Below are 57671 nucleotides of genomic sequence, written 5' to 3'. Positions count from 1 at the left end.
TCTGACATTGCCTGTTTCCAATATTTTTCTTTTAATTTCCCTACTGCTAAGATTGTTATCTTCATTTGGTCCTCCAAGTTGTTAACAGTTATCCTACTTATCCACAAGTTATCAACTTGTTAACAGAATTCCCTCTAATTATAACAGGAATGTATATAAATTCTGGCTAAAAATTAAGAAATAATACTAAAATCAAGTTATCCACCTATAAATATGTGGATAAGTCTGTGAATAATGTGAGTATTTCTGTGTGTATTATACACAACAGTGGATAACTTTAGCTATTTTTGGGGATAACTTCAGTGCCGTCTTAAATATTTATTCATCTTTTCTACTCAAAACCATGCTTAAGAGGTTCCATTTTGAATATTCATGTATAGTTTAAATTATTAGATAATTAACTCAAGATATAAAAAAACGACCTACTCTAATTTTCAAAATTATAAGTAGGTCGAACGTCTAATTATTATTATAATGTATAAATCGGTGTAGCTTGTGCTTTGTCTGTATCACATAATAATACTTCTTTTTCCGTATCAATATCATGTTCATTTAGTACTTGTCCCACACTCATACGGGCTAATTCTTTCATATTATTATCTTGAGATAAATGTGACAGATAAATACGTTTAGTATTGCCTGTAATCACGTCTGTCATCGCAAGCCCAGCATCTTCATTTGATACGTGGCCCATATCGCTTAAAATACGTTGTTTAGTCTTCCAAGGATAACGGCACATGCGTAACATATCCACATCATGATTACTTTCAAATACAAAAGCATCACTACCTTGAATCATGCCTTTCATGCGATCTGACACATAACCTGTATCCGTAATCATCGTAAATTTCTTATAGTTATTGTGGAAGATATAAAATTGAGGGTCAATTGCGTCATGTGATACATTAAATGACTCTATATCAAATCCTGCAATAGATTGTGTATCATACGGATTAAATATAAATTTTTGATCCATAGGAATCTTACCATCCTTCTTGTCGATGGCTTTCCACGTGTTCTCATTCGCATAAATAGGTAGTTTATACTTACGTGCGAGAACACCTAATCCTTTAATGTGATCGCTATGCTCATGAGTGACTAATATCCCGTTCAAATCTTCTATATTTCTATCAATTTGGCTAAATAGTTCTTCCATCTTTTTGCCAGTGAGTCCAACATCTACTAATAGACTGCCTTTATCACTTTCAACATACGTGGCATTTCCTGTACTACCACTCGCCAGAACACTCATACGTATCAAGCGGCTCATCCTTTCTACTTCCGACAACTTGCGCTATATTTTAGAGTGCCTTCAGTCTAATCTGCACTCTTTTTTGAAAATGATGAGACTGAGACATTAATAATTTGTGCTCTGGGAAACCGATATACGGTGTCCCAAAAGTAGGATTCTCGGCAGATACCGTCACGATTCGACAAAATTTGAAAAACAATTTTGCTCATCGTTCGGTTCTGCTCAAATCCTAAACACTTTTGTCCCAACCTCATTCCAGTCCTCTAAAATATCTTTATATTATACTATATCAATACAGAAATTAAAGTTCCAATTCCATGTTTATCTTACAAGCCTATCACAAATAACAAAAAAAGTGAGTGCATGAAGTTACCTCCACGCACTCGTCAGAACTTTACTTTTCATCTTCACTTTAGTTATCAATCACTTTTGGATTAGATGATGTTGCTTCTACATAATATGTTTTTGTCTCATTTTTACCTTTATGTTTTACTTTAATTTCCCAGTTGGCTTGTAATAGTTGAACATTCGTTTCTCTCACAACTGAGTAATAACCTAATCGAGCATCTAGCACTTGGTCGCCAGATTTTAAATAACGGTTAAAATACAGTGTCTCGATAGCTTTACGAGGTGTAATAACTTGTTTCTTAGGATTACTGTCACTTGTCGCCGGCTCAATCTTATTCATTACCGTCTGTTTATAACTTGTCGCCTTACCATTATCCACATAGAAACGTAAGCGCGCCTTATTATTATTCATCAACGGATAGCCTTCGTAAGTCTGCTCATACGTTACTGTGTTCGACGTTACATCGCCTAATTGGTACGATTTGCCTCGATATACATTATCCATAATATAATCCTTCAAATCGCTTAGATTACTGTCGCTAACGTTTACCGTTTTATCAATCTCGCCGTTTAACGTATAGCCTGAATCATCCGCTTCAAGCGATGATTCATTTTCAACGTCACTATCGAAATTCTTCGACTTCGCCGTAATCATCTGCATCTCCGTGCCACTCACGTCTTTATTCAATATATCCTTCGCCACTTGAATCTCTTCTTGCTGAAAATTAACTTCATTGTCGCTTTCAGACTCATTAATCTGAGATTTCGTCACCTTATTCACGTAAATAATCACAAGCAGGATGTTAACAAGAATAAACACGAAAATAAACAAGGTCTTCGTTTGTTTCCAATTCATTTATTCAAGCCTCCCATCCTCGTAAGCATACCAATCACCGTTATATTCAACATACCACGTCGGTATAAACTCACTGTTACGTTGTACTTCGATATCTTCTTTATCAGGTCGATTATCTTCTTTGTAGCCAATCGTCATGTTCGTCACTTTTGGAAAATCAATATCCTGATTATTGGCAAGTGCAGAACGCACACTTTCAACGCTCTCAAGTTCTCGTTGTTCACCTTCTAAAGGCACACTTGAACGTAGTAACGCACGTTTATAGTCATACACACCTTTTTCGCCCCATGTCACTTCAATATCATTCAGTTGTTGATCATTGAACGTCGGATGACCGTTAAGGAACAATTGATAAGTCAGTTCACCTGACGAGTTATCTGTACTAAAGAGTCGATAATCGTCGTTGAAGAATCCACCATGTCCATTTACATACTCAAATGTACTTGGAATCGTTGTATCCATATCACTTGAGCTTGATTCATCTTCTGATAAATTCTTGTAGTGATATTTCTTACTTTCATCATTGTAGTTTGCGACACCTGTATTATTGTTATAAGTCGTTGAACCACTTTTACTACTTCGAATAATCACTGAATCATCGAATAAAATGGCATTCATCGTTTCTACAGGAATCGTATCGTACACCATGCGGTAAGAACGCATCTTCTTAGGTTGACTTGGCGCAAACACATGGGTTGCTTTATCGATGGTATCTTTATTGGTGATGACCTCAGAATATTTCTGCATATCGTTGTCTAACTGGTTCATCACATTATTAAAGTTTTTAGCTTTAGCGTTCATTGTCACTTTCATCACTTGGTGACGATCTTTACTAATCGCATATAACTCTAATTTACCTTTAGTATTTTTATTCACTAAAAGACGGTTAAAATTGAAATTCTTAGGTATTTTGGCAGAAGAATTAAGCACTTGTCCTAGGTACGTTTTCAATGGCATATCATAAGTAAAATCTAACACCGTAAAATGATCATTTAACGTTGGAATCGTTAAGTTATAATCCCGTTGCATATGTTCAACTTTACTGACATCGTGGTTTTTCAACGTATTTGAAATTTTAGCTAATTGGTCTCGTGTAGGCGCTATACCTTTTACTTTATCGCCATTCACTTTCACAATCTGGTAAGGTGAAATCACATTATCGATATGCGCAGACATAGGTTTCCCAATAGTTTTAGTATTACTCTTTTTACTATCCGCGCTGTCTAAATTTGTTAAATCTGGAGAAAAGTTCCAAACCATATACGTAAGCACGCCACTCATCATGACTAATAGTATAAGAATGATTGATTTAATATACTCTTTACTCTTCATCCCAATCACCATCGTCTATAACTTCACATGGAAGTGTAATAAATATCGATGTACCTTGTCCTTCGACACTATTAGCCCAAATACGACCATTATGCGCAGCTACAATCTCTTTAGAAATGGCTAGACCTAATCCAGTACCGCCCATTTTACGTGTACGTGCTTTATCTACACGGTAGAAACGATCAAAGATTTTATCTACTTTATTGATTGGAATACCAATACCATTATCTTTAATACGAATTGTCATACGATTGTATAACGTGTTTTGTTTCACGTGGAACTCGACTCGTTTCTCACCACGAGAATACTTCATAGCGTTGGTAATAACGTTATCAAATACCTGTGTCATCTTATCGGGATCGATTTCCGCAAAGATAGTTTCTTGAGGGATTTCACGTACAAATGTTGTATCTTTAGCTGCCATTTGATGTCGATTAATGATTTTATTGATAAACATATTGAAGTCGACAATTTCCTTCGTAATCTGTTCGGATTCGTTGTCCATTTTCGATAATTGAAGTAAGTCATTAACCAGTCGAATCATACGTTCAGTTTCTTCACGTGTTACTGATAGGAAGGATGGTGCTAAGTTCTCATCTTTCCATGCGCCTTCTTCAAGCGCCTCGATATAGCTATTCATAGATGTTAATGGCGTACGTAATTCGTGGGATACGTTGGCTACGAATTCACGACGTTCGCGTTCAATTTGTTGTTGTTCTGTTACATCGTGTAGCACGGCAATGTAACCTGTGACGAAGCCTGTTTCTTGTACAATCGTGCTAAAGTTCACACGCGCAATAATACCTTCGTCTTCATTGATATCTAATAAGAAACTATCATTATTCTCTTGTATCTCATCTAGAGAGAATTCCTCTTCTAAATTTAAGACACTTAACATGTAATAACCGACTAAGTCTTCTTTCGCCATGCCCAGCATTTTAATCGCCATATCATTAACGATACGCACACGACCACGTCTATCTGTCGCAATAATACCGTCACTCATATGCGTGATAACCGAATCAAGACGTCGTTTCTCACTCTCGGTATTTGCTTGAGCTTCTTGTACACGTTTAGATAGGTTATTAAACGCAAGGGCGAGCTCACCAATTTCGTCATTCCCGTAAATCTTAACACGTTGGGTATAGTTACCTTTAGACATCTCTACGGTTTGGTTACGCATATCCGTAATCGGTCGTGTAATGGTCCTTGCGATAAAGAACCCGAGTATGACCGTAATAATCAAGGATATAGCAGTACCAATGATGAAGATTTGGTTAATATTGCTGAGCTGATTATATACATTATTAATATTGGACTCTATGTAAATGTTACCAATCGTCTCGTTGCCACTTTTCACGGGTAAATTGTAAATCCAAATACGCTCTTTACCGTTACCGTAGTCTTTTAATACGTTATGGCTATTCGATTCACCAAGTGATAAGGCTTTTTGAACGGAATTATCATTAACTTTCTGGTTAATTAAATTATGTAATGATAATTTGGCCGTCGCCATGATGATTTGGTCTTTATCGATAAAACGAATTTCTTCGATTTCTTGACGATTGGCATACTCGTTTAGTAAGCTTTGAACTTCTTTTTGCGCATTGGACGGATCGTCTCTATAAATACGCTCAACATTGACTTCAAGTTGTGTCGCATATTGCTTAATGTTCTTCATGAAGTTGTTGGTTAATTCTTTTTCCAAATTATTAGTGAAATACAGGCCAATAATCTGCATTCCAATAATAATTAAGAGTACATAGACAATAACAAGCTTAGTGTGAAGGGATTGTAACTGTTTCAGCCACTTCATATCCGCAAACTCCTAATCATGTTGTTGGAGGAAATATCCAACGCCTCTACGTGTTACGATATATTCTGGATGAGAAGGATCGTCTTCAATCTTCTCACGCAAACGACGGATAGTTACGTCAACTGTACGCACGTCTCCAAAGTAGTCATAACCCCAAACTGTTTGAAGTAAGTGTTCACGCGTCATTACTTGCCCCATATGTTTTGAAAGGTAGTGGAAGAGTTCAAATTCACGGTGTGTTAATTCGATATCTTCGCCACGTTTTTTAATGGAGTAAGCATCTGGATAGATAACAATGTCTTTAATTGTAATTTCGTTTGTCGCATTATTTACTTCTTGAGCTGGTTGTGAATAATGACGACGTAAATTGGCTTTCACACGCGCAATTAATTCACGAGTGCTAAATGGTTTCGTCACATAGTCATCTGCACCAAGTTCAAGGCCTAAAACTTTATCGATTTCAGAGTCTTTTGCCGTTAACATAATAATTGGCATTTCATACTTCTTACGTACTTCACGACATACTTCCATACCGTCACGTCCAGGTAACATGATGTCTAATAGGACGATATCTGGCTCTACTTCATAAATTAAATCTACTGCGTCATTGCCGTCATAGGCACAGTAAACGTCGTAGCCTTCTTTTTTTAAATTAAATTCTAGGATGTCTGCAATTGGCTTTTCGTCATCGATTACAACAACTTTTCTTGCCATATCTATAACCCTCATTTCTCAAATTATAGTTCTCTATTTCAATAATTTTTAGCGTTTTTAGTAAAGAATAATTACGATTTGGCGCGTAAAAAATGTTTATAAACGCACACTCATCTACTATATAATTTACCATTAATATACTTCTAATTCTATGGGCGTGAGAGAGAAATCTAATTTAACCTCAAAGATTTCCTCATCTTCCTCTTACAATATTGACTAGAAATTTAAAAGTATTACTTTAATAAACTTTCGTTCTAATCAATTATTGCCAACATTCAATAAATAATCCGGAAGATTAGTAGTTTAAAGTTTACCACTCTAATATAATATTACAAATATGTTGAATCTCTTGAATAGGGGACGAAAGTCGTAGTGACGCCTATTCCAAGCATTGTTACAAAATTGTGATAACTTCAAACGTTTAAATATCAACATTTATCTTCTTATATAAATAGAAATATTAAAATTGTATTGCGCCGTCATATTCTTGTAACGCAAAGCATCTTGAGCGATATTCTTTTTATTGAGCAGTATTTTATTTTTGAAAAGGAGGATGAGGCGGGACATTAATGTGAAGTGAAAGTAGCTAGATAAAAAGATATAAAAAAATGCCTATCCTATTGGATAAGCAATACGGTCTCGACGGGAATCGAACCCGCGATCTCCTGCGTGACAGGCAGGCGTGTTAACCGCTACACTACGAGACCTACAAAATGGTGACTCCTACGGGACTCGAACCCGTGTTACCGCCGTGAAAGGGCGGTGTCTTAACCGCTTGACCAAGGAGCCATTCTTAAGCACAAGATAGATTATAGCACAGGCCTTATTTTGAAGACAAGACATTTTTTACATAATTTTAATCTTTTTTATAATTTCTTAATTTATTGGATAAAACTTGTCATATCAAGGCTTTGAAGCGTTACAATTCTTTCATTTATCCCCTTTTTACACTTTTGTATTTTATACCTCGTATTGAATGGCTAAGCTTTACGGGGGGAGCCGGACAGAAATCTAATGTACTTCGAAGATTTCGTTGTCCGGCCCCGGCAAGGTTGACTAGAGAGGAAGAAAGTATGGTTTTGACGCATCTTCATCTCAGTCAACTACTGCCAAACGTTGTATTTAAACTTTGGCTAACCTTGTTTCCCCAGGAGTCTCGCCCTCAATACTTCGTATACTTGTATAACTTCATATTATGGATTACTAAGTAGATTATTGTATTGATAAATTTAATTAACAATTACCAAGTCATTTAATCAACTACTCACAAAATAAAAAAATCCAGTTTGGACATTAAGGTATGTCGCAAACTGGATTTTCATTTTCATAAAGAAATTAAAACGAGATATTTTAATTCTTATCTATTACCATAATTGTTCTAATAAGTTTGTTTGTTCACGGTCTGGGCCTACTGAGAAGATTGAAATCTTCACATTACATAATTCTGAAATACGTTCTAAATATCTACGTGCATTGTCAGGTAATTCTTCTAATGTACGGCAACTTGTAATATCTTCTTTCCATCCTGGTAACTCTTCGAAGATTGGTTTACAACGACGTAATTGATCAAGGTTAGCTGGATATTCAGTAATTTCTTCGCCGTCTAATTCGTATGCTGTACAAATTTTCACAGTATCTAAACCTGTAAGCACGTCGATAGAGTTAATAGATAGGTCTGTAATACCGCTCACACGACGAGAGTGACGTAATACGACTGAGTCGAACCAGCCGACACGACGTGGACGTCCAGTTGTTGTACCGTATTCACGGCCAACTTCTCTAATGTGGTGGCCATCTTCATCAAATAATTCAGTTGGGAATGGGCCATCGCCTACACGAGATGTATAAGCTTTACATACACCGATTACTTTAGAAACGAATGTTGGGCCTACGCCAGTACCTACTGTTACATTACCAGCAACAGGGTTACTTGAAGTTACGAAAGGATATGTACCGTGGTCGATATCTAACATCACGCCTTGTGCGCCTTCGAATAATACTTTTTCATCAGCAACAAATGCGTCGTCTAATGTTTTCGCTGTATCCATCACGAATTCTTTTAAGCGTTGACCTGCCGCATAGTATTCGTCAAACATTTCATCAAAGCGTGGGCATGATTCATTAAACATACCTTTGAAATATGCATCTTTAATTTCGATATTTTCTTTTAAGCGACGTTCAAATGTTTCTTTTTCTAATAAATCAGCCATACGGATACCGATACGTTGCGCTTTATCTACATAAGCTGGACCGATACCTTTTTTAGTTGTACCAATTTTATTGTCGCCACGACGACGTTCTTCATATTCATCTTGCGCTAAGTGATAAGGAAGAATCACTTGAGCACGGTTAGAAATGCGTAAGTTACTTGTAGAAATACCACGTTCATTTAAGCCGTCTAATTCTTTCAATAACGCTACTGGATCGACAACAACGCCGTTACCAATCACCGCTAATTTATCTTTATAAAAAATACCTGATGGTACTAAGTGTAATTTATAAGTTTCTCCACCGAACTGGATAGTATGTCCTGCGTTATTACCACCTGAAAAACGTGCAATAACATCCGCTTGTTCCGCTAAGAAATCTGTAATTTTACCTTTACCTTCGTCTCCCCATTGTGTCCCAACTACTACGATTGATGACATGTGAGCACCTCCAAAGTTTTCTCGATTAACCATAAGTATTCTATCAGTCCATCTGGCATAATGCAAATAAAAATCGAACATTAATATTTATACATTTTCCTTTTCTTCTTGAAAATAAATTTCTTTCACAAATGCCTATAAACGCTTACATATCAATATTTCAAAGACTTTTCCATAAAAACCAAGACACATACTAAATGGAAATAAATTCAACTAAAACAAAATAAAAACCGTACATTTAATACAAAAACAAGATTAAAGTACGGTAAAAATAATTACATCATATCGGCATGTGCATAATCGATATCTGTAAATTTATTATATTGTTTCATAAAGTGTAGTTTCACGGTGCCGGTTGGACCGTTACGTTGCTTGGCGATGATAATTTCAATTTCACCATTCTCATCGTTAGACTGTGGTTCCATATTGCCATCGTCGTCTTCACCTTCGCCGCGATTATAATAATCATCACGATATAAGAATGCGACGATATCAGCATCTTGCTCAATCGAACCAGACTCACGAATATCACTCATCATTGGACGTTTATCTTGACGTTGTTCCACGCCACGAGATAACTGACTCAATGCGATAACAGGACATTCTAATTCACGGGCGATTGCTTTTAATGTACGTGAAATTTCAGATACCTCTTGTTGTCTGTTATCTGAAAAGCGTGACCCACTACCTTGAAGTAATTGTAGATAGTCAATCACAATCATGTCTAAGCCATGTTCTTGTTTTAAACGACGGCACTTAGAACGTAAATCTGTAATACGAATACCTGGCGTATCATCGATAAATATCTTCGTACGAGATAGTTTACCTACCGCTATCGTAAAACGATTCCAGTCTTCTTCTGTCATCGTCCCTGTTCTTAAGCGATTGGAATCAACGTTACCGGAACTACAAATCATACGTGTTGCTAGTTGATCGGCACCCATTTCAAGCGAGAATATACCTACCGTGTAACTTCCTTCATGTGTTGCCACTTTTTGGGCAATATTAAGAGCGAAGGCAGTCTTACCTACAGAAGGACGCGCAGCTAAAATAATTAAATCATTACGGTTAAAGCCCGCAGTCATCTGGTCTAAATCACGATAACCAGTTGGAATACCTGGCGTTTGTCCGCTATTTTGATCTAATTCTTCGGCTGTCTCATACACTTGTCCAAGGACGTCTCTAATATCCTTGAAGCCATCGCTTTGACGATTAGAGGATAACTCAAGTATGCGTCGTTCAGCGTCACTTAAAATCGCATCTAATTCAAGTTCATTGTCATAACCGTCGTTGGCAATACTATCGGCAGTTTGTATTAATTTACGTTTTAACGATAAGTTAGCGACGATATTTGTATAATACTGAATATTTCGTGTCGTCGGCACATTATTAGATAGTTCCGCTAAATATTGGGGGCCGCCCGCTTCACTCAACGCACCATCTTTCGTCAATTGATCCATTAATGTGACAACATCAATTTCACCTTGATCTTCACTTAAATTCATCATTGCTCGGAAGATATGTTGGTGGGCGCCTCTATAAAATGACTCAGGAAGTAATACCTCCTGAGTCGTATTAATCAAGTTCGGGTCTATAATAATTGCACCTAAGACAGATTGTTCAGCTTCATTGTTATGGGGCATTTGTCTTTGATCATACATATTATCCATACGTCATTACACCTCTAAATCCAATCCATCCTAAATTTTACCCAAATGCCAGTGCTAATTGTATTATTTTTCTACTGTATGAACTCTAATTGTACCTTCGACTTCTTTGTCTAATTTTACAGGTACATTAGTATAACCTAATGCATGGATACCTTGAGGTAAGTCCATTTTACGTTTATCAATTTTAATATCGTGTTGAGATTTAAGTGCTTCAGCAATTTGTTTTGTACTTACTGAACCAAACAATTTACCACCTTCACCAGTTTTCGCACTTACTTCTACTTCGATATTTTCTAATTTTTCTTTAAGTGCTTTCGCTTCATTAATTTCTTGTTGTCTATCCGCTTCGGCACGTTTATTTTGTTGTTCTAATTGTTTTAAGTTACCAGGAGTTGCTTCAACAGCATAGTTATTTTTAATTAAAAAGTTATTAGCATAGCCTACTGGTACATCTTTAACTTCGCCTTTTTTACCTTTACCTTTAACATCTTGTGTGAAAATTACTTTCATGCGTCTTCACTCCTACTCTTTTGTTCTGTAATTGCTTGTTGTAATTGTTCGATTGCTTCTTCAATCGATAATCCTTTTAATTGTGTGGCAGCATTAGTTAAGTGTCCACCACCACCAAGTGCTTCCATCGTTAATTGAACGTTGATAGAACCTAGTGATCGGGCAGAGATACCAATTAAGTTATCCTCACGTTTAGCTACCACGTATGATGCTTCTATACCCTCTAAACTTAACAACTCATCAGCTGCTTGTGCAACTGTGACGGGATGATAAATTTTGTCATTAGAACCATGGGCAATCGCAATACCATCATCTTGTACTTCAACCGTTCTAATCAGTTCAGAACGATTAATGTACGTATCGACATCATCTTTCAAGAAGTGTTGCGTCAAGATAGTATCTGCACCATGGGCACGAAGATAACTTGCCGCATCGAATGTTCTTGAACCTGTACGCAATGTAAAGTTACGTGTATCGACAATGATACCTGCGTACATTACCGTTGATTCTAAACGAGTTAAACGTTGTTCTGTCGGTTGATACTCTAAGAGTTCCGTCACAAGTTCGGCTGTTGAACTTGCGTATGGTTCCATATAAACCAACAGAGGATTAGAAATAAAGCTTTCGCCACGTCTGTGATGGTCAATAACCACTTTACGGTTCGCTTTATTTAGAATATTTTCATCTAATACCATCTCAGGTTTATGCGTATCTACGACGACAATAGTAGATTTAGAAGTCATCATATCCCAAGCTTCGTCAGACGTTACGAAACGTTCTTTAAGCTCAGGTTTCTTATCGATTTCATCCATCACACGACGTAATGTTGGATCGATATCTTCTTCATTTAGAACGACATACGCCTCTAAGTTATTCATTAATGCGAAACGTGATACCCCGATTGCGGCACCTATCGCATCTAAGTCAGGACGTTTGTGTCCCATAATAATTACTTTATCGCCTTCAGTTAAAATGTCTTTCAAGGCGTGAGAAATCACTCGTGCTCTTACACGTGTACGTTTCTCCATTGGGTCAGTCTTACCGCCGTAGAAGCGGACGTTACCATTCATATTTTTGATGGCAACTTGGTCACCACCACGACCTAACGCTAAATCAAGACCGGATTGTGATAATTCCCCAAGATCGATTAAGTTCTCGGTGCCTTCACCGACACCAATACTTAATGTTAATTGGGCACGGTAGCCGACACTTTTCTCACGTAACTGACTGAGAATTTCAAAGTTCGACTCTTCAATTTCTGCTAGAATTTTTTGATTTAAATACGCTACGAATTGGTCAGAGCTATAACGCTTAAAGTAAATATTATATTCTGACGCCCAACGACTAATCACTCGTGTCACCATTGAGTTGATTTCAGAGCGTTGCGTATCATTCATATTTTGCGTAATCTCATCATAATTATCTAGGAAAAGGGTTGCAATAATAGGTTTCGATTCTTCATATAATGCGTGTGTTTGTACTTCATTTGTAATATCGAAGAAGTATAAACAATTTTCTTCCTCGGCATGACGTACATGATAATGATATGGACCATGTTCGATTTCAACTTCTTGAATCTTTTCAAGCTGCTTTAAAATATTCGGAAACACTTCATTAACTGGTTCTGAGATGACGTTCGTTTCTAAGTGTTCAGACATATACTGGTTGATCCATTCAATATGATCATCGGCATCAAGTACGACCATACCAATTGGCAGACGTTTGATTGCTTTATTGCTACCAGCCGAGACATGACCACTTAAGTTATCCACATAGTTATCCATTTTTAATAATGCTTGTCTTACTAACACGATGCTAATAATAATCATCACGACTAGAATAGCAGCGGCAATCGTAGCTACCAATGGCTTAAAGATAAACCATACAACGACAAGTGCTATCGCAGTAAGTACCATCAAAATGTAAGGTATAAGTAATGCCTTTTTTGTGGATTGACGGTTCATTCTTCCACCTCTATTCACTTTTTAAAGTCATTTTTTAATCATTCGTTTTAAATTAATTCCTAAATCAAGTACCCCAAGTAATGCAACAATATGTGTTGCCGGCGTTAAAATTGTCCCCACGACCATTAACAATATCGTTACAGCATCTGGCATACGTCTTGCTTTACCAAAGAAATGAATTAAACTCAATCCTTGAATATACATCAATAATGATAACACAACTTCAAAATTTAACACGATACTTTGGAAAGTACTTGGCTGAGTCGCGAACATCACGCACAGCAAGACAATCATGTAAATCCATAATAATGAACGATTCATTTGCCAAGCAAATAAAGGTTTGAAAATCGGTGTAGCTACTTTAAATTTACGTACAATCGGAAATGTAATAATTAAACTAATTAAAACAAGAATAAAAATTCCGATGATAATAAAACTTGGAAGTTGTACTGCCATTTGGCGGAAGCTTTCTTCTAATAGCGTTTTATAATCATACTCCACGCCTGATGTAACAATGGCGCTATGCATTGCATCTTTGAAAGGTTTAATAAGTGTTGTTGCACTTGGTATTTTTTTGAATACTTGTAATAACATTAATGCGACTAAAGCAAATATACTTAAATATGTAGTTGCTATATATAAGATGCGTTCTTTAGAAGCACGTTCTTTTAATAATTGGCCAATAATAAAGCTAAGTAGTAAAACTAAAATCATGGCACTTAATACAAATGTATTACCTAATAGAGTGGTTAAAATAACTGTGACTAACGCAGCAACTCCAAATGATGGAACGGATTTGTTCCATAGAATAATCCCTGGAATTGTGGCGAATAAACATAGTATCAAACCAAGTATCGGTAACACATACGTGATTAAAGCAACAATAACGAGCGCAATTGTTCCTAAAATCGTCGCTTTAAGGTGTACTTTTGAAAACACATTTGCCACTCCCATACTTTTTGACTGTAACTTCTATTTTAACCTCTATACAAGATTAAAACAAATGTATAGAAATAGTGCTTAGCACACTCATTAGTCGTTGGTTTAGTGGCACTATTGCGGTAATCCGCTTCCATTATTTTCGTTTGAAATTCGTTACTTTTAGAAAATGATATAAGTTCGGTGCCCAATCATTAAAGTTTAATAAGAAGCCGTCATGTCCTACATTGTCTGGCACAAAGAAATGACGATGATATTTAAACCGCTCCCCTACCGCTCTCACTTGGTCATCTGGATACAATAAATCATCAGTAAAGCCCATCGTAAGTACTTTAGTATCTAAAGATTGAAAGACCTCGTCTACGTCTACACGGCCACGGTCGATATTATGGCTATCTAAGACATTCAACATTGTTAAGTAACAGGATAAATCATACGTTTCTTTAAACTTATTGCCTTGATAACGTTGATAACTAACCACCTCGTCTGGAGAGAAGCGTTGATCATAACTTTTAGACGACCGGTACGTTAGAAAGCCTAATTGACGTGCAATACTTAGTCCTTCTTTACCTCCAAGATGAATGGCTTCACGTGCAATTTCATTAAATGCTCGGCTATAGGAGGACGTTTTATCAGTGGCTGCTAGGATAACTGCTTTATCGACTTGGAACTGGTTATTATAGAGTAATTCCATCACCTGCATGCCACCTAGACTTCCACCGATCAAGATATTAATTCTTTCGAAGCCGAGTTCTTGAATGCCCTTTTCAATCGCCTTAGCAATATCTCTTAGTGTTAATTGTTTGGGAAAATGTGTATCCGTTACGGGAGAGCTTGAGCCGAATGGGCTACCAATAACGTTAAATGTAAGGAACTGATAATCGTAGATAGGCATATAGCCACCGTCGATAATTTCACGCCACCAACCAGGATGTTCATCAGTACCATATGTTAAATGATTACCAGTTAGCGCATGACAGACGACTACAAGTGGTTGACCTGAGTATCCTACATGTTCGTAGCGTAATTGTAGATTCTCAATCATTTCACCTGATTCTGTTGTAAATCGTCCTAAGTTTAATGTGTCTACCGTATAATTTGTCATACGCTTTCCTCCTTTGGATAAAAAAATCGCTCCATACTCTTTAGAAGTATGAAGCGATGTGCTTATTACTTATCATCCGAGTATCTCGTTGGTTGTAGCACCGTACATAAATGCCGGTTGCTGAAGTTTCATAGGGCCGCGTCCCTCCACTTCTCTCAATAAGTTTATATTGTTTAGTTTTTACACTTTGTAACTGTTTTACTTAAATTTATTTTATCTAATTACATTTGTAACTTCAATAGCTAGCTGTAGGGTTCTGCCTTTTAAAAGAAAAAACGTAAACCAGCAATGAGTGCGATACCTACTAGTATGGTAATCGTCAGGCTACGTGTAATGAGTGCAATGAAAATGATTGGGATCGTTGCAATGATGAACGGAATATTGAGTGTGTAACCTTGTACGCCATCTTGTTGAACGATAATGCCATCTAAGATGAGTGCCGTGAATAAGGTAATGGGTATAAATGATAACCACTTAATTACCGTTTCTGAAAGTTGAATACGTGAAATCATAAGAAATGGGATAACGCGGACGATTAGCGTTACGAGCCCACATAAAACGATTAGTATTAACGTATGCCAAGATGTCGTCATTTATCCATCACCACCCCTAATGTTGCTGCAAAGATTGATGCGATAAGAATCGCGCCGTATGAAGGTATAAACCAACTTAGAATTAACATCATTACGATGACACTCGCAATTAATACAAGATATACTTTAAGTTTTGAACGTGTAATCGACTCAAATTGTGCCATTGCTAAAAAGATGAACATCGCCGTAATAGCGAAATCAAGTCCCAACATCTCTGGATTAGAGATATATTTACCGAATACTGCGCCGGCCACACTTGCAAGCGCCCAAAATATGTAAGCAGTTAAGTTCAAACCGTGTAACCAACGATCGTTTATCTTCTCCCCTTTTAAATGAGGTGTAACCGCTACGCCAAATGTTTCATCGGTTAAGATTGACGATAAGCCTATACGGTTCCAAACGCTATAATTTCTATAACTTGGTGCTAATGTCATTGATAATAGGAAAAAACGTGAATTGACGATAAAAGTGGTTAATACTATGGCCGAAGTCGGTGTACCTGCTATGACAAGTACGCAGATGATAAATTGCGCTGCCCCAGCATAGACTAGTAAACATAGTAATAAGATTTCTAATATACTGAAATGTTGTGAAGCCGCCACGATTCCGAATGACAAACCAATTCCAATATATCCTAATAACGTAGGAATACATTCCTTGACCCCTTGTTTAAATGTCACATGTGACGTCATCCTTTTACCCCCTTTGTTCCACTCGTTTTCACAAGTAAATATATAATTAAATTTAGTCTAATACACTAGTTTAAGAGTAGCAACACACTTAGACGTCAGGTTGTGTGACGTAAGACTAACAGACGTGTTAAAACATTGATTTATCAATGTTTTTTGAGTTCTCTATTTTTAGGTTAAAATTTCCACTTACCCCACATAAGGTAGTCTAAAAAGACGTTATTCACTTTATTACTTTATTAAGAAAAAGCAGGATTTTACGTTGAAAAATGCTTATATATAAATAGAGTTGATATGACAATTAAAAAAGCGTTGAAACTATCTATTTAAGATAGCCTCAACGCTAAATGTATGAGTTATAACTTAGCCGTTTACTGGACGAATTTCAGTTTTACCACCCATGTATGGAACTAATGCATCTGGAATTGTGATTGAACCGTCTTCGTTTTGATAGTTCTCAACGACAGCGGCAAATGTACGTCCAACAGCAAGACCACTACCGTTTAATGTGTGTGCTAATTCTGGTTTAGCATCTGCATTACGTTTGAAGCGGATGTTTGCACGACGCGCTTGGAAATCAGTACAGTTTGAGCAAGAACTAATTTCTTTGTAGTTGTCATAGCTTGGTAACCAAACTTCTAAGTCGTATGTTTTACTTGCACTGAAGCCGATGTCTCCTGTACATAAGATTACACGACGATATGGTAATTTTAATTCTTCTAAGATAGCTTCAGCATTTTTAGTCATATCTTCTAAAGCATCCCAAGAATCTTCAGGTTTTTCGATACGTACCATTTCAACTTTGTCGAATTGGTGTAAACGGATTAAACCTCTTGTATCTCTACCAGCAGATCCCGCTTCACTACGGAAACATGCAGTTTGTGCAGTGAATTTTTCAGGTAATACATTTGGTGGGATAATTTCGTCTCTGTAGAAGTTTGTTAATGGCACTTCTGCAGTTGGAATAGTGTAAAGACCTTCTTTTTCAACTTTGAATAAATCTTCTTCGAATTTAGGTAATTGACCTGTACCAAACATAGTATCAGCGTTAACTAATTGTGGTGTAAACATTTCAGTGTAACCGTGTTGTGTTGTATGTTTAGTAAGCATGTAGTTCATTAATGCACGTTCTAATAATGCACCGTCTCTAGTTAAGTATACGAAACGTGCTCCTGATACTTTTGCTGCACGTTCAAAGTCAGCCATTTTTAATTCTTCAACTAAATCCCAGTGTGCTTTTGGTTCGAAGTTGAATTCACGAGGTGTACCCCATTTTTTCACTTCAACGTTCTCTTCGTCTGAAGCACCTTGTGGCACATCGTCTGCGATTAAGTTAGGAATACGAATTAAGATATCTCTAACTTTATTATCTACTTCATTTAATTTAGCATCGTTTTCTTTGATTTCGTCACCAAGTTCACGCATTTCTTTGATAACGTCATCAGCGTTTTCTTTATTACGTTTCTTTTCAGCGATTTCTTCACTTACTTTGTTACGACGTGCTTTCATATCTTCAGTTTTACCAATGAGTTGACGACGTTGATTATCTAATTCTAAGACCTCATCAACTACTTTTGGATCATCTCCACGTAATTCAATTTTGCTCTTAACTTTATCAGGTTCTTCTCTAAATTGTCTGATGTCTAACATATTAACTTCATCCTTCCCATTTTTTTAAAAGTTTATTAAGAATGGCAACTTTTAAATATAAAAAAGACCACGTCCCCCTACAAGGGACGTGGTCTACGCGTTGCCACCCTATTTAACAACTTGATACATAAGATGCACCAAATTGCACTTTACCAATATAACGGTTCTTACCGATTGTTCACATATAGTAGGTAGATTCGCATAACTGTTAATTACTTGTTCACACTCAACACAAGCTCTCTGAAATTAACCGATTATGTTACTTGTCCTACGAACAATAACTTATTAAGTTATTTTTAATATAGCAAAGTCTTTTGAAATTATCAAGCAATTGTTAATATTAAAAATTATTATTAATTTAAACGTTTTCATTATCAACAAAATTAGAACTTAAATTATTCCTGAAATAGTGTTGACGAAAGTCGAATCCAGGTATAATATTTTCTATTGTATTTAAAAGTCGAGGGCGTAGAGAAGTCTGAGTTGTTCGCTACAACTGTAAAGTTCAGGCTATATCTATTTAGTGTAGAAAGGTTCCACACCTTATAAGGGAGGTTTATTTATGGAAACATTAAATTCAGTTACTATTCCTAAAAGAAATGATGAAACGCATAAAGGTGATTATGGCAAGATTTTGCTTATTGGTGGTAGTGCCAATTTAGGGGGCGCCATTATGTTAGCAGCGCGTGCGTGTGTATATAGTGGTAGTGGCTTAATCACAGTGGCCACACATCCAACTAATCATGCGGCGATTCATTCACGTTGTCCGGAAGCCATGGTTATTGATATTAATGATACGAAGATGTTAACTAAAATGATTGAGAATACAGATAGTATTTTAATCGGTCCAGGGCTCGGTATCGATTTCAAAGGTAATAATGCAATTACATTTTTACTTCAAAATATACAGCCTCATCAAAACTTAATTGTTGATGGAGATGCAATTACAATATTTAGTAAATTGAAACCTGATATTCCTACATGTCGTGTGATCTTCACACCACATCAAAAAGAATGGGAACGTTTAAGCGGTATTCCTATTGAAGAACAAACGTATGAACGTAATAGAGAAGCTGTGAATAAATTAGGTGCAACGGTTGTGTTGAAAAAACACGGTACAGAAATCTTCTTTAAAGACGAAGAGTACAAACTTGCTATCGGTACACCTGCAATGGCGACAGGTGGCATGGGCGACACATTAGCTGGAATGATTACTAGTTTCGTTGGTCAATTTGATAATTTAAAAGACGCTGTAACTAGCGCGACATATACACATAGTTATATTGGAGAAAAACTATCTGAAACAATGTATGTTGTTCCACCTTCACATTTAATAAGTGAAATCCCATACGTGATGAAAGAATTAGAAAAATAAAGATTTGCATATAAAATAAGACTACCCTCAGCAGGGTAGTCTTATTTGTTATTAGTTATTAATTATTCATTATTATCTTCGTCGTCAGAAGCGTTTTCTATATCTTCGTTAACACGATCCATGAAGTCTTCTCTTACTTCAATACGTTCATCATCATCATCGGATGTAGTGTCCGCTTCTTCTACTTCGGTATGCAATGCGTTACCTGGTGTCTCATCTTCAACGACTTGTTCACTAGGGCTTTCAGTACTTTCTAAGCTTGCATTATCTTCCGCTTGAGCCGCTTCAGTAGCATCTGCATCTTCTGTTTTATCAATTACTTTCGCTACTGTAGAAACAAATTGCTCTTCGCCTAATTTCATTAGACGTACACCTTGAGCTGCACGACCATTTTGTGAAATATCTTCAACATCAAGTCGTATAATTACGCCACCGTTTGTGACAATCATCAAGTCTTCTTCGCCAGTTACTGTTGTGATACATACAATATTACCATTACGTTCTGTAATTTTAGCAGTCTTGATACCTTTACCGCCTCGGTTAGATAAGCGATATTCACTTACTGGCGTACGTTTACCGTAACCATTTTCAGTAACTACTAAAACTTCATCTTCGCTCTCTGCATGAGCCACGTCTAAACCAACGACCACGTCTTCATCACGTAATGAGATACCTCTTACACCCGCTGCAGTACGGCCTAATGGACGTAACTTCGTTTCAGGGAATCGGATAAGTGACGCATGTGATGTACCAAGTAAGATATCTTGGTGGCCATCAGTAAGTCGCACGGCAATCAGTTCATCATCTTCTTTGAAACCAATCGCAATCTTACCGTTTTTATTGATGTGTGAGAAGTTACTTAACGCAGAACGTTTCACAATACCTCGTTTAGTAGCGAAGACTAAGTAGCTATCTTCATCTTCAAGGTTTCTAACGGCAATCATCGTACTAATCACTTCGTCAGTATCAAGTTCGATCGCGTTAATGACTGGTATACCTTTAGATTGACGTGAAAGTTCAGGTACTTCGTAACCTTTAAGTTTGTAGACACGACCTTTATTCGTAAAGAATAAGACGTTATCGTGTGTACTTAACGTTACAAGTTGACTTACGAAGTCTTCTTCTAAAGTATTCATACCTTGTACGCCACGACCACCACGATTTTGTGCGCGATATGTAGATACAGGTAAACGTTTAATATAGTTGTTATGACTTAATGTAATAACGATTTGTTCTTCAGGAATTAAGTCTTCATCTTCAATATCATCTAATCCACCTAATTGGATTTCAGTACGACGTTCATCACCATAACGTTCTTTAATTTCAGTAAGTTCGTCACGGACTAATTGAAGTAAGACTTCCTCGTCTGCGAGAATTTTTTCTAATTCAGAAATGTAGTTAAGTAAATCATTATATTCCGCTTCAATCTTATCGCGTTCTAAACCTGTTAAACGTCTTAAACGCATATCAAGAATAGCTTGTGCTTGGCGTTCTGAAAGTTTAAAACGTTCTTGTAACGTTTCCATCGCAATTTTATCCGTATCAGATTCACGAATAGTTGAGATGATTTGGTCGATATGGTCTAACGCAATACGTAAACCTTCTAAGATATGAGCGCGATCTTTCGCTTTTCTTAAGTTATATTCCGTACGACGACGTACCACAACTTTTTGATGCTCTAAATATTCAACTAGGGCATCTTTTAAGTTGATTAACTTAGGTCGGCCATTTACAAGCGCAATCATGTTTACACCGAATGACGTTTGTAATGGTGTTTGTTTATATAAATTATTTAGAATAACGTTTGCATTCGCATCTTTACGTACATCAATCACGACTCTTACGCCTGTACGTAAACTTGTTTCATCACGTAAGTCTGTAATACCTTCAATTTTCTTCTCACGTACAAGTTCAGCGATTTTCTCAATCATACGTGCTTTATTAACTTGATATGGAATTTCAGTTACGACGATACGTTGACGTCCGCCACCACGTTCTTCAATTTCCGCACGTGCACGCATTTGAACAGACCCACGTCCAGTTTCAAATGCTCTTCGGATACCACTTTTCCCTAGGATTAAGCCCGCCGTTGGAAAATCAGGCCCCTGAATATCTTCCATAAGTTCTGCAATAGTAACGTCTGGATTTTTACTTAAACGTAAAACGCCATCGATGACTTCAGTTAAGTTATGAGGAGGAATATTAGTAGCCATACCTACCGCAATACCTGATGCACCATTCACTAGAAGGTTAGGGAAACGAGCAGGTAAGACTTCCGGCTCTCTTTCTGTACCATCGTAGTTATCTAAGAAATCGATTGTATCTTTATTAATATCACGTAAAAGTTCCAAGGTAATCTTAGTCATTTTCGCTTCGGTATAACGCATGGCAGCAGCGCCATCGCCATCCATAGAACCAAAGTTACCTTGCCCGTCGATAAGCGGATAACGATAGCTGAATGTTTGAGCCATTCTAACCATGGCGTCATAAATTGAAGAGTCACCATGCGGGTGATATTTACCCATTACGTCCCCGACGATACGTGCCGATTTTTTATAAGGTTTGTCAGGTGTCATGCCCTGTTCATTTAAACCGTATAAAATACGACGGTGTACAGGTTTTAAACCATCACGTACATCTGGTAAGGCACGTGAAACGATAACGCTCATTGCATAGTCTAAGAATGATTCGCGCATTTCGCTGGTTATATTTCGTTCATTAATTCTTGATTGAGGTAAGTCAGCCATCAAGATATCCTCCTTCTGTAATCAGTTCATTCATAACTTAGTAAGACTGTCGTAACAGTTGTATATAGAGTGAGGTTGAATCATTATTGATTAGCTCAGAGCTTAAACGATTAAGATTCAACCTAAATGATTAACAAGTAATCTCTTAGAAATCTAAGTTTGCATAGACTGCATTGTCTTCGATAAAGCGTCTACGGTTTTCAACGACGTCACCCATTAACATTTCAAATGTTTGGTCGGCATCTATCGCATCTTCAAGTTTTACTTGTAACATCATACGATTTTCAGGGTTCATTGTAGTTTCCCATAATTGGTCGGCATTCATTTCTCCTAAACCTTTATAACGGGCAATTTGCCATTTAGGTGTCGGATTTAATTCTGATTTCAATTTATCTAATTCACGGTCGTTAAAGACGTAATATTTTTGTTTACCTTGAGTTAACTTGAATAATGGTGGTTGAGCGATATAGACATATCCCGCTTCGATAAGTGGACGCATGAAACGATAGAAGAATGTTAATAACAATGTTCTAATATGCGCACCATCGACATCGGCATCGGTCATAATCACGATTTTATGATAACGTGCTTTAGAAATGTCGAATTCGCCACCGATTCCAGTACCAAATGCAGTAATCATTTGGCGAATCTCGTTGTTGTTTAGAATACGATCTAAACGTGCTTTTTCAACATTTAAGATTTTACCTCTTAACGGTAAAATGGCTTGTGTTCTAGAGTCACGGCCTTCTTTTGTAGATCCCCCGGCAGAGTCACCCTCTACGATAAAGATTTCACTTTCTTCAGGGTTTTTACTAGAGCAGTCTGCAAGCTTACCAGGTAAACTTGAGATTTCTAACGCTGATTTACGACGTGTTACTTCACGCGCTTTTTTAGCCGCTACACGCGCACGTGAGGCCATCATCCCTTTTTCCACGACGATTCTTGCTACACTAGGATTCTCATATAAGAAACGTTCGAAGTACTCTGCGAACAGTTTATCCACGATTTGACGGACTTCAGAGTTACCTAGTTTTGTTTTAGTTTGTCCTTCGAATTGAGGGTCACCGTGTTTGATTGATACAACAGCTGTTAAGCCTTCACGTGTATCTTCACCAGATAATCTATCTTTCTCGTCTTTGATGATTTTACTTTGAGTGCCATAGCTGTTTAACACACGTGTTAATGCACGTTTGAAACCATCTTCATGCGTACCGCCTTCATATGTATGAATGTTGTTCGCATAAGACAATAGGTTTGTCGCATAGCCGCCGTTATATTGCATAGCAATTTCAATTTCTACATCATCTTTAGTTTGATGAATATAGATTGGGTCTTCGTGAATCGGCTCTTTATTCTCATTAAGTAATTCAACGTAAGATTTAATACCACCTTCATAGTGATACGTATCTTCACGTTGTTCTTCACCGTCTTCACGTTCATCTCTTAACGTGATTGAAATACCTTTATTTAAGAATGCTAGCTCTCTGATACGTTTTTGAAGTGTTTCATAGTTATAAACTGTTGTCTCTGTGAAAATTTCACTGTCAGCTTTAAAACGAATCACTGTACCTGTTTTATCTGTGCTACCTACTTCTTTAAGATCAAATTGAGGTAAACCTCTTTTATATGCTTGATGATAAATCGTTTCGTTACGGTGGACATAAACCTCTAAATCTTCAGATAGGGCGTTAACTACTGATGAACCTACACCGTGTAGACCACCAGAAACTTTATATCCGCCACCGCCGAATTTACCACCGGCATGAAGTACTGTTAAGATAACCTCAACTGCTGGACGACCCATTTTCTCCTGAATATCAACAGGAATTCCACGACCATTGTCAGTTACCTTAATCCAGTTATCTTTTTCAATAATGACTTCGATTTGATCAGCGTAGCCGGCAAGGGCTTCATCAATACTGTTATCGACAATTTCCCATACTAAATGGTGCAATCCTCTCTCTGAGGTTGACCCAATATACATCCCAGGTCTTTTACGTACCGCTTCCAGGCCTTCTAATACCTGTATCTGTCCAGCACCATAATTATCCGTGTTGTTTACATCTGACAATGTATTCACCATCACTTTCTATTACTTAATAATTTCACCTTGATTAATTCGATAGAGCTTAGCATTATTCATAATTTCATGATCTATGCCGTCTACTGAAGTCGTCGTTACAAACGTTTGTACTTTATGTTGAATCGTACTTAATAAATGCGTCTGACGAGAATCATCAAGCTCGCTAAGTACATCATCTAGCAGCAAGATTGGATATTCTCCTACTTCAATATTCATTAATTCGATTTCTGCTAATTTAATAGATAGTGCAGTCGTCCGTTGTTGCCCTTGTGAACCATATGTTTGGGCATCCATCTCATTGACGTTAAAACCTAAGTCGTCTCTATGTGGCCCGTACAAACATACGCCTCTATCCATTTCACGTTGAATATTGTCATTTAACAAGGTAATGACCTCGTCTAATAACTCACTCTTATCCTTATTCGTATCACTTAATTTAATGCTTGGTAAATATTTCAGTGACAACGTTTCACGCTCATTCGTAATTCCTGCATGAATCGGCTTAGCTAACGACTCTAGCTCTTTAATAAAATGCTCACGTCTTAACGTCACGTTCAGTGCATATTGCGCAAATTGTTGGTTTAAGACTTCTAACATTGTCGTATCTGTTTTATGACCAAACTGTAATTGCTTTAAATAATTATTCTTTTGTTTAAGTATACGTTGATATTGAGCTAAATCATTTAAATAAACCGCAGAAATTTGACCTAATTCCATGTCAATGAAGCGTCTTCTAATCTGAGGAGAACCTTTAACAATATTTAAATCTTCTGGCGCAAAAAGAACCACGTTAAGATGTCCAACATACTGTGTTAGTCGACTTTGTTCTAAGTGGTTCACTTTTACTTGTTTACCTTTTTTAGTTATAAACATCGTTAGTGGCATCGTACCGTGTCTATAACTTAGCTCACCCTCTATTTTAGCATACTCTGCATTAAATCGTATAAGCTCCTTGTCATTAGACGTACGATGGCTTTTAGCTAAAGCTAGCGTATAAATTGATTCAAGTAAATTTGTCTTCCCTTGGGCATTTTCACCGATAAGAATATTTACTTCAGGATGACAATCTAACGTAACATTCTCGTAGTTACGATAATTCTCTAATTGGAGTGTCTTAAGCTTCATTGTTCACCTTGGTGAATAATGATTACAGAATCAATTTCAGGAATATCAGGGAAATCAATTCGATCTTGGTCAGCTAGTTTTTTACCGCGGCGTGTTTCACGTTCACCATTAAGTAAGACTTCAAAATCCTGTAGGAACCATTTCGCCTGCCCACCTGATTCTATAATGCCTTCTGTTTTTAGAAATTGACCTAACGTGATTTCGCCATCAACTACAACTTCTTGAACCAAAATAATCACTCCGTTTCTTTATGTGTCATTAATATATTATACCTTTTTTGGGAGTAAATTTCATTTAAAATGGAATGCGAAACCGCTTACTTTATAATATATTTTCAATATTTCACTTTTTGGAGGAAAGAAGAAGCTATTTAGTCTATTTAAAGCTACTTTTTAGGTTTTGAAAATGAGGTCGCTATAAAGCACATGTGGTTGATAACTTAAATTTTTAATTTTAAGGGGTATTTTAGCTTATAAATTATTAAAACGTAACTTACCCACAGAATACTAACATTTACGTCTTATTGAATGGCTGAGAGGGCTTGTAAATGATTTTCAAGTAGAAATAAAAAAGACCATGACATCGTCTTAATTGAAATGCCAAGGTCTTAAACAGAAAATATTGTTTTATTCCTAATATGTTCTGATTGGTAAAATTAATTGTGTGACTGAATCGTCATCTTTAGGTTTTAAAATAAATGGTTTCATTGTACCGAAGAATTCAACTTCGACTTCATCGTTATCAATGGCTTTCAAGGCATCCATCATGTAGCGAGAGTTGAATGAAATCTTCAAGTTGCCACCTTCAACATCAGTTGCTGTAACTTCTTCTTTTACAGTACCAATTTCAGGAGATGTTGAAGATAATTCCACGATATCGTTACCAGTACTTAATTTAATCACGTTATTACCACCTTCACGTGCAAGTAATGATGCACGATCAATCGCATGGTAGAATTCGCCATTATTTATTCCTAATTTAATTTCATAATTCTCTGGGAATAAACGAGTTGTATCTGGATAATGTCCTTCTAATAAGCGTGAGATAAAGTTTACATTACCAACTTTGAATAGCACTTGGTTTGAAGCGAAGAAGATATCAATCTCTTCGTCATTGTCACTCATAATTTTATTTAATTCAGATAATGCTTTACCTGGAATAATGACATTTTTATTTTCAGAGTCATCTTCTAATTTTAATTTTCTTACAGCCAAGCGGTGTGAATCGGTCGCAGTGCATATTAATTCATTATCTTGTATAAGCCAGTTGACACCAGTTAATACTGGGCGTGTTTCTGAGGTGGACACTGCAAAATTTGTTTGCGCAATGATATTTTTTAATACTTTTACTGATAATTGAATTGCGTCATCACGTGATACTTGAGGTAGTAATGGATATTGATCTGGATCTAATCCACTTAAGTTAAATTCAGAATGACCTGATGTAATTAGTGTTTGGAACTGTTCATTCGTTGATAATTTCACATCTTTACCTGGTAATTTTTTAATAATATCTACAAAGAAACGACCAGGAAGTACTACTGAACCTGTTTCAGCAATAGTAACAATATCTTCTCCATCGATTTGTTTAGGGATTGTGATCTCAATTGAGATTTCAGAATCTGAACCAGTAAGAATCACTTCATTATCTTTAGCATCAATTTTGATGCCTGTTAAAATTGGTAAAGTTGTTCTTGGTGAGATGGCTTTTAATGTATCGTTTAATTGATTGATAAAATAATCTCTTCTAATTGTAAATTCCATCATTAATTTAAACTCCTTCCAGTCGTTTATATATAATTATATAGGTTTTAATTTCATAGTAATAGTAGTAGGTCCTGTGGATTAGTGGATATGTCGAAAAAATCCAGATATGGCAAAGTTATACACATGTGGATAAACTGTTGATGCTGTGTATTACTTTTAAACATTATCCACAATTACGTTAAATATGATTTTGACGACTTAACTTCTTTTGAGTCTAAAATTAAGCTCAATTTTCCACTATTTTTATTTCCCACTTTAATAAGATGTAATCTGTTATACAACAGTTAATCAATTTATAAGCATTTTAACTATTGATTACTTATTTCTTTCTCTAAATCTTCTACTTCCTGTTTAAAGATACTGTCTGCTTTAATATCATTTGCGATTTTTTCATGAGCATGAATAACCGTAGTATGGTCGCGACCTCCGAATTCTTCACCAATCTTAGGAAGTGAGAAATCAGTAAGCTCTCTAGATAAATACATTGCTATTTGACGTGGATAAGCAATTGATTTAGTACGCTTCTTAGCACTAAAGTCTTCAATACGCACGTTATAGTAATGTCCAACCACTTTTTGAATATCTTGAATGGTAATTTTTTTAGATTTAGGAACTTGAATAATATCTTTAAGTGCTTCCGCTGCTAACTCAGTTGTAATAGGTCTGCCTTGAAGTTTTGAATAAGCGAGTAGACGCGTTAAGGCACCTTCTAATTCACGAATGTTTGATTGGATTTGATTCGCAATATAATTAAGCGCTTCTGCAGGAATTTCTAGATTCTCTTCTTCGATTTTCTTTTGCAAAATTGCCATACGTGTTTCATAGTCAGGTGGCGTGATGTCAACGATTAAGCCCCATTCAAAGCGTGAGCGTAAACGATCTTCTAGTTTGGAAATTTCTTTTGGTGGACGATCACTTGAAATAACGATTTGTTTCTTATTTTGATGTAGTTCATTGAATGTATGGAAGAATTCTTCTTGAGTTTGTTCTTTATTTTGAATAAATTGAATGTCATCAATTAATAGGACATCAATATTTCTATACTTCTCTCTAAATGCTTCAGGTTCATTGTTACGAATAGACTTAATGAAATCATTAGTGAATTTCTCACTTGATGTATATAGCACTTTGGCATTAGGTTGATTGCTTAACACGTGGTGACCAATTGCATGCATTAGATGCGTCTTACCTAAACCAACGCCACCATAAATAAATAATGGATTGTAAGCTTGAGCCGGCGCTTCAGCGACAGCTAGACTTGCTGCATGTGGGAAGCGGTTGCCAGGTCCAATAACGAAAGTATCGAATGTATTATGTGTGTTGAATTGATCAGTGCCTTCGTGGTGATCTTCGATGATATGTGGCTGTGGTTTGTTGGCATTATTAGGTTTACGACTTGTTTCATCTAATTCAGCTAATTGCTCTGCCGTTAAGAATGTGGGATCAACTTCATAACCGATAATATCTTTCATGATTGTTTGTATGACTTCTTTATAATTAGAATTTAGCCAATCAGCGTAAAATTCATGGATTACAAAGATATATGCTATATTGTTACGAATTTCTTTAAGCTCTGTATCTTTTAAAAACGTATTAAAAGTAGTTCGTGAAATTTCTGATTCAGCAACTTCTAATACTTTTTTCCAAATTTCTTGTTCTGACATATATAAACTCCATCTTTCTATAAATTTAAGACTTATACACAGAATTTTGACCCAGTGGATAAAAATAATCACAGCATGTTAATAATTATCCACAAGTTAATAACATTCGGTGGATAACTTTATTTATGCTATGATTTATTCACACTATCGATACATACAAAATCAATAAATAAATCCTATAAAAATAACGAGTTAGACGACTTATCCACATAATTATACTTTTTAACCGAGATAGATGTCAAATGGGTGTGAATATGTTGTTAAATCAGGTATAATGTTGTGAACATTGCAATGATTATCCACAGTATTTCAGATCTTATATGTGAATAAGTGGATAATTTTTCCGTAAATTCTTGAAAATTTAAAAATGTACTATAACAGCTCTGGGAAATAATTTATAAACTATGTATCAGAAATGAATAAAACGTCGTTATAACAAGAAAGTGAAAATGTATAAATATTAAAAAGAGCTTTGTTTACTTTTTAAATAAAATCATGCGTTCAATTGAAAAGCTGCTTGCTTTATAAATGGTAATTTGTTATATTGTAGTAGTTGCTTGAATTATGACTAGATAAAATTTAATTAAATCAAGAATTCTGATATCAGAAAGTATAATTTATCTATTAAAATAATCAGGTTCATTAGAATTGCTAATGATCTGGATAAATATGTAGATGGAGGTGTTTTGCATGGTAAAACGTACTTATCAACCAAATAAACGTAAACATAGTAAAGTTCATGGTTTCAGAAAACGCATGAGCACTAAAAATGGCCGTAAAGTTTTAGCGCGTCGTCGTCGTAAAGGCCGTAAAGTTTTATCAGCATAAGATCACTGACTTCTCAGTGGTCTTTTTTTTCGTTTGAATGACGATTAAAGGCTAGATAATAGAAAATAATTAATATAGAACTTAGAATTCCGTTCTACCCCCATAGATAATTTAAATAGATAAATAAATGTAGAGAATAATATAAGCGAGTGATGTGAGCGTGGAGAAGGCATACCGTATTAAAAAGAATAGTGATTTCCAAACCATTTATAAAAAGGGGAAATCAGTAGCTAATAGACAATTTGTAGTTTATACCTACAATAGTAATAATGAACATTTTCGCTTAGGAATTAGTGTTTCTAAAAAGTTAGGTAACGCAGTGACGAGAAATAAAATTAAACGTGCGATTAGAGAGAATTTTAAAGTGCATAAACAAGATATTATCGCACGAGATATTGTTGTTATCGCTAGGCATCCTGCAAAAAATATGACAACGCTTGAAATTCAGGGCAGCTTAGAACATGTGTTAAAAATTGCGAAGGTATTTAATAAAAAGATTAAATAAATAAGATTTTAAGACATACGTCAGTCTTACATCAGACAAACCGGAGTCTTACCTACGCTATTTTAAATCAAGATATTCGCAATTTTAAAAGAAAAAAATTACAATATTATAATGAAAATTTACTTGAATAAGGAGGCGAGGGTAATCATGGATTTTGATACTATAACGAGTATTTCAACGCCAATGGGTGAAGGTGCAATTGGTATAGTCCGTTTATCTGGACCACAAGCAATAGAAATTGGAGACAAGCTATATAAAGGAAAGAAAAAATTAGAAGATGTAGACTCTCATACCATTAACTATGGCCATATTATAGATCCGGAAACGAACGAAGTAGTCGAAGAAGTAATGATTTCAGTCTTACGTGCGCCAAGAACATTCACACGTGAAGATATTATTGAAATTAACTGCCATGGCGGTATTCTAACAATTAATCGTATTTTAGAACTTACAATGACACACGGGGCGAGAGTAGCCGAGCCAGGTGAATATACTAAACGTGCTTTCTTAAATGGACGTATCGATTTATCTCAAGCTGAAGCGGTTATGGACTTTATCCGTTCTAAAACTGATCGTGCTTCAAAAGTGGCAATGAATCAAATCGAAGGACGTTTAAGCGATTTAATCAAACGTCAAAGACAATCGATTCTAGAAATTCTCGCCCAAGTAGAAGTAAACATTGATTATCCTGAATACGATGATGTTGAAGATGCGACGACAGAATTTTTACTCGAACAGTCTAAAAAGATTAAGAATGAAATTAATCTTCTATTAGAAACGGGTACACAAGGTAAAATTATGCGAGAAGGTCTTTCAACTGTTATCGTTGGTAAACCAAATGTTGGTAAATCATCTATGCTTAATAACCTTATTCAAGATAATAAAGCGATTGTTACTGAAGTTGCCGGAACGACACGTGACGTATTAGAAGAATATGTCAATGTGCGTGGCGTGCCATTACGACTTGTCGATACGGCAGGTATTCGTGACACAGAAGATATCGTCGAAAAGATTGGTGTCGAACGCTCACGTAAAGCATTAAGTGAAGCAGACTTAATCTTATTTGTACTAAATAACAATGAACCGTTAACACAAGAAGATCGTACGTTATACAAAGTCATTAAAAATGAAGATGCAATTGTTATCGTGAATAAAACCGATTTAGAACAAAAATTAGATATCGATGAAGTAAAAGAAATGATTGGCGACATGCCTTTAATTCAAACGTCTATGTTGACGCAATCTGGTATTGATCAATTAGAACTTCAAATTAGAGATTTATTCTTTGGTGGCGATGTGCAGAACCAAGATATGACGTATGTTTCTAATTCAAGACATATTTCATTATTAAAACAAGCTAGAAATGCTATTCAAGATGCGATTGATGCAGCTGAGTCTGGAATTCCAATGGACATGATCCAAATCGATTTAACACGCACATGGGAACTTCTAGGTGAAATCATTGGCGAATCAGCTAGTGATGAACTCATCGATCAACTATTTAGTCAATTCTGCTTAGGTAAATAGACGAGAAACACGTTAAATATAGAAAACAGTAAAGCATATTAAAAATTAAGACGGCGGTTAGTCTTAATTGTCATTTATAAAGTTAGGAAAGCATGAAGGAGGTAACTAAGGTGGTTCAAGAATATGATGTAATCGTCATTGGAGCAGGGCATGCTGGTATTGAAGCAGGTTTAGCATCAGCTAGACGTGGCGCTAAAACGTTAATGTTAACGATTAATTTAGACAATATCGCATTTATGCCATGTAATCCATCAGTAGGTGGCCCGGCTAAAGGGATTGTAGTACGTGAAATTGATGCTTTAGGTGGCCAAATGGCGAAAGCGATTGATAAAACGCATATTCAAATGCGTATGTTGAACACAGGTAAAGGCCCTGCAGTACGTGCGTTACGTGCACAAGCAGATAAAGTCCTTTATCAACAAGAAATGAAACGTGTTATTGAAGATGAAGAGAATTTAGATATCATGCAAGGTATGGTAGATGAATTAATTATAGAAGATAATGAAGTTAAAGGTGTACGTACAAATATTGGTACGGAATACCGTTCACAAGCAGTTGTTATTACGACTGGTACATTTTTACGTGGCGAAATTATTTTAGGTAATATGAAATACTCAAGTGGTCCAAACCACCAACTCCCATCTATCACATTAGCTGATAATTTAAGAGAACTTGGTTTCGAGGTTGTACGTTTCAAAACAGGTACGCCACCACGTGTCAACGCGAAAACGATTGACTACTCTAAAACAGAAATTCAACCTGGCGATGATGTAGGTCGTGCATTTAGTTTCGAAACAACTGAGTATATTTTAGATCAACTTCCTTGTTGGTTAACATATACTAACGATAAAACGCACCAAGTAATTGATGATAACTTACATCTTTCTGCGATGTATTCAGGAATGATTAAAGGTACAGGGCCACGTTATTGTCCATCAATTGAAGATAAATTCGTGCGTTTCAACGATAAGCCTAGACACCAACTTTTCCTAGAGCCAGAAGGTCGTCATACTAATGAAGTGTACGTTCAAGGTTTATCTACAAGCTTGCCTGAGCACGTGCAACGTCAAATGTTGGAAACGATTCCTGGTCTTGAAAAGGCGGACATGATGCGTGCAGGTTATGCCATTGAATATGATGCGATTGTGCCAACGCAATTATGGCCAACGCTAGAAACTAAAGCGATTAAGAATTTATATACTGCTGGTCAAATTAATGGTACGTCAGGATATGAAGAAGCGGCTGGTCAAGGTATTATGGCTGGTATCAATGCAGCAGGTAAAGTATTAGGCACAGGCGAAAAAATCTTAAGCCGTTCAGATGCGTATATCGGTGTGTTAATTGATGACTTAGTAACTAAAGGTACAAATGAACCTTATCGTCTTCTAACATCTCGTGCCGAATATAGACTATTATTACGTCACGATAATGCCGATTTACGTTTAACTGATCTTGGTTATGAATTAGGCATGATTAGCGAAGAACGTTATGCGCGTTTTAATGAAAAACGTCAACAAATTCAAGACGAAATTCAACGTTTAACGGATACACGTATTAAACCGAATGACCATACACAATCTGTTATTGAAGCAAATGGTGGTTCACGATTAAAAGATGGTATCTTAGCGATTGATTTATTACGTCGTCCTGAAATGACATATGATACAATTTTAGAAATATTAGAAGAAGACCATCATTTACCAGAAGCGGTTGAAGAACAAGTCGAAATTCAAACGAAATACGAAGGTTATATCAATAAATCATTGCAACAAGTTGAAAAAGTGAAACGTATGGAAGAGAAGAAAATTCCAGAAGACTTGGATTACAGCAAAGTGGATAGCTTAGCAACTGAAGCACGTGAAAAATTAGCCGAAGTTAAACCGCTAAACATTGCACAAGCTTCACGTATTTCCGGTGTAAATCCAGCAGATATTTCAATCTTACTTGTATATTTAGAACAAGGTAAATTACAAAGGGTGGAAAGATAATGAATGGAGCAGAATGGCTAGCTGAGAAATTAAGTGAACATGGAATTGAATTAACAGATAAACAAAAAGAACAATTCCAAACTTATTATAAGTTGCTTGTTGAATGGAATGAAAAAATGAATTTAACAAGTATTACAGAAGAACATGAAGTTTATCTCAAACATTTCTATGATTCAATCGCACCAAGCTTTTATTATGATTTTGACCAACCATTAACACTCTGCGATATAGGCGCAGGTGCTGGATTTCCAAGTATTCCGTTGAAAATCGTTTTTCCAGAATTAAAAGTAACGATTGTAGATTCTCTAAACAAACGTATTCAGTTTCTTAATCATTTAGCAGCTGAACTTGGATTAACGCAAGTGAGTTTCATCCACGACCGTGCCGAAACGTTTGGTAAAGGCCCATACAGAGAAACTTACGATGTAGTGACTGCACGTGCCGTAGCGCGATTAACGGTATTAAGTGAATTATGTCTTCCTTTAGTTAGAAAAGGAGGCCATTTCATCGCATTGAAGTCTTCAAAAGGAGAAGAAGAATTAAATGAAGCGCAATTTGGGATTGGTATATTAGGTGGCGTCTTTAGCGATTCTTATACATTCGATTTACCTGAAGATGCTGGCGAAAGACAAATGATTATTATCGATAAACGTCGCCAAACCTCTAAAAAGTATCCTAGAAAGCCCGGTACGCCTAACAAATCTCCTTTAATAGAAAATTAATAGCAATGACATGTTAAAATTAATTTTAAGAGGAGTGAATGGATAATGAAAAAACCTTTTTCAAAATTATTTGGATTAAAGAATAAAGATGACATCGTTGGATACATTGAAGAAGATCGCAATTCAAGTGTTGAATCCATTCAAATAGAGCGTATCGTTCCAAACCGTTATCAACCAAGACAGGTATTTGATTCAAGTAAGATTAATGAACTAGCAGAATCTATTGAAGAACATGGTTTATTACAACCTATCGTGGTTCGTCCGATTGAAGAAAATATGTATGAAATTATCGCTGGGGAGCGTCGATTTAGAGCGCTTCAATCACTGCATAAAGCACAGGCAGATGTCATTATTCGCCATATGGATGATGAACAAACTGCGGTAGTCGCATTGATTGAAAACATTCAACGTGAGAACTTATCGGCTGTTGAAGAAGCGGAAGCTTATAAAAAGTTACTTGAAATTGGAGAAACGACACAAAGTGAGCTCGCTAAAAGCCTTGGTAAAAGCCAAAGTTTTATTGCGAATAAATTACGTTTACTTAAGTTAGCACCTAAGGTTATTACGCGTTTAAGAGAAGGCAAGGTTACTGAACGTCACGCACGTGCCGTGTTGTCTCTTGAACATGAAGATCAAGAAGAACTTATTGAGCAAGTGATTAGCCAGAAGTTAAATGTAAAACAAACTGAAGCACGTGTTAAACAAAAAACAGGACCTGAAAAAGTAAAAGCTCAAACCTTCCAATTCTCGAAAGATATAACTCAAGCGAGAGATGAAGTAGGTAAGAGTATTCAAGCAATTGAAGATTCAGGTATACATGTAGAACATAATGATAAAGATCATGATGATTATTATGAAATTAAGATAAAAATTTATAAAAAGTAAATGATTTTAGATAAGATTCAAGTTAAGAGTGTCACGCTTTTAATTTGAATCTTTTTTTATGACAATAAAAGTTTATAAAGAAATTTGAAAATTATTAATATTTCATTAGTTGTTTACAATATAAAGGTTTGGGCTTACAATATTACTAAACGAAACGTATCGTTTAATAATTAGTGAAGAAGGTTTTGTAAGTGTTCGGAATATCAATCTCAAGTGCTATTCTTCATTTCGTTATGGGAGGTTTTGCAGTAGCATTTGCTTCGATTATGTCTGAAAAAGTAGGCGGTAAAATGGGAGGTATTATTGCGACACTGCCGGCAGTCTACCTTGCAGCAATTATCGCTTTAGCTATAGATCATCGTGGAAACCAACTCGTCCAAATGTCTATTCATCTTAGTGCAGGCGCAATTATTGGAATAATATCTTGTATCATCACAGTTTTTTTAACATCAATTTATATTAGTAAACGAGATTATAAACAAGGGACAATCTTTGCCTTAGTTTGTTGGTTAGTTATTTCAATTGCTATTTTTGCAGTCAGACACATTTATTAATATTTGGAGGCATTTTCAATGAAATTAGCGTTAATTAAATTTCTTGTGGGTGGGTTAGCAGTTACACTAAGTTATATTATTTCGGTAGTTTTACCTTGGAAAGAATTGGGTGGCGTATTTGCGACGTTACCTGCAGTGTTTTTAGTATCATTATTTATAACAGGTATGCAACACGGTAATGTCATTGCTAAACACGTCAGTAGAGGCGCAGTGTTTGGTATGACCGGAGTGTTATTTAGTATTTTAGCTACGTGGGGGATGCTATACTATACAAACCAATGGTTGTTAAGTATTGTCGTTGGCTTTATAGTATGGTTTGTAAGTGCAGTGATCATTTTCGAAATGGTCGAACTGATTTCGCATTTAAGAAGGGGAAAACATGGCTGGAAGACCGAAAGATCCAACAATCAATCATAAAATATTCAATGAACTCGGCAAATTATTAGAAACGACACATTTTAGAGAGATTACGATTGACCAAATCTCTGAAAATACTGGCGTGTCAAAAGCTACTATTTATCGAAGATGGAAAGATAAATCTTCAATCATTGTCGATATGTTTACTGAACAAACGCAGATTAAAGTTTCTGAGGATAATAGTTTATATCAAGCGTTGTTGACTTATTTAACTAAAGTGATGGAAGTATATCAAACTAATTTAGGTAGAGCAGTCATCGAAATTTTAATTAGTAATCAACAAACGGAAGCAAAATCACTATTTATGGATAAGTATTTTATATATCATCGACAGACGTTAAAATCGATTATTAATCAGTATATTGAGGAGAATGAACAAGATTTATTTATAGATTTAGTATTTTCTCCAATCTATTTCAATATACTTATCAAACCACAAGCGTTAAATAAAGCATATATAGAGCGTTTATTAAAAATCATACTAGAAGCATATAAAGTAAGATAAATTGTTATAAAGACCTAAGGGGGCGAAAGCTCATCTTAGGTCTTTTAATATGCGTAAGTCTTTGTACAGAGTAATTGGGCAAGTGTATTTAAGATAATATAATTATTTCATATTAAATTTATAAAAATATATTAACGCTATTGATTTTATAAAAATTTTAAAGAATAATAATAATTAAGCTAGGCAAAAGTTTAATCGATTAATTGATAGGGTGAGAGATATGAAATTAAAATATTTACTTATACCAGGTATAGTAATGTCGTTATTATTAAGTGGTTGTGGTCCTAAAGATGGGCATACGACAACTAAAAATAAAGAAGAACATAAAGTAAAAACACCAGTCAAACAGAATAAAATTATAAAAAATAACCTTAATAATCACAATATAAAGCCAAAAAATGGTGTCACTAACAAAAAACCAGGCAAAATACTCAAAATATACAAAATACGTAAGATAATCAAGGTTTATAAAGTCAATAAAACACAAAAAGCACAAAACAAACAACACTCGTCTTCAAATAATATCAATCATGCAAGACATTCAAATTCCATAAACCATTCAAGACATTCAAATTCCATAAACCATTCAAGTCATACAAGCCACTCGAGCCATACAAGTCATATGAGTCATTCAAGCCATACTAAATAAGTGGAATAATCTTGCTTTAGGAAGTTCTTTGGATAAGAAAGCGGAACCCTATTACAATTTAAGGTTCCGCGTTATTTCGTTATTTATCTTTTTCTTCATAGCGTTTTAATGCATAACCGCCGCCAAGTAAGCCTACGGGCACCCCAATAAATGGAGTCACGATACTGCTTAAGATAAAGACGATTAAGACTAACATTAATCCATTGAACCAGTTTACTTTCAAGCTTAATAAATCCTCATAAGACGTTTTAATTAATTCTTTAATATTCATTTAGAACCATCCTCACGTTTGTTATATTGTTTATATTTTCAAAAATTAAATTCGTTATCTGCTTAAATTGAATGTCTAATAATACGATTTGCATGAACAAATGAAATGATGGCGAAGATGAGATAGACGAGTGAATATAACACCATCACGATAATAATCGGCGTTGAAGAAAACGCGCCTAGTAATTTCATAAAGGCCATCGCTGCAAATAACGCATGTAATAATGCAACGACTAACGGCAATCCAAAGTTGAAAAGAATCTTTAAAGCTAAACCTGGCATCATATCCGTATGCATAAAACCGAGACGTCTTAAAATACGATAATTGTTAATTTCATCCTCAGTTTCGTCCATTTGTTTAATATAAATGATACAACCAGCTGCGATTAAGAATGCCAAGCCTAAGAATGATGTTACAAACATTAGAATGCCGTTACTTTGGTCAAGCGTTTGCTTCATATTACGTTTCAATTCCACACCAGGACTTACTTTTTTAGCTAATGTTTCTGCTTTGTTTAGTTTTCCATGATCTTTAATATTGAATCCATAATGATGTGTTAACTGATCTTGTGATTTTAAAGCATTATAATTTTCAGGACTGATTTTAAGCACGGGACCGCCCATAGAAACGGTCATTGGAATCACTTCATTAGCATTTTTCTTATCCACATGGAACGTCTTTTCCTGGCTGCCTTGAAGCGTAATATCTTTATGAAGGTGAATATCAACTATCCCACTTAGAGGACCTTGCAGATTAGTAAGTGTCGCATGATTACCTGTCACATTTTTATCAGCCATAATTGTCATACCAGCCGACTGCATTGTTTTACCTGTTTTAGCTTTTAATACTTCATTTTTCTTAATCGCTGTATTTGAATTTTCATAGGTCGTTAAATCATAATTAATATGATGTTGATCTAATAATTTTTCATACTTTTGTGCCGACTTTTCCTTAGTAAAGTTAATATCCTGAGGCGTTGACGCTTGTAATGAAAAATCAGTATTCGACTTACTAATAGCGCCAAAACATAGAATCGTCACAGTTACTGCAGAAATTACCGCAATGACCGTTAACGACATCGCATTTTTCTTCATACGATGCATAATTGATGACGTAAATACCACATCTGTAATAGAAACCCGCCCATGTTTAGACTTTTTTAGAGATTTAAAAATGATAGATACCGAACTTCTAAAGAATAAATACGCACCCACCACCGTTAAAAATAGAATAAGAAACGGCGATATCAGAATCATTGTTAACCACTCAAACTTGCCAAACATCTCAGTAGAAATATAATAACCTAACACAATCATCACAACGCCCGAAACCCCTGCAATCAACTCCACAGGCGTAATTCTCGCTCTCGTCGCCTCAGATTTCGCATTATCCTTCATCATTGATAAGATTGTTCTTCTTTTTAGGAAAAGGAAGTTCTGAAACATTATCAACATAAACGCTAGGACCAACATGAAGATGGTTTGGAACAATGCAGGCAACTCAAATCCAATTGACACGTGTATTGAGAGATGCATCATCTTCACTAATATATTAAGTAAAATTTCCGAGCCTACAATACCAACTAGAATACCGATAATGCCAGTGACTATAAAAAATGTCAGTTGTTCGATGGCCAACATTCTTAAAATATTGCCACGCGTTAACCCGATAAGTTGAAATAACGCAAACTCACGCGTTCTACGTTTTATAAATAAGTGATTCGCATACATTAAGAAAATGATAATCGTAATAAATAGAAATACAGCACCCACTTTAGCACCTTGTCGAATGATTATTGGTGACTCGCCATTATTTAAACTATGAGTATACTGCAACGTTACAAAGCTAAAATATAAAACGATACTCAAAATTAATGAGAATAAGTAGAGTGCATAATTTTTAAAATTACTTTTTAAATTTTTAAGTGTAATCTGATTAAATGTCATTTGCGACACCACCTAAAGCCGACTGTAATTGAATAATTTCATCATAAAATTCACGTTTCGATTTATGTTGTTGATGAAGTTCTGAATAAATATTGCCATCTTTCAACATTATGACACGTTCCGAGAAACTTGCCGCTGAAGGATCATGCGTGACCATAATAATGGTGCTATTAAATTTCTTGTTCATTTCTTCCAGACGATTTAATAAATCTTGCGCACTTTTCGAATCTAATGCGCCGGTAGGTTCATCCGCAAAGATAATTGACGGTTTGTGTACGAACGCTCGGGCAGCGGCTGTACGTTGCTGTTGCCCACCTGAAATTTCACTAGGGTATTTATCGCTTAAGTCGTAAATACCAAGGGCTTTGGTTACTTCTTTATAGTTACGTTCCATCGTATCTTTATTGACTTTTTGCACTGATAACGGCAACATAATATTTTCTTTAACAGTTAGCGTCGGTAAAACGCTGTAATCTTGAAAGATAAAACCAAGTTCTTTTTTACGGAAGCGGGCGAGCTTCTTCTCAGATAGTTGATTTATAACGTTATCGCTCACTTCCACAGTCCCACCAGAAATACTATCAATTGAACTAATCACATTAAGGAGGGTAGTCTTACCTGACCCAGAAGGTCCCATAATTGCGACAAATTCTCCTTTTTTCACTGAAAAATTGATATCGTGTAAGGCTTTATATTTTTGTTTATTTCCGTATACTTTAGATAGATGATTTACATTTAAGATTGGCATATTGATTAACACTCCTTAAGTTATTTGATAGATGTTATTGCGTTTAGATAGGATGATTAATGTTTTAAATTGTGTGATTATAATATTTTTCAAGAGTTCCAAGATTATCACTCCTATGAGCTATTACATTTATAATTTTAAAAGGAGGGCGTCATTACTGCCTTTATCTAACCTTACAAAGTAACGGTTATTTCTTACGGATATGAAAGATTAGAAATGTTATAAGTCGTAAGATAAGTGAAACATAATTGAAAAGCATGTATGATAAAGTAGAGTATTGTATAAAAGATGATAGGCGGGGTTAAATTGAAAAAAGAAATCATTGAATGGGTTGTTTCCATTGCAGTCGCACTCTTAGTAGTCGGCATTGTAATGAAATTTATTGGAACGTCATATACAGTATCAGGTTCTTCTATGTATCCGACCTTCCAAGATAGAAATAAAGTTATCGTAAGTAAAATATCTAAAACATTGAATCATATCGATAATGGAGACGTAGTTGTTTTCCATGAAGACGCTGAACGTGACTTTATCAAACGTGTTATCGGAACACCTGGAGATAAAGTAGAGTATAAAAAAGATCAATTATATGTGAATGATAAAAAAGTATCTGAACCTTACTTAGACTACAATAAAAAACATAAACAAGGTGACTACTTAACAGGTTCATTAAAGACAAGCGATATTAACGGTGCTAACGGTAAAAATAAAATCCCTAAAGATAAATACTTAGTCATGGGAGATAACAGACAAAATAGTGTGGACAGCCGTGCACCTGAAGTTGGTTTAGTCGATAAAGACCAACTTGTAGGTAAAGTTGTACTAAGATATTGGCCATTTAACAAATGGAAAGCTGGATTCAATCCAGGCACATTTTAATATTGAGACAAAACCAAAACTGTTTAATGCGTAAGGGTGAGTGTTAAACAGTTTTTTTGATTATTATATATTATTTTTATAAAAATATGGTATTATATATTTAATTTACTGAATAGTCTGAAAATAAAGTGAGTATATTAATTAAGCAAAGCATGGTAAAACGTTCGATTACTTTTGAAGGCCTAAGATATTTATACTTAGTTTTATTTTGTAAGGGAGAAGATGTTATGGGTATAAAATCTATCAACTTATTAGCGTTTGATGTGATTTCTTCAATTAGATCGAAGATATTTAGCTTTGCATGCGCGTTTTACATTCTAAAACATACAAATAATCCTCTAATATATACAATTTATTTATCGTTAATCGTTCTATCAACCATCTTAAGTCAACCCCTCTTTGGCGTATGGGTAGATAAGTTTAATAATAAAAAATTAGTCATAGTAGCCCAAATAATAAATGTAATCTTTTTATCGATATTTATAGTAAAATTCAACTACATTTACATCATCATATTAGGCGTTATATTAAATTTAACAGACGGAATAATCGGTCTTATTGTGAATTCAAATATTAAAAATATATCTGAAAAAGATATGGCACGTTTTGTTTCAATTCGACAAACGTATACAGTAACAATTAGTTTTTTAGCACCTATTTTAGGTGGTATGCTTATAGCTATCCTAAAAATTGAATATTTAGCTCTTATAAACGTTATCACGGAATTATCGTCAATTTTTGTATTTTTATTTATCAAAATTGATAGATTAATAGAAAGTAAACGCAACAACAATAGCTTTTTAAAAGATATTAAAGTTGGTTGTTCATATTTAATCAAAAATAAAATACTACTCAATTTCATGCTTGTAGGCTTAATAATCAATTTTTTAGTTAACTCGATTGTAGTAGGGGTACCTATTATAGCAATTCAATCGATGAAATTATCGTCTCAACAATTTGGTTTTACCGAAGCTGGAATGACAATAGGAATGTTTATCGTGTCTTTAGGCTTATCAATACGACCGTTAAAACATAGACTGAAAGGGCCTTTTGAAATATCAGTAATACTTCAAGTTATTGCTTTATGGATACTAAGTTTATCAATATTTTTGAGTCTAACAGTAAACATGTCATTTATATTAATTACATTAGTCTATTTCATTGCGGGTTTATCATTACCTTTAGCCAATATACCGTATTCAATATACTTGCAAAATACTGTTGAAGAACAGTACAAAGGCAGAGTGTTCTCATTGAATCAATCCATCGCTCAATCGTTAATGCCTGTATCATTTTTAATATTCGGTTTTATATTAAAATATTCGCAAACTTTAACATACTTAATCGTCTCAATATTAATGTTAGTCGCCCTAGTTTACTTCGATAAAACCGTAAAAAAGGAAGATATTAAATTTTAATTCATAGTTTGGTTACTTATAAATTTATGTATAAAAAACGCTTAACAGGTGCATTTTCACATCTGTTAAGCGTTTTGAATTAACCTTCTTTTTTAAGTACGCGAGCCATTTCTTCAATTTTACCTGCATGTAATGGCACGTGAATGGCGTTTAATACTAATAATTCGTCTAGTGTTTTACAACCGGCAATCGGTTGTTCTAATTCTTGAGCGAGTTGTTCATCAGTTAATTGTTTAGCACGTTCTGGAAGTGTTGTTAAATCTTTTTTAATGTCCTCAATTGATGGAACGTCTTGTCCTTCCCAATCTGCAGGACTTGAACCATAACCGAATAATTTAGTGTATTTTTCTACATCTACTGCATTTTGGTTACCTAGTGATAAGGCAGAATCAAATATCGTTAATACATGGCCGAATTGCCAATGTAACGTATTTGGGAAGAAATTATCCTCTTTATCTAAAACTTGTTCGACATTCCAATTATCATAAACTGATAATATATAGTTCACGCCAGTTTCCACGACATCATAAACTGTTTTATTACTCATCATATTCTTCCTTTCTGCTAAAGATTTAACTTGTAACACTAATTAATTTACCCGAGAATCAATATTTTCAATCAGAGAAGGTAAGAAAGGGATTTTTAATAATAGCTCGGTATTTATCTTAGAAAATCATAAAATTGCCCTATCACACCAATTTATGTAACAGGGCAGTTTAGTAATATTAGGAAGTTTTATGGCTTTGATCGCTCACTATCAAGCCTAAAAACGAAATGGCTAGAGTAATAAAATTTTTCAAAAATAGTTAAGGTTTAATCGCGAATGCACGTACTGGGAATCCTGGTGCGTCTTTCGGTTTTGGACTAATCGCATAGATGACTGCACCACGCGTAGGCAATTGATCTAAATTTGTTAGTAATTCGAGTTGGAATGTGTCCTGTCCAAGAACATAACGTTCTCCTACGATATCGCCATTTTTAGCTGTATCGACAGAGGCATCAGTATCAAATGTTTCATGCCCGACTGATTTCACACCACGTTCTTCGAGCAAGAATTTTAAGGCATCCAGTCCCCAACCTGGTAAATGTTGGTTTCCTTCTGCATCTTTATTTTCGAATTTCTCAATATCTGGCCAACGTTTTGACCAATCTGTACGTAATGCCACGAATGTACCTGCTTCAATACGTCCGTTATCCGCTTCCCATTGTTCTAAATGATCACGTGTTACGATGAAGTCCGCATTTCCAGCTGCTTCTTTTGAAAAGTCTAAGACAATAAGAGGCAAGACTAATTCTTTCAAATCTAATTCTTCTAGATAGCGTTTATTCTCAACGAAATGGATTGGCGCATCAATATGGGTGCCATATTGAGTCACAATATTCCAGCGTTGCACATAAAAACCATCATCTTTAACAGTGAATAGCGTCGAAACTTCGCCTTTTTCAAATTCACTGAAACGAGGAATCTCTGGGTCGAACGTATGTGTTAAATCAACCCATTGAGCCTCTTTTAACTGATTCAATTAATCCCATAATGGATAATTGGTCATAATTATCACCACTTTAACTGTTTATGATTTAAAAACAAATTTTAATAGAGAAGGGGGAGCAGAGCAGGAATCTAATGCCCGCTCCTAGAGTACAAAATATTAATAACTCATTTGAGACCCCACTCTTCAAAGCTTAACATGTTCGCTAAATCTTATGCTGGTTGGTTATTATTCTCTGCACGTTTTTTACGAACTGTATTTACAAGTACTGTTAACGCGTCTTTAACTTCTTCTTCTCTACGTGTTTTTAAACCACAGTCAGGGTTAACCCAGAATAATGAACGGTCAATTTGTTGTAAAGAACGATCGATAGCTGTCGCAATTTCTTCTTCAGTTGGAATACGTGGGCTATGAATATCATACACACCTAATCCAATACCTAAATCATAGTTAATATCTTCAAAGTCTTTGATTAAATCCCCATGGCTACGAGATGTTTCGATTGAGATAACATCTGCATCCAATTCATGAATCGCATGGATAATTTGACCAAATTGAGAATAGCACATATGCGTATGAATTTGAGTTTCATCTTGAACCGAAGATGTCGCTAATTTGAATGAATTAACTGCATCTGCAAGGTAATCTTCATGATATTCAGAACGTAATGGTAAACCTTCACGTAATGCTGGTTCATCAACTTGAATGACTTTGATACCTGCTTCTTCAAGTGCTAATACTTCTTCATCAATAGCTAAGGCGATTTGGTCTTGTACTACTTTACGTGGGACATCGACACGTTCGAATGACCAGTTTAAGATAGTGACAGGACCAGTTAACATACCTTTGACAGGTTTGTCAGTTAAACTTTGCGCATAAACTGTTTCTTTGACTGTTAATGGTTCAGTCCATTTTACATCTCCGTAGATGACTGGTGGTTTAACCGCACGAGAACCGTATGATTGTACCCAACCAAACTTAGTTACTAAGAAACCTTGGAGTTTTTCACCGAAGAATTCTACCATGTCGTTACGTTCAAATTCACCATGGACTAAGACATCTAAACCAATGTCTTCTTGAATTTTAATCCAACGTGCAATTTCGCTTTCTAAGAAATTGTTGTACTCTTCATCTGAAATACGTTTGTTTTTCCAATCCGCACGATATTTACGCACTTCTCGAGTTTGTGGGAACGAACCAATTGTAGTAGTTGGTAAATCTGGTAAGTGTAAACGCGCATCTTGTGCTTTTTTACGTTCAGGGAATGGTGATTTACGAGTTGTTGGTACGCTATTGTAATCATATTCAAGATTTTTAAATGATTGACTTTGGAAACGTTCATAACGCGCTTTTAAATCATCATATTTTTTACTGTCATCGTTATTAAATAAACGTTTTAATGCATCTAATTCATCTAATTTTTCAGTAGCGAAACTTAAACCTTCTTCGATAGCTTCATCTAATGTTTCATCGTCTAATGATACAGGCACGTGAAGTAATGAAGATGAAGGTTGGATAACGATATGATCAGTATAGTTTTGTAGCGTTTCAACTAATTCTTTTTTAGCTTCAATATCTGCAGCCCACACGTTACGACCGTCAATGATACCAGCGTATAATGCTTTCTTAGCATCAAAGTCACCCGCTTCAATTTGTTTTAGGTTGTAGCCATTATCATGTACGAAGTCTAAACCTAAACCACCGACAGGAAGTGAACTTAAGAATTTCACATTTACACGTTCAAAATATGTTTGAATTACTAATTTATCCCCTAAGTTAGCGTCTGCAAAGTAGTCATAAGCTTCTTTAGTAATTGTTTCATAGTCTTCGCTTTCGTCAGTCATTAGGACAGGTTCATCGACTTGAATGAACTCAGCACCTGCATCTACTAATGATTGAAAGACTTCTTTATATAATGGAAGTAAGGTTTTAACTTTTTCCTCGAACGTTTGATTTCCACCTTTAGAAAGTTTGACGAAAGTAATAGGTCCTACAATCACAGGGTGTGCATTAACGTTTAAAGATTTCGCATAATTGAAGCGGTCTAATAATACATTACGGTTCACTTTAGGATCTACATTGTCCCATTCAGGTACGATATAATGATAGTTTGTATTGAACCATTTGATTAGTGCGCTCGCAACATGTTCTTTATTACCACGTGCAATATCAAATAGTAAGTCATCATTCACTTCGCGACCTTGGAAACGTTCAGGGATGATGTTGAATAATAATGATGTATCGAGAATATGGTCGTATAATGAGAAATCTCCGACAGGTACACTATCTAAATTGTAATTTTTTTGAAGTAATAAGTTTTCTCTGTGTAAGTTTGTTAATGTTTCATCTAATTCAGCTTTGTCGATTTTTTTAGCCCAATAGCTTTCGATTGCCTTTTTCCATTCTCTTTTTCTACCTAGTCTTGGGAATCCTAAATTTGAAGTTGTAATTGTTGTCATGATATTGCCTCCTTGTTTTGGGTAATTGCTTTAGAATATGCTGCGAGTTCTAATGAATAATCGACGCGTTGGAATGGGGTAATGATATATAATCCGTTAAAATATTCATGCACGGTATCGATTAATTCTTTAGAAAGTCTAAGACTCAATTCTTTTGTTTTCTCTTTATCATCTTTTACTGCTTTAAATTGATTTAATACGTCTTCGGACATTTTAATTCCGGGCACTTCGTTATGTAGGAAAAGTGCGTTATTGTAGCTTGCGATTGGCATAATACCTATGAATAATGGTGTATTAAGATGTTTTGTAGCCTCATATACCTCTTTAATTTTCTCCTTACTATACACAGGTTGTGTGATGAAATAACTCATGCCAGCCGCCACTTTTTTCTCGAGCCGTTTCACCGCTCCGTCGAGTTTACGAACGTTAGGGTCAAACGCGCCGGCGATGTTGAAGTTGGTATGTTTCTTCAGCGCATCACCGTCAGTATTGATACCTTGGTTAAAGCGTAATGCAAGTTCGGTTAATCCTTTTGAATTCACGTCATAGACATTAGAAGCGCCGGGCAGGTGACCTACTTTCGAAGGGTCTCCGGTAACGGCTAAGATTTCATTAACACCTATGAGTGATAAGCCCAGTAAATGTGACTGTAATCCAATCAAGTTACGATCCCGACATGTAATGTGGACGAGTGGCTCAATATCATATCTTTGTCGAATGATACTTGCTGCGGCGATATTGCTAACACGTACCGTTGCTAATGAATTGTCTGCGAGTGTTACGGCATCGATGTTAGCCTCATCTAATTTGCCTACATTTTCAAAGAAGAGATCGGTATCAAGATGTTTAGGCGTATCTAATTCCACGATGACTGTTGGGCCATTTTTAACTTTAGTCGTTAAATTATGCTTGTAAGTGTGGGTCCGCGAATGATTTGTCTTACGATTGATGGGAATCACTTTCTTATCGCTTACAGGCTTTAAATCTTTAACGGATGATTTGATATAGGCGATATGTTCAGGTGTGGTACCGCAACATCCTCCGATAAGTCTTACGCCTTCATTTATCAATTCTTGAGCCACATCACCAAAGTATTGTGCGTTATCGCTATACTTAAATTCACTATTCTCAATATCTAGTAGGCTGGCATTTGGATAACATGAAAGGTATGCATGTTCTGGCAATTCGATATGTGAGAACGACCGTTGCATGTGATGTGGGCCGTGATGACAATTCAGACCTACTACATTAGCGCCACATTCGACTAATTGCTTGAATGCCTCGTTAATCTCGGTGCCGTCCACCAAATAATTGGTATTCGACGCTGTGAGTTGGGCGATAATTGGAATATCATATTTGCGACGTGTCACCGTGACGATATTACTCAGTTCTTCTAAGTCGTAATACGTTTCGAAAAGTAAGCCATCAACGCCTTCTTCAACGAGTGTATCGATTTGATTTTCAGCATGGTATTGTATGGTCGATAGGGGTAAGTCTTCTTGTTTTAAACCTCTGAAACCTCCTACCGTACCAAGTATGAAAGTGTCGGGTTTAGCTGCACGTTTCGCAATTTGTACGGCCGCTTTATGAATTTCTTTTACTTTGTGTTCTAGACCAAAGGCTTTTAACTTTTCAAAATTAGCCCCGTACGTATTCGTTTGAATAATGTCTGTGCCTGCTTGAATGTAAGAACGATGGATGCGTTCTACTTTCTCAGGGTGTGTCAGGTTGTACGCTTCCGGGCAAGTATCGAGCCCCTCTGAGTAGAGGATTGTGCCCATTGCACCGTCAGCTACTAAAACGTTGTTCTGTAATTGGTTCAATAATCGACTCATTGAAGGCCTCCTTTAATGCGTAGTTGATATCTGCAATCAACTCTTGAGGTTGTTCAAGCCCTACGCTTAATCGGAATAAGCCGAATGTAATACCACGTTCACGTCGAATGTCTTCTGGTACAGCTGCATGAGACATAGTCGCAGGATGGGAAAGAATTGTTTCAACCCCCCCTAAGCTCACGGAGACTAACGGCAAGGTTAAGGCATTCACAAAATCTTGTGCCTTTGATTCGTCTTTCAAGCGGAAACCAATGACAGCACCGCCACTAATTGCTTGTGATCGATGTAATGCATTGTTTCCTGGATAATATACTTCGGCAATTTCCTCTCTGTTGCTTAAAAATTCTACAAGTTGTTCAGCATTAGATGTTGATTGCTTAAATCGAATTGGTAATGTCTTTAAGTGTTTCGCTAGCGTCCAACTGTCATGTGCTGAGAGCGCAGTACCTGTGCCATTTTGTAAAAGGTAAAGCGCATCAGCAATATCCTTGCGATTGGTAATCGTTGCGCCGGCGATAATATCGCTATGACCGCCTAAAAATTTAGTAGCGGAATGAACGACGATATCAGCGCCCAGTGCGAGTGGTGATTGTCCTAGTGGCGTCATGAATGTATTATCTACTGCTAGGAGTAGGTCATGTCGTTTAGCGATATTAGCGACAGTTCGGATATCAGTAATCTTGAAACATGGATTGGACGGTGTTTCTACGTAAATTAATTTCGTATTAGGTTGTATGGCTGCTTCAATTTCTTCAGGAACCGTCGCATTAACCGTTGTGAATTGAATGTTGAAGCGGTTGAGTATTTGACCGGTTAATCTAAACGTTCCACCATAGACATCGTCTGGTAAAATGACGTGATTATCTGCTTGAAGCGTTAATAATACGGCTGAGATGGCTGCGATACCTGATGCGAAAGCAAAGGCATATTTGCCACCTTCAAGTTTGGCTAGCTTTTCCTCGAGTAATTGACGATTGGGATTACCACTTCTCGCATAATCGAATTTTGCGTTGCCTCCAAGCACTTTTTGATGAAATGTTGAAGAATCATAAAGTGGAGGATTGGCTGAATCGTAATCTACTCCTCTATGCGTATCGAAAATAACTTCAGTTTCTTTGGATAAGCTCATGAAATCACTCCTACTTTAGAATTCTCTAGTGCTTGAATAATGTCGGATTCAATATCGTTATAATCTTCAATTCCAATGGACAATCTAATTAAATATTCATCGATGCCGCGTTTATCTTTTTCTTCATCGGGCATATCTACATGTGTTTGCGTATAAGGGAACGTTATAAGTGTTTCTGTACCACCAAGACTCTCTGCAAAGATACAAATTTCTAAATTTTCCAAAAATTTACCAACGTCGTAGGCCTTATTTAGACGTAAACTTAACATTCCTGTTTTGCCGCTATATAATACTTCATCAATCGCTTCTGAAGTTCTACATCGTTCCGCGAGCTTTCTTGCGTTTTGTTGTGAACGATCTAGCCTTAAATGAAGTGTCTTTAATCCTCGTTGAAGTAAATAACTGTCTAGAGGAGATAATGTTGCGCCAATCATATTATGAAACTGACCGAGTTGCTCAGCTAACTCTGGATCTTTTACTGTAACGACACCGGCTAATACATCGTTATGCCCACCAATATATTTCGTTGCTGAGTGAAGGACAATGTCTGCACCTTCTTCTAGCGGTGTGGATAGATAAGGCGTTAAGAACGTATTATCGATAATCGTCAATAAGTTATGTTCCTTACTGAGTACATAATATGGTGTGACATCAATTTCAATCATTTGTGGATTTGAAATTGGCTCTATGAAAAGGGCTCTTGTGTTAGGTGTAATATGTTTTACAACGTCTTCATAGTTTAAGAAGTCCACATAGATAAATCGAACGCCATATTGTTTCTCATAATAATCGAATAATCTAAATGTGCCGCCATATAAATCAAAAGCAACTAACACCTCATCGCCTGGCTTAAATAAGTTACAAATTAGTTGTACAGCTGACATCCCACTTGAAGTGGCGAATGAAGCGATGCCGCCTTCTAATTTCGCAAAGGATTCTTCAAATGCTGAGCGTGTAGGATTTTTAGTCCTCGTATAATCATAACCAGGTGACTGACCAAGTTGAGGATGTTGATATGCAGTAGATAAATAGATGGGATTGGCAATTGCACCTGTTGAATCTTGCGTTAATGAAATTTGTGCTAATTGTGTCTCTTTCATTTCAAACCCTCCTGTTATTTCGTTTCAATAAAAAAAGCTCCCGTCCTTTAAACCCGATAATTATCGGATGTAAAGGACGAAAGCTTGTTTCGCGGTACCACCTTTGTTTATTACTTTATTACTAAAGTAACCTCAAACAGTACGCCAAATATGTTAGATTGCGATACTGAACAGGTGGTCACTGTATATCGTTAGAAAATAATGTAACGCTTGTTGAACGCATACATTAAAAAACTCATTTAGCTTGGGGTAAGTAAATGAGTATTAACGATAGGATAGTGACGTAGTAGATTCCAGTACGCCATTAAACATAAATGTTAATACTGTATCGCTATAACGGGCGATCCCGTTGATACCTCGTATTGGCATCAACACTCAAAGGCCATTTTCAAACTCTCTTTCAATGTCTCTTCTCAGCACAGGAGACTCTCTGTATTAGCAGTGTAAGTTCTACTTTCCTTATTACAGTGTGTAATTTGTATTTTTTTAAGATATTTCATAGCTTACAGACTTAAATTACATTTGTCAATAACTTTTCTGAAAATTGTGATTAGAAAGTTAACTCGGAAAGTGGCTGAAGTATTGATAGAGTTGAGATAACGTCTTAGAAAAAAATTTATATTTTTTCTTTAACTCAGTTTGAAGTACTTGTAGAAACAAGCCATAATTTTTAAAATTAATAGGTGCATGTAAAGAGTTGGGTTCTATATAGGTTTTTTATTACTAATGTTTAACCATGAATTGAAAATGTAAAATTTTATAGATTGGAATTGGAGAACCCTATAGTATTAAAAAATAAAGAAATTGAGATAATCGTCGTTAATTCTAAGGGAAAGGGGGAGCAATGAATGAAATATGAAGAAGATGAACGCTTACAGCCCAAACAACATGAACAAATACAAAAAATAACTATTGCCGATATTAAAGCAAATCCATACCAACCACGTAAAACGTTTGATGAAACGAGATTAAATGAGTTAGCGGATTCGATTAAACAACATGGGATCTTGCAACCTATTGTTTTACGAAGAACGGTACAAGGATACTATATCGTAGTCGGTGAAAGACGCTTTCGAGCATCTCAAATAGCAGGACTACAAGAAGTACCCGCCATCGTGAAAGACCTCTCTGATGCAGATATGATGGAATTAGCCATTATAGAAAATCTTCAACGTGAGAACCTTAATGCAATTGAAGAAGCGGAAAGTTATAGACGTTTAATGGACGATTTAGGGCTTACTCAACAAGAGGTCGCAAAACGGCTTGGAAAATCTCGGCCGTATATTGCTAATATGTTGAGATTATTGAACTTGCCCAAAGAAGTGTCGCAGTTCGTTAAGGATGGGAAACTTTCCGGTGCACATGGACGAACGTTGTTAGGTATTAAAGACATCGAGACGATGAAAAGAATAAGTAAACAAGCCATTAGAGAAAATTGGAGTGTCAGATACTTAGAAACAATCGTTAATGAGTTACAAGACGAAAGGCAGTCTAAAGATGAGAAGAAGCAACCAGTACTTAAACCTAAATTTATTCAAAAACAAGAAAGAATATTAAAAGAAAAATTTGGCACGCGAGTTGATATTTCAGCTGGTAAAAAGGTTGGTAAAATTACGTTTGAGTTTGGCTCAGAAGACGAATTTAGAACGTTAATTAATAAGTTAAATGAAAAATAAACGGTGTGAGTTTCGTTTAGATGTAGAAAGAAAGCTTGGAAGAAATATAGATTGCAAGCTAATTTGTAACTAAAATTAAAACTCAAGACGGATACATTGTATAGGAGATAAATGTATAATTATTTAATTATGAAACGAACTTAAAGGGAGGTTGCTTTCGAATGAATCAGGTCAAAAGTGTGTTATCGTCATTATTTGAACCTTTAACTAAAATAGAAACTTATGAAAATTTAGCTATTAAAATCGCTTTAATTATTATTTATATTATAGTGGCACTAATAGTAACACGTATTTTAAATAAACTTATTGAACAAGCATTTAAAATGCAAAATAGAAGTACTAAAGGGAATAAAAAACGTTCTCGCACATTAATTTCGCTCGTTCAGAATGTAGTAAATTACATAGTATGGTTTATCGTCGTTACTACGGTATTAAGTAAATTTGGTATTAGTGTTGAAGGTATTATCGCCAGTGCCGGAGTAGTTGGTTTAGCCGTTGGTTTCGGTGCACAAACAATCGTTAAAGATATCATTACAGGTTTCTTTATTATTTTCGAAAATCAATTTGACGTAGGAGACTATGTTAAAATCAATAGCGGTGGTACAACTGTAGCTGAAGGTACAGTGAAATCAATTGGATTAAGATCTACACGAATTAATACAATTACAGGTGAGTTAACTATCTTACCTAATGGTAGTATGGGAGAAATCACCAACTATTCTATTACAAATGGTTTCTCCATTGTGAAAGTCCCAGTGTCAGTCGAAGAAGATTTAGATAAGGTAGAAAAACGATTAAATAAATTATTTACGGCTATGCGTAGTAAGTACTATCTATTTATTACTGATCCGGTTGTCGAAGGTATTGAATCATTAGATGAAACTAAAGTAACATTTAGAATCTCAGCAGAGACGATTCCAGGTGAAGGTGCTTCAGGTTCAAGAATTCTACTTAGAGAAATTCAAAGAGTGTTTGTACAAGAAGGTATTAAATTACCACAACCGATTTACATTAAAAATAATGATAAACAAAGCTAATTCTAATTATCTTTGGGGGTAATTTCATGACGTCAAATTATGGAATAAATGATATAGTAGAGATGAAAAAACAACATGCATGTGGAACAAATCGCTTTAAAATTATTCGTATGGGTGCAGACATTCGTATCAAATGTGAAAATTGCCAAAGAAGCATTATGATTCCACGTCAGACGTTTAATAAAAAATTAAAGAAAATATTAGTATCCAATCAAGATACAGAAGGTAAGGAGAATGATTAATGGCTTTAACAGCAGGCATCGTAGGTTTACCTAACGTAGGGAAATCTACACTATTTAATGCAATCACAAAAGCGGGTGCGTTAGCAGCAAACTATCCATTCGCAACAATCGATCCAAACGTAGGAATTGTCGAAGTACCAGACGCGCGTTTAAATAAATTAACTGAAATGGTAGAACCTAAGAAAACTATTCCTACCGCATTTGAATTTACTGATATCGCCGGAATTGTTAAAGGCGCTTCAAAAGGTGAAGGTTTAGGTAATAAATTCTTATCACATATTCGCGAAGTTGATGCAATTTGCCAAGTAGTACGTGCATTTGACGACGACAACGTTACACACGTGTCAGGACGCGTAGACCCATTAGATGATATTGAAGTTATCAATATGGAATTAGTATTAGCAGATTTAGAATCTGTCGAAAAGCGTTTACCTAGAATCGAAAAAATGGCTCGTCAAAAAGATAAAACAGCAGAAATGGAATTACGCATTTTATCTAAAATTAAAGAAGCATTAGAAAATGGCGATCCAGTACGTAGTTTAGAATTTAACGATGAAGATCAAAAATACGTGAACCAAGCTCAATTATTAACATCTAAAAAAATGTTATATATTGCTAACGTTGGCGAAGATGAAATCGGTAATGAAGAGAATGAAAAAGTTAAAATCATTCGTGACTATGCAGCTAAAGAAGATTCTGAAGTTATCGTAATTAGCGCAAAAATCGAAGAAGAGATTGCTACTTTAGATGATGAAGACAAAGAAATGTTCTTAGAAGATTTAGGTATTGAAGAACCAGGCTTAGATGTTCTAATCAAAACAACTTATGATTTATTAGGTTTATCAACTTACTTTACTGCAGGTGTACAAGAAGTACGTGCATGGACTTTCAAACAAGGTATGACAGCGCCACAATGTGCGGGTATTATTCATACTGACTTTGAACGTGGATTTATTCGTGCTGAAGTGACAAGTTATGATGATTACGTTGAAAATGGCGGAGAACAAGGTGCTAAAGAAGCGGGTAAACAACGCTTAGAAGGCAAAGATTACATCATGCAAGATGGCGACATCGTTCACTTTAGATTTAATGTATAGAACTATATTTTTAAGGTAAGGCATGAGATTTCATGCCTTATTTTTTTTGATTGAAAAATAAAAAGCAATGTAAGTATCATGTGGCTTGAGTGACAGAGAAACTTACATTGCTTTTAAATATATGAGAAATCTCATTCTATCTTAAAAGAACGGTATAATTTTACTTGCTTCAATAATATCTTTGGTGCTAAAAAACTGTTTACCTTCACCGGTATAGGCTGGTTCAAGAATCATATTGGCTTTCGCACAATATAGCCATTCTGGATTGATACCGCAATTTAAGACTTCTTGAAATTCTTGGAATTCTTTATTCCAATCTAAATCTAATTGCATGTTCTACACCTCGCTATTATTATAGAACGTTTGTTCTGTTTTGAAAAGTGGTTTTAGACAATTTTCTTCAACTTTTTAATTTATTTGTGTTTATTTAAATTATGAAGCAACAGATCTACTAATTTTATATTATGGTGCTGCCTTTTCAAAAAAAGAATTAACCTCATCAATATTTATTGTAAAAAGTAATACTCTATGCTATAATTCTTGATTGTGAGTAATGAAAATTATTCCTTGCTTATCGTTAATACTCGATAAGCCGCATAGACCACAAGGAGGTGCAAGTATAAAATGAGAACATATGAAATTATGTATGTCGTACGTCCAAATATTGAAGAAGACGCTAAAAAAGCAGTTGTTGAACGCTTTAACGGTATCTTAGCTTCAGAAGGATCAGAAGTTTTAGAAGAAAAAGACTGGGGTAAACGCCGTCTTGCTTATGAAATTGAAGATTTCAAAGAAGGCTTCTATAACATCGTACGCATTAAAACTGATAACAACAGAGCTACAGACGAATTCCAACGTTTAGCTAAAATTAATGACGATATCATCCGTTATATCGTTATCCGCGAAGACCAAGATAAGTAATAATTTAATGGGGGCGTTTGAATGATAAACAGAGTTGTATTAGTAGGTCGTTTAACTAAAGATCCAGAATACAGAAGTACTCCCTCAGGCGTAAGTGTAGCGACATTTACTCTAGCAGTTAATCGTACTTTCACGAATGCTCAAGGGGAACGCGAAGCTGACTTTATTAATGTTGTTGTTTTCAGAAGACAAGCAGAGAATGTGAATAACTATTTATTCAAAGGTAGTCTAGCTGGCGTTGATGGTCGCATACAATCACGCAGTTATGAAAATCAAGAAGGTCGTCGTATCTTTGTTACTGAAGTTGTAGCGGATAGTGTTCAATTCCTTGAACCTAAAAATGCACAAAGTGGCCAACGTAACCAAGGTGGTAACAACGATTTCCAAGACTACGGTCAAGGATTTGGTGGCCAACAATCAGGACAAAATACGTCATATAGTAATAATAATTCATCAAATAATAAACAATCTGATAACCCATTTGCAAATGCGAATGGACCGATTGATATTAGTGATGATGACTTACCATTCTAATAATAAATGAACGTATAAAAAATATTTTTTGAAGGAGGTAATTACCCATGGCAGGTGGACCAAGAAGAGGCGGACGTCGTCGTAAAAAAGTATGCTATTTCACAGCAAATGGTATTACACATATCGATTATAAAGACACTGAATTATTAAAACGTTTTATCTCAGAACGTGGTAAAATCTTACCACGTCGTGTAACAGGCACTTCAGCTAAATATCAACGTATGTTGACTGCAGCTATCAAACGTGCTCGTCATATGGCTTTATTACCATATGTTAAAGAAGAACAATAATATATAATTTATTGTCAAACCCCGTAGGCTTATGTCTAGGGGGTTGTTTTTATATTTTTTAGTATAGAGAAAGGATATTATGTGAAAATTTTGGATTTGGAATATACATAAAGATATTTTTAACTTGCAACAATCATATGAATTTTGGTAAATAAAAAAAGAACTACGCATTTTAAATAGAATGCATAGCTCTTCTTTATCTTGCATACGAGTTAAAATAACTCGCGAGACCTATTAGTCTCTTTCCTCATTAGTTAGTTTATACTGTTGGTCTATTGAAGTCAATAATTTTATCTAATCCTATAAAAAACCTTTTGATATTTAATGCGTTATCATAATAGCTTTTATTCCTTTTATATCGCTTTTGAAGTTTGTCCAAATCGTGATATCTTGCTTGGATAATTGCATTGCTACAAACTTGATTATGTAGTTCTAGGGTAGCGAAAATATCTATGAAATTTTTTATACCGAACATGTTTCTAGATATTCGTATATTATTTCCTTTTTCAAATAAATACTGAGGAGATCTACTGTCATAGTTCAGATTTGCTATGATAGGTTGGTTGTGAGCTGATTTGTTTCTTATATTTTTAACTAAGGGCATTAAAATATTAGCAACTCTTAATTCTTCGTCATTGTACTTCTTGTAATAAAAGTTGAGAAACGAAACAAATTGTCCTAGTTGCATAAATTCAATGCAAATCCATACGGGTGGATTTTGATAGTATTTGTTCAACTTCTCGGGTAGTTGACCTCTTTTTTTCATATGTTTAAAAATTTCATTTTTATTTTTGATTTTGGTTTCTTCAACTTCTTCTGGTGTTCTTGAATCTGGATCTAAATTTGAATTATTATAAGAGTTATCAATACATAAGAACTCATCTATTATTTTATAACCCTCTTCTTGGTTATTTTCTGTTATTAGTTTTAAGCGTCAAGGTTGTCTAGAGATGAAGAAAGTGAGACTTGAACGCATCTTCACCTCAGTCAACTACTGCCTAATCACATAGATTAGGAGATAATATTTTTTGCTCAACGTTCGATTCTGCTCAAATCCTAAACACTTTTGCCCCAATCTCAAAAAACGGTTAGTGATTTCTCATCACCAACCGCTAAATGTCTTACGCTTAATATAGCTTACATTAAATTGTTATAGACAAATGTCTACATCGT

At 35.6% G+C, this 57671-nt stretch carries 52 protein-coding genes, 2 tRNA genes, 1 pseudogene, 1 riboswitch and 2 other annotated features (2 of these 58 cut by a window edge); of the genes and pseudogenes, 20 read left to right on the top strand and 35 right to left on the bottom strand.

The window, feature by feature from the left end; translation table 11 throughout:
- The 17 genes from rlmH to serS form a co-directional block, all read right to left on the bottom strand.
- On the bottom strand, positions 1 to 65 hold the beginning of the coding sequence (gene rlmH / locus HS848_RS10275; RefSeq protein WP_198612247.1) for a 23S rRNA (pseudouridine(1915)-N(3))-methyltransferase RlmH. Its footprint begins 415 nt before the window's first position; the window shows 65 of its 480 coding nt (coding positions 1–65); it begins with the start codon at positions 63 to 65; its stop codon lies off the left edge, out of view.
- Positions 66 to 469: 404 nt separating this feature from the next.
- A complete protein-coding gene (locus HS848_RS10270) occupies positions 470 to 1270 on the bottom strand; it encodes an MBL fold metallo-hydrolase (protein ID WP_198612246.1) in 801 nt (266 codons plus the stop codon).
- A 394-nt stretch (positions 1271 to 1664) separates the two neighbouring features.
- Positions 1665 to 2456, bottom strand: coding sequence for a two-component system regulatory protein YycI (locus HS848_RS10265; RefSeq protein ID WP_107507649.1), 792 nt, complete (start codon positions 2454 to 2456; stop codon positions 1665 to 1667).
- Positions 2457 to 3788, bottom strand: coding sequence for a YycH family regulatory protein (locus tag HS848_RS10260; protein WP_198612245.1), 1332 nt, complete (start codon positions 3786 to 3788; stop codon positions 2457 to 2459).
- On the bottom strand, positions 3778 to 5604 hold the full coding sequence (walK, locus tag HS848_RS10255) for a cell wall metabolism sensor histidine kinase WalK (RefSeq protein ID WP_198612244.1): 1827 nt from the start codon (positions 5602 to 5604) through the stop codon (positions 3778 to 3780). The genes HS848_RS10260 and walK overlap by 11 nt, the downstream gene beginning before the upstream one ends.
- A 12-nt stretch (positions 5605 to 5616) precedes the next feature.
- Positions 5617 to 6318 (bottom strand): response regulator YycF, encoded by a 702-nt coding sequence (gene yycF, locus HS848_RS10250; RefSeq protein WP_103166468.1) that lies wholly within the window; start codon positions 6316 to 6318, stop codon positions 5617 to 5619.
- Between the two features lie 634 nt (positions 6319 to 6952).
- A tRNA-Asp gene (locus HS848_RS10245) sits at positions 6953 to 7025 on the bottom strand.
- 7 nt (positions 7026 to 7032) lie between these two features.
- Positions 7033 to 7107: transfer RNA gene (locus HS848_RS10240), tRNA-Glu, on the bottom strand.
- 575 nt (positions 7108 to 7682) lie between these two features.
- Complete coding sequence (locus tag HS848_RS10235; protein WP_198612243.1) at positions 7683 to 8966, bottom strand: adenylosuccinate synthase; 1284 nt, start codon at positions 8964 to 8966, stop codon at positions 7683 to 7685.
- 275 nt (positions 8967 to 9241) lie between these two features.
- The gene (gene dnaB / locus HS848_RS10230; protein ID WP_103166470.1) at positions 9242 to 10636 is read right to left on the bottom strand and encodes a replicative DNA helicase; all 1395 of its coding nucleotides are present in this window, start codon (positions 10634 to 10636) and stop codon (positions 9242 to 9244) included.
- Positions 10637 to 10699: 63 nt separating this feature from the next.
- Positions 10700 to 11146: a 50S ribosomal protein L9 gene (gene rplI, locus HS848_RS10225; RefSeq protein ID WP_103166471.1), complete on the bottom strand. Its 447-nt coding sequence runs from the start codon at positions 11144 to 11146 to the stop codon at positions 10700 to 10702.
- Positions 11143 to 13110 (bottom strand): DHH family phosphoesterase, encoded by a 1968-nt coding sequence (locus HS848_RS10220; protein WP_198612242.1) that lies wholly within the window; start codon positions 13108 to 13110, stop codon positions 11143 to 11145. Before HS848_RS10220 ends, rplI begins: the two co-directional genes overlap by 4 nt.
- 27 nt (positions 13111 to 13137) lie before the next feature.
- Entirely contained in the window at positions 13138 to 14064 is a 927-nt protein-coding gene (locus tag HS848_RS10215) for a YybS family protein (protein ID WP_198612241.1), read from the bottom strand.
- Positions 14065 to 14185: 121 nt separating this feature from the next.
- Positions 14186 to 15154: a homoserine O-acetyltransferase MetX gene (gene metX, locus HS848_RS10210; protein WP_198612240.1), complete on the bottom strand. Its 969-nt coding sequence runs from the start codon at positions 15152 to 15154 to the stop codon at positions 14186 to 14188.
- Positions 15155 to 15220: 66 nt separating this feature from the next.
- A riboswitch (SAM riboswitch) is annotated at positions 15221 to 15319 on the bottom strand.
- Between the two features lie 98 nt (positions 15320 to 15417).
- A complete protein-coding gene (locus tag HS848_RS10205; protein WP_198612239.1) occupies positions 15418 to 15747 on the bottom strand; it encodes an AzlD domain-containing protein in 330 nt (109 codons plus the stop codon).
- Positions 15744 to 16439, bottom strand: coding sequence for an AzlC family ABC transporter permease (locus tag HS848_RS10200; protein ID WP_198612238.1), 696 nt, complete (start codon positions 16437 to 16439; stop codon positions 15744 to 15746). The genes HS848_RS10205 and HS848_RS10200 overlap by 4 nt, the downstream gene beginning before the upstream one ends.
- Before the next feature lie 360 nt (positions 16440 to 16799).
- A complete protein-coding gene (gene serS / locus HS848_RS10195; protein WP_107507658.1) occupies positions 16800 to 18086 on the bottom strand; it encodes a serine--tRNA ligase in 1287 nt (428 codons plus the stop codon).
- A 79-nt stretch (positions 18087 to 18165) separates the two neighbouring features.
- Positions 18166 to 18372: a binding site (T-box leader), on the bottom strand.
- Between the two features lie 276 nt (positions 18373 to 18648).
- Here serS and HS848_RS10190 point away from each other — a divergent pair.
- Positions 18649 to 19461, top strand: coding sequence for an NAD(P)H-hydrate dehydratase (locus HS848_RS10190; RefSeq protein ID WP_107507659.1), 813 nt, complete (start codon positions 18649 to 18651; stop codon positions 19459 to 19461).
- 62 nt (positions 19462 to 19523) lie between these two features.
- On the opposite strand, the gene gyrA is transcribed toward HS848_RS10190, so the two are convergent.
- The 6 genes from gyrA to dnaA form a co-directional block, all read right to left on the bottom strand.
- Positions 19524 to 22208 (bottom strand): DNA gyrase subunit A, encoded by a 2685-nt coding sequence (gene gyrA / locus HS848_RS10185; RefSeq protein WP_198612237.1) that lies wholly within the window; start codon positions 22206 to 22208, stop codon positions 19524 to 19526.
- A gap of 145 nt (positions 22209 to 22353) precedes the next feature.
- On the bottom strand, positions 22354 to 24291 hold the full coding sequence (gyrB, locus tag HS848_RS10180) for a DNA topoisomerase (ATP-hydrolyzing) subunit B (RefSeq protein WP_198612236.1): 1938 nt from the start codon (positions 24289 to 24291) through the stop codon (positions 22354 to 22356).
- A gap of 9 nt (positions 24292 to 24300) precedes the next feature.
- Positions 24301 to 25416 (bottom strand): DNA replication/repair protein RecF, encoded by a 1116-nt coding sequence (gene recF, locus HS848_RS10175; RefSeq protein ID WP_107507662.1) that lies wholly within the window; start codon positions 25414 to 25416, stop codon positions 24301 to 24303.
- Positions 25413 to 25655, bottom strand: a complete 243-nt coding sequence (yaaA, locus tag HS848_RS10170; RefSeq protein WP_174694333.1) for a S4 domain-containing protein YaaA — start codon at positions 25653 to 25655, stop codon at positions 25413 to 25415. The genes recF and yaaA overlap by 4 nt, the downstream gene beginning before the upstream one ends.
- Before the next feature lie 393 nt (positions 25656 to 26048).
- Positions 26049 to 27182 (bottom strand): DNA polymerase III subunit beta, encoded by a 1134-nt coding sequence (gene dnaN / locus HS848_RS10165; RefSeq protein ID WP_198612235.1) that lies wholly within the window; start codon positions 27180 to 27182, stop codon positions 26049 to 26051.
- A 308-nt stretch (positions 27183 to 27490) separates the two neighbouring features.
- Complete coding sequence (gene dnaA / locus HS848_RS10160; protein WP_198612234.1) at positions 27491 to 28846, bottom strand: chromosomal replication initiator protein DnaA; 1356 nt, start codon at positions 28844 to 28846, stop codon at positions 27491 to 27493.
- A 690-nt stretch (positions 28847 to 29536) separates the two neighbouring features.
- Here dnaA and rpmH point away from each other — a divergent pair.
- From rpmH to HS848_RS10110, 10 genes are all read left to right on the top strand, one after another.
- Positions 29537 to 29674, top strand: a complete 138-nt coding sequence (rpmH, locus tag HS848_RS10155) for a 50S ribosomal protein L34 (protein WP_000240855.1) — start codon at positions 29537 to 29539, stop codon at positions 29672 to 29674.
- Positions 29675 to 29828: 154 nt separating this feature from the next.
- Complete coding sequence (gene rnpA, locus HS848_RS10150; protein WP_198612233.1) at positions 29829 to 30179, top strand: ribonuclease P protein component; 351 nt, start codon at positions 29829 to 29831, stop codon at positions 30177 to 30179.
- Between the two features lie 147 nt (positions 30180 to 30326).
- Complete coding sequence (mnmE, locus tag HS848_RS10145) at positions 30327 to 31706, top strand: tRNA uridine-5-carboxymethylaminomethyl(34) synthesis GTPase MnmE (protein WP_198612232.1); 1380 nt, start codon at positions 30327 to 30329, stop codon at positions 31704 to 31706.
- Between the two features lie 110 nt (positions 31707 to 31816).
- Positions 31817 to 33694: a tRNA uridine-5-carboxymethylaminomethyl(34) synthesis enzyme MnmG gene (gene mnmG / locus HS848_RS10140; protein ID WP_198612231.1), complete on the top strand. Its 1878-nt coding sequence runs from the start codon at positions 31817 to 31819 to the stop codon at positions 33692 to 33694.
- The gene (gene rsmG, locus HS848_RS10135; RefSeq protein ID WP_198612230.1) at positions 33694 to 34416 is read left to right on the top strand and encodes a 16S rRNA (guanine(527)-N(7))-methyltransferase RsmG; all 723 of its coding nucleotides are present in this window, start codon (positions 33694 to 33696) and stop codon (positions 34414 to 34416) included. Before mnmG ends, rsmG begins: the two co-directional genes overlap by 1 nt.
- Before the next feature lie 45 nt (positions 34417 to 34461).
- Complete coding sequence (gene noc / locus HS848_RS10130; protein ID WP_107507669.1) at positions 34462 to 35301, top strand: nucleoid occlusion protein; 840 nt, start codon at positions 34462 to 34464, stop codon at positions 35299 to 35301.
- Between the two features lie 191 nt (positions 35302 to 35492).
- Positions 35493 to 35855: a DUF3147 family protein gene (locus tag HS848_RS10125; RefSeq protein ID WP_107507670.1), complete on the top strand. Its 363-nt coding sequence runs from the start codon at positions 35493 to 35495 to the stop codon at positions 35853 to 35855.
- 18 nt (positions 35856 to 35873) lie between these two features.
- Entirely contained in the window at positions 35874 to 36272 is a 399-nt protein-coding gene (locus HS848_RS10120; protein WP_103166491.1) for a DUF3147 family protein, read from the top strand.
- Positions 36235 to 36777, top strand: coding sequence for a TetR/AcrR family transcriptional regulator (locus tag HS848_RS10115; RefSeq protein ID WP_107507672.1), 543 nt, complete (start codon positions 36235 to 36237; stop codon positions 36775 to 36777). Before HS848_RS10120 ends, HS848_RS10115 begins: the two co-directional genes overlap by 38 nt.
- A gap of 220 nt (positions 36778 to 36997) precedes the next feature.
- On the top strand, positions 36998 to 37426 hold the full coding sequence (locus HS848_RS10110) for a hypothetical protein (RefSeq protein ID WP_198612229.1): 429 nt from the start codon (positions 36998 to 37000) through the stop codon (positions 37424 to 37426).
- A gap of 79 nt (positions 37427 to 37505) precedes the next feature.
- Here HS848_RS10110 and HS848_RS10105 read toward each other — a convergent pair whose 3' ends face one another.
- The 3 genes from HS848_RS10105 to HS848_RS10095 form a co-directional block, all read right to left on the bottom strand.
- Positions 37506 to 37697 (bottom strand): VraH family peptide resistance protein, encoded by a 192-nt coding sequence (locus tag HS848_RS10105; protein ID WP_107507674.1) that lies wholly within the window; start codon positions 37695 to 37697, stop codon positions 37506 to 37508.
- Between the two features lie 62 nt (positions 37698 to 37759).
- The gene (locus tag HS848_RS10100) at positions 37760 to 39643 is read right to left on the bottom strand and encodes an ABC transporter permease (RefSeq protein WP_198612228.1); all 1884 of its coding nucleotides are present in this window, start codon (positions 39641 to 39643) and stop codon (positions 37760 to 37762) included.
- Positions 39633 to 40391, bottom strand: a complete 759-nt coding sequence (locus HS848_RS10095) for an ABC transporter ATP-binding protein (RefSeq protein WP_198612227.1) — start codon at positions 40389 to 40391, stop codon at positions 39633 to 39635. The genes HS848_RS10100 and HS848_RS10095 overlap by 11 nt, the downstream gene beginning before the upstream one ends.
- Before the next feature lie 306 nt (positions 40392 to 40697).
- Here HS848_RS10095 and lepB point away from each other — a divergent pair, with 306 nt between their 5' ends.
- Positions 40698 to 41270 (top strand): signal peptidase I, encoded by a 573-nt coding sequence (lepB, locus tag HS848_RS10090; protein WP_198612226.1) that lies wholly within the window; start codon positions 40698 to 40700, stop codon positions 41268 to 41270.
- Between the two features lie 227 nt (positions 41271 to 41497).
- The gene (locus HS848_RS10085) at positions 41498 to 42688 is read left to right on the top strand and encodes an MFS transporter (protein ID WP_198612225.1); all 1191 of its coding nucleotides are present in this window, start codon (positions 41498 to 41500) and stop codon (positions 42686 to 42688) included.
- 79 nt (positions 42689 to 42767) lie between these two features.
- Here the strand turns inward: HS848_RS10085 and HS848_RS10080 are convergent, their stop codons facing one another.
- The 6 genes from HS848_RS10080 to HS848_RS10055 form a co-directional block, all read right to left on the bottom strand.
- Positions 42768 to 43235: a bacillithiol transferase BstA gene (locus tag HS848_RS10080; RefSeq protein WP_198612224.1), complete on the bottom strand. Its 468-nt coding sequence runs from the start codon at positions 43233 to 43235 to the stop codon at positions 42768 to 42770.
- A gap of 259 nt (positions 43236 to 43494) precedes the next feature.
- Complete coding sequence (locus HS848_RS10075) at positions 43495 to 44211, bottom strand: cyclase family protein (RefSeq protein WP_232806160.1); 717 nt, start codon at positions 44209 to 44211, stop codon at positions 43495 to 43497.
- Between the two features lie 179 nt (positions 44212 to 44390).
- A complete protein-coding gene (metE, locus tag HS848_RS10070) occupies positions 44391 to 46637 on the bottom strand; it encodes a 5-methyltetrahydropteroyltriglutamate--homocysteine S-methyltransferase (RefSeq protein ID WP_198612223.1) in 2247 nt (748 codons plus the stop codon).
- A complete protein-coding gene (locus tag HS848_RS10065) occupies positions 46634 to 48472 on the bottom strand; it encodes a bifunctional homocysteine S-methyltransferase/methylenetetrahydrofolate reductase (protein WP_198612222.1) in 1839 nt (612 codons plus the stop codon). The genes metE and HS848_RS10065 overlap by 4 nt, the downstream gene beginning before the upstream one ends.
- Positions 48426 to 49601: a cystathionine beta-lyase MetC gene (metC, locus tag HS848_RS10060; RefSeq protein ID WP_198612221.1), complete on the bottom strand. Its 1176-nt coding sequence runs from the start codon at positions 49599 to 49601 to the stop codon at positions 48426 to 48428. Before metC ends, HS848_RS10065 begins: the two co-directional genes overlap by 47 nt.
- Entirely contained in the window at positions 49598 to 50701 is a 1104-nt protein-coding gene (locus HS848_RS10055) for a PLP-dependent transferase (RefSeq protein ID WP_198612220.1), read from the bottom strand. The genes metC and HS848_RS10055 overlap by 4 nt, the downstream gene beginning before the upstream one ends.
- A 69-nt stretch (positions 50702 to 50770) precedes the next feature.
- Positions 50771 to 51176 (bottom strand) — a binding site (T-box leader).
- 373 nt (positions 51177 to 51549) lie between these two features.
- Between HS848_RS10055 and HS848_RS10050 the strand changes: the two genes are divergently transcribed.
- The 4 genes from HS848_RS10050 to ychF all read left to right on the top strand — a co-directional run bounded on the left by HS848_RS10050 (position 51550) and on the right by ychF (position 54753).
- Positions 51550 to 52377: a ParB/RepB/Spo0J family partition protein gene (locus HS848_RS10050; protein WP_198612219.1), complete on the top strand. Its 828-nt coding sequence runs from the start codon at positions 51550 to 51552 to the stop codon at positions 52375 to 52377.
- 161 nt (positions 52378 to 52538) lie between these two features.
- Positions 52539 to 53414: a mechanosensitive ion channel family protein gene (locus tag HS848_RS10045; protein ID WP_198612218.1), complete on the top strand. Its 876-nt coding sequence runs from the start codon at positions 52539 to 52541 to the stop codon at positions 53412 to 53414.
- A gap of 26 nt (positions 53415 to 53440) precedes the next feature.
- Positions 53441 to 53656, top strand: coding sequence for a DUF951 domain-containing protein (locus HS848_RS10040; protein WP_103166507.1), 216 nt, complete (start codon positions 53441 to 53443; stop codon positions 53654 to 53656).
- Positions 53656 to 54753, top strand: a complete 1098-nt coding sequence (gene ychF / locus HS848_RS10035) for a redox-regulated ATPase YchF (protein ID WP_198612217.1) — start codon at positions 53656 to 53658, stop codon at positions 54751 to 54753. Before HS848_RS10040 ends, ychF begins: the two co-directional genes overlap by 1 nt.
- A 141-nt stretch (positions 54754 to 54894) precedes the next feature.
- Here ychF and HS848_RS10030 read toward each other — a convergent pair whose 3' ends face one another.
- Positions 54895 to 55086: a hypothetical protein gene (locus tag HS848_RS10030; protein WP_107507688.1), complete on the bottom strand. Its 192-nt coding sequence runs from the start codon at positions 55084 to 55086 to the stop codon at positions 54895 to 54897.
- A gap of 291 nt (positions 55087 to 55377) precedes the next feature.
- On the opposite strand from HS848_RS10030, the gene rpsF reads away from it, so the two are divergent.
- From rpsF to rpsR, 3 genes are read left to right on the top strand one after another with little or no spacing between them, the layout of a single operon-like run.
- The gene (gene rpsF, locus HS848_RS10025) at positions 55378 to 55674 is read left to right on the top strand and encodes a 30S ribosomal protein S6 (protein ID WP_002461101.1); all 297 of its coding nucleotides are present in this window, start codon (positions 55378 to 55380) and stop codon (positions 55672 to 55674) included.
- 21 nt (positions 55675 to 55695) lie between these two features.
- Positions 55696 to 56208, top strand: coding sequence for a single-stranded DNA-binding protein (gene ssb, locus HS848_RS10020; protein ID WP_103166510.1), 513 nt, complete (start codon positions 55696 to 55698; stop codon positions 56206 to 56208).
- 47 nt (positions 56209 to 56255) lie between these two features.
- The gene (gene rpsR, locus HS848_RS10015; RefSeq protein ID WP_002451519.1) at positions 56256 to 56498 is read left to right on the top strand and encodes a 30S ribosomal protein S18; all 243 of its coding nucleotides are present in this window, start codon (positions 56256 to 56258) and stop codon (positions 56496 to 56498) included.
- A gap of 259 nt (positions 56499 to 56757) precedes the next feature.
- Here the strand turns inward: rpsR and HS848_RS10010 are convergent.
- Both HS848_RS10010 and HS848_RS10005 read right to left on the bottom strand, forming a co-directional pair.
- Positions 56758 to 57429 (bottom strand): annotated as a pseudogene (locus tag HS848_RS10010) (Abi family protein); the annotation flags it as partial.
- A 219-nt stretch (positions 57430 to 57648) separates the two neighbouring features.
- A protein-coding gene (locus HS848_RS10005; protein ID WP_198612216.1) for an XRE family transcriptional regulator crosses the window boundary here: on the bottom strand, positions 57649 to 57671 show its 3' portion. 235 nt of this gene lie beyond the right edge of the window; the window shows 23 of its 258 coding nt (coding positions 236–258); its start codon lies off the right edge, out of view; it ends in the stop codon at positions 57649 to 57651.

Source organism: Staphylococcus caledonicus, assembly GCF_016238465.1.
Classification (GTDB): Bacteria; Bacillota; Bacilli; order Staphylococcales; family Staphylococcaceae; genus Staphylococcus; species Staphylococcus caledonicus.
Note: the sequence above shows the minus strand (reverse complement) of the source record. Positions and strands in the feature narration are given on the sequence as shown.

What these genes read in the sequence shown, in the direction of transcription:
- rpmH (WP_000240855.1), top strand. Translation starts at nt 29,537, where the DNA reads ATGGTAAAACGTACTTATCAACCAAATAAACGTAAACATAGTAAAGTT.
- ychF (WP_198612217.1), top strand. Translation starts at nt 53,656, where the DNA reads ATGGCTTTAACAGCAGGCATCGTAGGTTTACCTAACGTAGGGAAATCT.
- HS848_RS10065 (WP_198612222.1), bottom strand. Translation starts at nt 48,472, where the DNA reads ATGAGTCGATTATTGAACCAATTACAGAACAACGTTTTAGTAGCTGAC.
- HS848_RS10215 (WP_198612241.1), bottom strand. Translation starts at nt 14,064, where the DNA reads ATGGGAGTGGCAAATGTGTTTTCAAAAGTACACCTTAAAGCGACGATT.
- yycF (WP_103166468.1), bottom strand. Translation starts at nt 6,318, where the DNA reads ATGGCAAGAAAAGTTGTTGTAATCGATGACGAAAAGCCAATTGCAGAC.
- ssb (WP_103166510.1), top strand. Translation starts at nt 55,696, where the DNA reads ATGATAAACAGAGTTGTATTAGTAGGTCGTTTAACTAAAGATCCAGAA.
- rpsR (WP_002451519.1), top strand. Translation starts at nt 56,256, where the DNA reads ATGGCAGGTGGACCAAGAAGAGGCGGACGTCGTCGTAAAAAAGTATGC.
- HS848_RS10100 (WP_198612228.1), bottom strand. Translation starts at nt 39,643, where the DNA reads ATGACATTTAATCAGATTACACTTAAAAATTTAAAAAGTAATTTTAAA.
- mnmE (WP_198612232.1), top strand. Translation starts at nt 30,327, where the DNA reads ATGGATTTTGATACTATAACGAGTATTTCAACGCCAATGGGTGAAGGT.
- metC (WP_198612221.1), bottom strand. Translation starts at nt 49,601, where the DNA reads ATGAGCTTATCCAAAGAAACTGAAGTTATTTTCGATACGCATAGAGGA.
- metE (WP_198612223.1), bottom strand. Translation starts at nt 46,637, where the DNA reads ATGACAACAATTACAACTTCAAATTTAGGATTCCCAAGACTAGGTAGA.
- HS848_RS10260 (WP_198612245.1), bottom strand. Translation starts at nt 3,788, where the DNA reads ATGAAGAGTAAAGAGTATATTAAATCAATCATTCTTATACTATTAGTC.
- gyrA (WP_198612237.1), bottom strand. Translation starts at nt 22,208, where the DNA reads ATGGCTGACTTACCTCAATCAAGAATTAATGAACGAAATATAACCAGC.
- HS848_RS10055 (WP_198612220.1), bottom strand. Translation starts at nt 50,701, where the DNA reads ATGAAAGAGACACAATTAGCACAAATTTCATTAACGCAAGATTCAACA.
- metX (WP_198612240.1), bottom strand. Translation starts at nt 15,154, where the DNA reads ATGACAAATTATACGGTAGACACATTAAACTTAGGACGATTTACAACA.
- HS848_RS10110 (WP_198612229.1), top strand. Translation starts at nt 36,998, where the DNA reads ATGAAATTAAAATATTTACTTATACCAGGTATAGTAATGTCGTTATTA.
- HS848_RS10105 (WP_107507674.1), bottom strand. Translation starts at nt 37,697, where the DNA reads ATGAATATTAAAGAATTAATTAAAACGTCTTATGAGGATTTATTAAGC.
- HS848_RS10265 (WP_107507649.1), bottom strand. Translation starts at nt 2,456, where the DNA reads ATGAATTGGAAACAAACGAAGACCTTGTTTATTTTCGTGTTTATTCTT.
- HS848_RS10050 (WP_198612219.1), top strand. Translation starts at nt 51,550, where the DNA reads ATGAAATATGAAGAAGATGAACGCTTACAGCCCAAACAACATGAACAA.
- HS848_RS10200 (WP_198612238.1), bottom strand. Translation starts at nt 16,439, where the DNA reads ATGACGTCACATGTGACATTTAAACAAGGGGTCAAGGAATGTATTCCT.
- rplI (WP_103166471.1), bottom strand. Translation starts at nt 11,146, where the DNA reads ATGAAAGTAATTTTCACACAAGATGTTAAAGGTAAAGGTAAAAAAGGC.
- recF (WP_107507662.1), bottom strand. Translation starts at nt 25,416, where the DNA reads ATGAAGCTTAAGACACTCCAATTAGAGAATTATCGTAACTACGAGAAT.
- HS848_RS10095 (WP_198612227.1), bottom strand. Translation starts at nt 40,391, where the DNA reads ATGCCAATCTTAAATGTAAATCATCTATCTAAAGTATACGGAAATAAA.
- HS848_RS10040 (WP_103166507.1), top strand. Translation starts at nt 53,441, where the DNA reads ATGACGTCAAATTATGGAATAAATGATATAGTAGAGATGAAAAAACAA.
- rsmG (WP_198612230.1), top strand. Translation starts at nt 33,694, where the DNA reads ATGAATGGAGCAGAATGGCTAGCTGAGAAATTAAGTGAACATGGAATT.
- HS848_RS10190 (WP_107507659.1), top strand. Translation starts at nt 18,649, where the DNA reads ATGGAAACATTAAATTCAGTTACTATTCCTAAAAGAAATGATGAAACG.
- HS848_RS10080 (WP_198612224.1), bottom strand. Translation starts at nt 43,235, where the DNA reads ATGAGTAATAAAACAGTTTATGATGTCGTGGAAACTGGCGTGAACTAT.
- HS848_RS10085 (WP_198612225.1), top strand. Translation starts at nt 41,498, where the DNA reads ATGGGTATAAAATCTATCAACTTATTAGCGTTTGATGTGATTTCTTCA.
- HS848_RS10220 (WP_198612242.1), bottom strand. Translation starts at nt 13,110, where the DNA reads ATGAACCGTCAATCCACAAAAAAGGCATTACTTATACCTTACATTTTG.
- serS (WP_107507658.1), bottom strand. Translation starts at nt 18,086, where the DNA reads ATGTTAGACATCAGACAATTTAGAGAAGAACCTGATAAAGTTAAGAGC.
- rpsF (WP_002461101.1), top strand. Translation starts at nt 55,378, where the DNA reads ATGAGAACATATGAAATTATGTATGTCGTACGTCCAAATATTGAAGAA.
- HS848_RS10270 (WP_198612246.1), bottom strand. Translation starts at nt 1,270, where the DNA reads ATGAGCCGCTTGATACGTATGAGTGTTCTGGCGAGTGGTAGTACAGGA.
- HS848_RS10030 (WP_107507688.1), bottom strand. Translation starts at nt 55,086, where the DNA reads ATGCAATTAGATTTAGATTGGAATAAAGAATTCCAAGAATTTCAAGAA.
- gyrB (WP_198612236.1), bottom strand. Translation starts at nt 24,291, where the DNA reads ATGGTGAATACATTGTCAGATGTAAACAACACGGATAATTATGGTGCT.
- HS848_RS10115 (WP_107507672.1), top strand. Translation starts at nt 36,235, where the DNA reads ATGGCTGGAAGACCGAAAGATCCAACAATCAATCATAAAATATTCAAT.
- HS848_RS10205 (WP_198612239.1), bottom strand. Translation starts at nt 15,747, where the DNA reads ATGACGACATCTTGGCATACGTTAATACTAATCGTTTTATGTGGGCTC.
- HS848_RS10235 (WP_198612243.1), bottom strand. Translation starts at nt 8,966, where the DNA reads ATGTCATCAATCGTAGTAGTTGGGACACAATGGGGAGACGAAGGTAAA.
- HS848_RS10120 (WP_103166491.1), top strand. Translation starts at nt 35,874, where the DNA reads ATGAAATTAGCGTTAATTAAATTTCTTGTGGGTGGGTTAGCAGTTACA.
- dnaA (WP_198612234.1), bottom strand. Translation starts at nt 28,846, where the DNA reads ATGTCAGAACAAGAAATTTGGAAAAAAGTATTAGAAGTTGCTGAATCA.
- noc (WP_107507669.1), top strand. Translation starts at nt 34,462, where the DNA reads ATGAAAAAACCTTTTTCAAAATTATTTGGATTAAAGAATAAAGATGAC.
- HS848_RS10045 (WP_198612218.1), top strand. Translation starts at nt 52,539, where the DNA reads ATGAATCAGGTCAAAAGTGTGTTATCGTCATTATTTGAACCTTTAACT.
- walK (WP_198612244.1), bottom strand. Translation starts at nt 5,604, where the DNA reads ATGAAGTGGCTGAAACAGTTACAATCCCTTCACACTAAGCTTGTTATT.
- dnaB (WP_103166470.1), bottom strand. Translation starts at nt 10,636, where the DNA reads ATGGATAATATGTATGATCAAAGACAAATGCCCCATAACAATGAAGCT.
- dnaN (WP_198612235.1), bottom strand. Translation starts at nt 27,182, where the DNA reads ATGATGGAATTTACAATTAGAAGAGATTATTTTATCAATCAATTAAAC.